This is a genomic window from Paeniroseomonas aquatica, from assembly GCF_030409335.1.
Taxonomy (GTDB): domain Bacteria; phylum Pseudomonadota; class Alphaproteobacteria; order Acetobacterales; family Acetobacteraceae; genus Belnapia; species Belnapia aquatica.
Genome location: NZ_JAUFPN010000178.1, coordinates 1 through 55,435 on the forward strand (window position 1 = coordinate 1; position 55,435 = coordinate 55,435).

Here is a 55,435-nt window from a genome sequence, read left to right on the forward strand (position 1 = left end):
GGGCGCGCCGGTGCCGCCGGGGGGGCCGCCAGGCCGGCCATGGCCGGCGCCGGGGCGGGGACGAGCGGCGGCCCGGCGGATGGCGCCTCTGCGGGCGGGACCGGCCCCGCCGGCAGCGGCGGCGGCCCCTGCTCCGGCAGCAGCAGCGCCAGGCCGAGGCAGGCGGCGCCGAACAGCAGGAAGGCCAGGCCGCCGGCCAGCAGCAGCTGGTGCCGCTGGCGCCGCCGCCGGGCCCGGATGCCGACCCGGGCCGGCAAGGCGGGGGAGACCTCGGTCTCCAGCGCCTGGCGGGCCATCGCGACCCAGGCATCGCCGCCGGGCAGCGCCAGCGGTGGGCCGGCGGCGAAGGCCCGCTCGACCGCGCTGTCGGCCCCGGGCAGGCGCAGGACCGGCAGGGTGCCGGGGTAGATGGCGGGGAACCGGGCCCGCTCCAGCCGTTGCCGGACCAGGGCGGCCGCCTCGACCGGGCCGCCGCAGACGGCGATGCCGAAGCGGGGATGCAGCAGCACCAGCGGCAGGACATGTCCGGCCACGCGGCAGTCCCGCACCTCGAGCCAATGCCCCTGCGGCGCCGCGGCCGAGGGGGCCAGCGGATCGGCCTCCGGCGGGGCAGCCTCCGAGGCCGTGCGGGCGGGCCCGGCGCCGAGTCCGGCCGCCATCCGCGCCTGGGCGAAGGCGGCCCGGCCGGACCGCCGCTGCGCCGGCTGGCCGCGCCGCAGCTCGGCCCCGGCGAACTCGCCGGGCGCGGCCTGGGCGCCGGTCACCCGGGCCGGCGTCATCCGGGCCTGGGAATCCCAGCCCTGGACGGGCGGGGAGGAGGTCAGCTCGGGGGATGGGACTTCGGTTGCCATGCGCTCCTGCAGGAACGGCCGGGACCGAGGGGGCGGTCCGGCCGGCTTACGCCATGGCAAAGCGGCGAGGCGGCGGCGGGTCGCATTGCGGCCCACTCACACTGCCGAGAGTCGTGTTACCGCCGGTGACGGTGCCTCAGCCCGGCTTGGCGTCGGGCGGCCCGGCGCGGGGCCGGTCGAGAAAGGCGCGCATCATCCGCCGCGGCTCGTCGCCCGCCCAGGCGGCGGCGAAGGCGGGGATGCCGGCGGCGATGGCTTGGCTGGCCGGCAGCTCCTCCCAGCGGCGGATCAGCGCCTTCTGCAGCCGCAAGGCCTGCCGCCCGGCGGCGCCGAGATGGGCGAGCCACTCCGCCAGGGCCGCATCCAGCGCCCCGGCCGGGACCACCCGTTCGAGGAAGCCCCAGTCCAGCGCCTCGGCGGCGCCGATGGTCTCGCCCAGCAGCAGCAGCCGGCGGGTGCGGCCCCAGCCGATCAGCCCCGGCAGCAGCGCCGCCTCGACGACCGAGGGAATGCCGACGCGCACTTCGGGCATGCCGAACCGGGCGTGGTCGGCGGCGAGGCGCAGGTCGCAGGCCGCCGCCAGCTCCAGCCCGGCGCCGAGGGTCCAGCCGTTGATGCGGGCGATGACCGGCGCCGGGCAATCGCGCACCGCCCGGCAGCAGCCGTGCACCTGGGTGATGAAGGCCTCGGCCGCGGCGGCGTCCTCGATCGCCGCCATGGCGCCGATATCGGCGCCGCCGACGAAGGCCTTGGGGCCGGCGCCGGTCAGCACCACGGCCTGCAGCGTGACGTCGGTGGCGAGGCTGCCCAGGGTGGTGACGAAATCCCGCATCAGCGCGGGGTTCAGGGTGTTCAGCTTGGCCTGGTGGTCGATGGTGACCCAGGCGACGCGGCCGGTCGCCGCCGACTCGCGGATCTCGGCCTGGATGGTGCCGGGCATCAGCGCGGCACCGTGAAGCCGGCGACCTGGGCATAACCCCGGGCGATGGCGGCGAGGTCGTCCATGGCGATCACATCCTCGATTCGGGTGAAGCCCCGGGGGGCGCGCTCGGCCACCACGTCGACCACCCGTTCCGGGCCGCCGCGGCGGTTGCTGGCGACCAGGGCGGCGGTCTTGGGCAGGCGCTCGGCCGCGTAGCCGGCCAGCGCCTCGGGCACCGGCCGGGAGGCCAGCAGGTCGGCCAGGCAGCGGGCATCGAGCACCGCCTGCGAGGCGCCGTTGGAGCCGACCGGGTACATCGGATGCGCCGCATCGCCGAGCAGCGTCACCCGCCCCTCGGTCCACCAGGGCAGCGGGTCGCGGTCGCACATCGGATATTCCAGCCGGGCCGGGGAGGCGCGGATCAGCGCCTCGACATCGAGGAAGGGCAGCTTCAGGCGGCGGGCCAGCGGCAGCACGTCGCGCAGCCGGCCGCGGCGGGACCAGTCCTCGCGCCGCGGCGGCGGCCCCTCGCCGCTGCCGGTGCGGGCGTAGATCACCCAGTTGGTCAGCCGGCGGTCCGGCGCGCTGCCGGGGGCGATGGGGTAGAAGACCAGCTTGGCCTCGCGGTCGCCGGCGATGAGCATGACGTCGCCGCCCTCGAAGGCCGGCCAGTCGACCGCGCCGCGCCACATCTGGATGCCCTGCCAGCGGATGCCGCCATCGGCCGGGTGCAGCAGGGCGCGCAGCGCCGAATGGATGCCGTCGGCGCCGATCAGGGCGCTGCCGCGGAGCTCGCGGGCGGTGCCGTCGGCCGCGGTGAAGGTGGCGGTGACGCCGGCCGCATCCTGGGCGAAGCCGGCCAGGCGATGGCCGCAGCGGATCGCCTCCGGGGGCAGCCGGGCCTGCACCGCCCGCCACAGCACCCCGTGCAGCCGGCCGCGGTGGATCGAGAACTGCGGCTGCGGATGCCCGGCCTGCAGCCCGCGCGGCTCGGCCCACAGGGTCTGGCCGAGGTGGTTGAGGTAGCGCAGCTCCCGGGTGCGGATGGCGACGGCATCCAGCGCCTCGAGCAGGCCGAGCGCGGCCAGTTCGGCGATGCCGTGCGGCAGGATGTTGATGCCGACGCCGAGCTCGCGGACCTCGGTCGCCGCCTCGAGGATGGTGCAGGGGATGCCGCGCTGCTGCAGCATCAGCGCCAGGGTCAGGCCGCCCACGCCGCCGCCCGCGATCAGCACCATCCGCCCTGCCCTCCCCATTGGCCGGCGATGCTAGCCCGGCCGCGGGTCGGGCGGCAGGGGCCGGGGGAGGATTCGGCGCCGCCGGTGCCCCGAAGCGGCAGCGGCACACGCAGACGTCACCAGGCGTCGAGGCGCATTCGCTCGACCGGAATCTCGCCTCATGGTTGATTATTCATAGTCCCGACCTCAACGCACCGGTCTGCCCGGACCATCCGGCACGACCGCCGCGCTGCGTACTTCGCCGGGCCGGTTTGCCTGCGCCGCGGCACTCCGCCGCGGCCGATGCCACCACGAATGGCGGTCGCCCGGGGTCCGCGCCCCGGGTGACGCGACCCAAGGAAAAACGCATGCCCATCCGGACCGTCGGCCCCACCTCCACCTATCCCTCCATCGCCGCGGCCATGCAGGTCGCCGGCCCCGGCGACAGCATCGTGCTGGAGGCCGGCTACGGCGGCGAGACGGCGACGGTCACGCGGAGCGGCCTGACGATCGACGGCGGCGCCACCTCGCTCGGCGTCGTGCTGCAGCTCGGCCTCGGCGTCGCGGCGGTCGGCCTCGCCGGCACGGCGCCGATCGCCATCCTCGATGCGCTCGATGCCAATGGCATCGTCGGCAATGCCGGCGACAACCTCATCACCGTCACGGGCGGCGCCGATGCCGTGGACGGCGGCGCCGGCACCGACCGGCTGGTGGTCGACTACCGCGCGGCGATCGGCGCGATCACCGGCGACTCCACCGCGAACTTCACCGAGGCCGGCGGCGGCGCGCGCTCCGTCACCGTCACCAGCGGCACCATCGAGCACTTCACCATCCTGACCGGCGCGGGCGCCGATACCATCACCACCGGCCCCGGCGACGACCGGATCGAGCTCGGCGCCGGGCCCAATACCGCGACGGCCGGCAACGGCGATAACACCGTCATCGGCGGCGCCGATGCCGATACCATCACCACCGGCGACGGCAACGACCTCGTCGAGGCCGGCCGGGGCGCCAATACCGTCTCCGCCGGCCAGGGCGCCAATACCGTCCTCGGCGGCGCGGACGCCGATACCATCACCGCGCTCGACGGCGGCAACCGCATCGACGGCGGCGACGGCACCAATGTCCTCACCTCGGGCGATGGCGCCGACACCATCCTCTCGGGCACCGGCTCCGACGTGATCCATGCCGGCGGCGGCGCCGATCTCGTCACCCTGCGCGGCGGAGCCGACATGGTCGATGCCGGCGCCGGCGACGACCGGCTGGTCGTCGATTACGCGGCAATGGCCACCGCCGTCTCGGGCGGCGTCACCAGTGGAACCCTGGGCTCGGGCTACACCGGCTACTTCGTCGACACGGTCGCCGCGACCGCCACCTTCCAGGCGATCGAGAATTTCACCGTCACCACCGGCAGCGGCCGCGACCTGATCGTCACCGGCGACGGCAGCGACGTGATCCAGGGCGGCGCCGGCGCCGACACGCTGGCGGGCGGCGGCGGCAACGACACAGTCGACGGCGGCCTCGGCGCGGACAACCTCTACGGCGGCGACGGCAACGACAGCCTGGTCGGCGGCGCCGACAACGGCACCGACATCCTCATCGCGGGCGCCGGCAACGATACGCTCGACGGCGCCGGCGGCCTCGGCGAGCAGGACTTCCTCGACGGCGGCGCCGGCAACGACACCTACCGGGTCGACAGCGCCGACGACCAGGTCTTCGAGGCGGCCGGCGGCGGCACCGACACGGTCATCGCCTCGGCCAGCGTCTATCTCTACCAGGACGTCGAGGCCCTGGTGCTGGCGGCCGGCACCACCGGCTACTTCGGCGTCGGCAACGACCGCGACAACAGCATCACCGGCAACGCCGGGGCCAACCTGCTGCTGGGCGGCGGCGGCAACGACGCGATCGACGGCGGCACCGGCGACGACAGTCTTTACGGCGAGGCGGGCAACGATACCCTCTCTGGCGGCGGCGGCGCCGATGCGCTGGTCGGCGGCACGGGCAACGACACCTACTTCGTCGACGGCATGGAGGACCTGATCTTCGAGAGCGCCGGCGGCGGCAGCGAGGACTTCGTCAATGCCACGGTCGGCGCCGGGCCGGACAATGCCTACTACCTCTATGCCGAGATCGAAGGGCTGCGGCTGCTGGGCAGCGCCAATGCCCAGGGCGTCGGCAACGGGCTGGACAACTTCATCCAGGGCAACGCCGGCGACAACTGGCTCTTCGGCGGCGCCGGCAACGACACCATCCTGACCGGCGGCGGCTCGGACGTGCTGTTCGGCGAGGCCGGGGCGGATACCTTCACCTTCCGCACCGCGACCGGCGCCACCGCCATCCTCGACTTCACCCATGGCGAGGACATCGTGCGGCTCGACCGGATCGGCTTCACCAGCTTCGCCCAGGTGCAGGCGGCGATGCGGGAGGTCGACGGCAGCACCGCCATCGACCTCGCCCCGGACTACCTGCTGGTGCTGACCGGAGTGGCCAATGCCACCCTGACCGAGAGCGACTTCCTCTTCACCTGACGCCGCCGGCCGTCGGCCGCCAGCGATCGGGGGCGCCCTGGTGGCGCCCCTGTTTCGTGGCGGCCGGCGATCAGCCCTGGCCCGGCCCGGCGAGCTGCCGCGGCAGGCCGGCGGGCAGGCGCTGCTGCAGCGCGGCCAGCCGGTCCCCGAGGTTGGTCGGCGGCAGCGCCTTGCCCGAGGCCGCGGCCATGGCGGCGGCGATGTTTGGGTCGTCCTGCTCCGGCTTGCTCGGGGCCAGCAGCTTCGCCTTGGCATTGGCCGCCTCGGCGACGGCCAGGTTGCGGGCGGCGTTGTCCTGCATCGCCTTCAGCGCGACCGAGAGCCCGCTGGTGGCGCTGCTGAGGCCGGCGGCCTGGCGGGCACCCTCGGCCCGGCGCTCGGCGACGTCGCGCTGCTGCTCGGCCCGGGTCATGTCGCGCTGGGCGCGGTTCAGCGCGTCGCGGGCGGATTTCAGCTTCTGCCCGGCCTGGGCGTAGGTGTCCTCGAGCATCTTTAAGAACTGGCCGGCATCCTCGGCGTCCTGGGCCTCGCGGTCCACCTCGGGCGCCATCTGCTCCAGCATGCCGACCAGGGTGCCGAGGCTGCGCTCGAGGTCGGCCTTGCGGGCCTGGTCGGCCTCGCCGGCCAGGCGCTGCTGCAGCTGCTCGGCCGCGGCCATGCGCTGGCGCGAGAGCTGGGTGATGGTCTCGGCCTCGCGCCGCTCGCGGTCATAGGCCTGGCGGGCCTCGGCGACCTGGCGGCCGAGCTGGTCGAGGTGCTGCTCCATGGTGCGCAGCTCCGCCTCGGTGGCGGCCTTGGGGTCCCAGCGGACCAGCGCCTCGACGGCGCCCTGGACGGCTTGGTCGGTCTTCACGCCGACCAGGTTGCGGAAGAAGGAGATCATGGCGGGTATCCTCGGATGGGTTGCAGGGCCAACACCGGCCCGGGCTTTCGGTTCAGCCGGCCATGGCGCCGGCGTTGATCAGCGCCACGGCGAGCTGGATGCCGACGACGACGCAGGCGGCGGCGACGTTCCCCGCCTCGATCATGCCACGCAGGCCGCGGAACAGCAGCGTGGTCAGCAGGAAGGCCAGCAGCTGCAGCACCACCGCGACGATGCCCCAGACCAGGATGTCGAGGGTGACGAGGCTGCTGGCGAGCGTGGCCGCGAGCGGGATGGCGAGCGCCACGATGGCGCCCATCAGCACGATGCCGCCGGCGGCATTGCCGGCGCGGACCAGCCGCATCTCGTGGAACGGGGTCACCGCCATGTAGCAGGCGATGCCGGCCCCGAGCAGCGCCAGGGTGATCGCCATCTGCAGGACCAGGACGGGGAGGCCGAGCCGCAGGGTGTCCAGGATGCTGTCCAAGGCGGGGATCCTCAGGTGAGGGAAAGGGAGGCGGGGTTGATGTCGATGCCGGCGCGGATCTCGACGCCGGCGCGATCGCCCGCCTCCAGCGCGGAGACGAGGATGTACTCGGCCTCGGGCGCCGGCGCGGCGGCGCCGGTCGGGGCGGCGTAGAGCATGGCCTGGAGGCGCAGCTCGCGGGTGCCCTCCAGGGTCTCGATGGTCTCCACCATGTCCCGCGGCGGCACCGGGTTGTCGCCGGGCGCCCAGGCCCGGGCATAGGTCTTGCCGTCCTTGGTCTGGAACTCGGGCCAGCCGATCATCCCCTGCTGCGGGTCGAGCCAGGCGGACCATTCGGCGGCGTCGGCCGGCGTCACCTCGTCGATGACGGCAAAGTAGCGGCATTCGTCCATCTGGCCGGCGCCATCGAGGTGGATCTGGAAGTAGCCCTGGCCATTCGGCAGGTAGAGCCGGGTCAGCTCCTCCCCGCCCTCGCGGATGCGGCCGATGGCCTGGACGCTGACCTGCGGGGTCCCCTGGGTGAAGGACGGGGCCGGGACCTTCAGCGCGGCGCCGCCCAGCAGGAAGGGCGTCGGGTCGCAGGTCAGGGTCATGCCGAGGCGGAAGCGCGGCGCGGCGCTGAAATCAGCCCCGGGACGCGGGGTGGCGGGGCGCAGGTCGCGGCCTCCGGTGGCGGGCGTGGCGGCGGCACCGGCGCGCCTGCGGCGGAAGGCCAGCAGCGCGAAGGCGCCGCCGCCGCCGAGGATCAGCAGCCAGAGCAGCGAGGGGGAGCCGGCCTCGGGCGCGGCGGCGGTGCTCGGAGTGCGGGCGTCGTCGCGCGGGGCCATGGCGACCTCGGGCGGGACATCGGGCGGCAGGTAGTTCGGGTCGCGCGGCTCGTCGCGTCGCGCCGCCAGGCGGCGGTCGAGCTCGTCAAGCTGGCGGCGGATCTCGGGATCGGCCTGCGCCTGCTGCTCCGCCTGGGCGCGCCAATCGCGGTAGCCGGGGTCGTCCTGGTGGTTGTGGAAGAAGTCGGTCGAGCCGGCGCGGCCGAGGTTGCTCAGCAGGTAGCCGAGGAAGACGCCGCTCCAGAGGCCGAAGCGGCCCTGGCCGAGCCCGCCCAGGCCGCCGGGCGAGAAGCCGCGGTCGCGGAACCAGCCGCCGTTGCGGGTGGCGGGGGCGCCGGCATAGCCGCCGCCGTAGCCGCCCTGGGTGCCGCCGCGCCGCCACCAGCCGGGGTCCGCCTGGGTGCCGGGCTGCGATCTGGGCGGCTGCGAGGTGGGGGGCAGCGGCTGCGGGTGCGTCGCCTCCTGCTGCTGCCGACGCATCCGGTTCAGCGCCTCGGAGGAGCGTTCCTGCGAATAGCCGCGGTCCCAGCCCGAGCTGGTGCCCGGCGGCAGGATCGAGGGGCGCCGCGCGCCGGGGCTGGGCAGACCATAGCCGCCGCTGCCGCCGTAACCGCCGCGGGTCGAAGGCGTCCGCGGCGCCACGCGCGGTCCGCCGAAGGAAGGGGTGCGGGCATAGCCGCCCGAGCGCGGCCGGGAATACCCGCCGCTGGAGCGTGCCTGGGCCGCCGCCTCGGTGCCGCCGCCACCGGCCAGCAGCAGGCCGAGCGGGACGGCCAGCGGCGGTTGCAGCAGCAGCGGCAGGCTGAGGAGGCAAGCACGCAGGCGCGCCGACATGCGATATCCCGTGACGACGCCCGGGCCGGCAGTATGCCGGCCCGCGGTGATCGCTGGCTCAACGGCAGGCCGGCGGGATTGTTCCGCCGAAACCGGCAGCGGCGGGGAAGAACCCCCGCCGGCCGGGATCAGATCGGGTTGGCGCCGGCGATGGGGCCGATGTCGCCGGCCAGGGTATCGGTGGCGGAGACGCTCTCGTGGTCGTCCTTCCACGAATTCCGCTGCTTCATCATCCGGCGGGCGAGGCAGGCACCGCCGACCAGGGCGGCGCCGGTGCCGAGGCCTGCGGCGAAGGCGAGGCCGGCGGCGGCCATGCCGGCGGCGGCGGTGGCGGTGGTGGCGGCACGCATGAACATGGGGGCAATCCTTCGGATGATGCCGCTAGAGGTGGGCGGCGCCCGGCAGGGGTCAACCGGGGGCCGGTGCCCGGCGGGGCTCGGGCCGCGGTTCCCGGTAGGTGAAGCCCTCCCCTGCCCCGGCCGCCTCCTCGACCGCGAGCGCCAGCAGGCCATGGTCGGGCGAGAGGGCGCAGGCGGGGTCGGTGGCGGCGGCATCGCCGGTCAGGGCGAAGGCCTGGCAGCGGCAGCCGCCCCAGTCGACCTCGGCCCGGTCGCAGCCGCGGCAGGGCTCGGGCATCCAGCCGGTGCCGCGGTAGCGGGCGAAGGCCTCGGAGCCTTCCCAGGCGGCGCGCAGCGAGGAGGTCCGGACATTGGGGAAGTCGAAGCCGGGCAGGCTTTCCGCCGCATGGCAGGGCAGGATGCGGCCGGCCGGCGAGACCGCGAGGAAGCGGCGGCCCCAGCCGCCCATGCAGGCCTTGGGGCGCTTCGCATAGTAGTCCGGCACCACGTAGTCGATGACCAGGCGGCCGCGATGGGCGGCGCGGGCGGCCTCGACGGTCGCGGTCGCGGCCTCGAGCTGGGCCCGCGTCGGCAACAGGGCGTCGCGGTTGCGCAGCGCCCATCCGTAGTACTGCACATGGGCGACCTCGAGCCGGCCGGCGCCGAGGTCCAGCGCCAGGTCGATCAGCGCCGGCAGCCGGTCGAGGTTCTGCCGGTGGACCACGGCGTTCAGCGTCAGCGGCAGGCCGGCGGCGGTGACCAGCCGGCCGACCGCGAGCTTCTTCGCATGCCCCCCGGCATAGCCGCCGATCCGGTCGGCCGAGCCGGCCTCGGCGTCCTGCACCGAGAGCTGCACATGATCGAGCCCGGCCTCGGCCAGCGCCGCCAGCCGGCCGGCATCGAGCAGCACGCCGGCGGTGATGAGGTTGGTATAGAGCCCGGCGCCGCCGGCGGCGCGGACGAGGTCGAGGATGTCGCGCCGGGCGGTGGGCTCGCCGCCGGAGAGATGCAGCTGGAGGCAGCCGAGCTCGGCGGCCTCAGCGAAGACCCGGGCCCAGGTCGCGGTGTCCAGCTCCTCGCCCGGGCCGGTGAGCGCGGTGGGGTTGGAGCAATAGGGGCAGCGCAGCGGGCAGCGGTGGGTGAGTTCGGCGAGCAGCGCCAGGGGAGCGTCGGTCATGCCGTGACAACGCCCCGGGCGGCGAGATCGTCCAGCATGGCCAGCACATCGGCCAGGATCTCGGCCCGCGGCGCGGCGAAGCGGGCGGCCAGGTCGTCGGCCAGCGCATCGACGCTGCGGGCACCGTCGAGCAGGCGGAGGATCTCGAGCGCGATCTCGTCGGGGACGAACATGCGCTCGGGGCCGAGCACCACCCATTGGCCGCGCGCCTTGTCCTCGCGCAGCCTCATGCCGCGGGCGAGGCGGGGGATGCTGCCGCCATTCACGGCCTGTAAGCGCCGGGCGGCGGCAGGGCGGGCTCCACATAGGCGAAGTGCAGCGCGTCGAGCTGGGCCCAGAGCAGGTCGCATTTGAAGCGGAGCGCCGCCATCACCTGCTCCTGCTCGGCCCGGGTGGCGGGCACGCGCTTCACGTAGTCCATGGCGAAGGCGACATCCTGCGGCGCCTGGGTCAGCCGCGGGGTGAAATAGGCCAGCGTCTCGGCCGAGACGAAGTCGTAGTTGCGCAGCATGCCGGAGACGCGCTGGGAGATGATGTCGGGGGAGAACATCTCGGTCAGCGAGGAGGCGACGGCTTCGAGCACCGAGCGGTACTTCACGAAATTCACATAGGCATCGACGGCGTAGCGGGTGCCGGGCAGCAGGCCCTCCAGCGAGACCACGTAGTCGCGGTCGAGGCCGAGGCCGTCGGTCAGCCGCAGCCAGCGCTCGACGCCGCCGGGGTGGCTGCCGTCCCCATCGTGGTCGACCAGCCGGCGGCGCCATTCGCGGCGCAGCTCGGGCGTCGGCAGCCGGGCGACGAGGGAGGCGTCCTTCGCCGGGATGCTGGCCTGGTAGTAGTAGCGGTTCAGCGCCCAGGCCTGGACCTGCGCCTTGCTCAGCCTGCCGCCGTGCAGCAGGTGATGGAAGGGGTGGAGGATGTGGTAGCGCTCGGCGCCGATGGCGCGGAGGCGGGCCTCGAGCTCCTCCGGCGGGAGCAAAGCGGTGTCGCTCACGGGACGATCTCCATGCCGTCCGCCGCGACCTCCCAGCCGGCGGCGGTGACCGCGGCGCGTTCGGGGCTGTCGGCGAGCAGGACGGGGTTGGTGTTGTTCAGATGGATGAGGATGCGGCGCCCGATCCGCAAGCCCGCCAGGGCGGCGATCGTGCCCGCCTCCCCGTCGATGCTCATGTGGCCCATGCGGGCGCCGGTCTTGGGGCCGGCGCCGGCGCGGATCATCTCGTCGTCGCGCCAGAGGGTGCCGTCGAAGAACAGGCAGTCGGCGCCCTCGATCCGGGCGGCGAGCGCGGGGGTCATGGCGGCGCAACCGGGGATGAAGACCAGGGAGCGGCCGGCGGCTGAGAGGCGGAGGCCGATGGTCTCGCCGTTGTCGGCCCGGCCGGGGTCCTGCCCCTGTTCCTGGAAGAGCGGGACCTTGCCGGGGACGGCGAAGGCCTGCAGCACCAGGCCGAGCGGGGTGCCGGCGGCGTCCGCGAGCGCCAGGGGTTCATCCAGCGGCAGGGTCCGGCGAGGGACCGTCGCAGGGTTCACCGCGAGGAAGATGGGATTGGCCGCCAGGGTCTCCAGCGCCGCCGGGGCGGCGTAGAGGGCGAAGGGGTGGCCCTCCCGCAGGGTCAGCAGGCCGGCGATGGTATCGACCTCGGCCCCGGTCAGGACCACGGCGGCGATCGGCGAGTTGCGCAGCGGCGCCGGGCGCGGGTGCAGCGCGGGGGTCGATTCGAGCTGGGCGCGGAGGTCGGGGGCGGCGTTCAGCAGCACCCAGCGCGCGCCATCGGCGGTGACGGCGAGCGAGGCCTGGGTCCGCGGCAGGGCGGCGGGGTCGCCGGCGCGGGCGCGGCGGCAGCCGGGGCCGGCCGAATTCCATTGCGGGAAGCCGCCGCCGGCGCCGGCGCCGAGGATGATGGCGCGCAGCGTCACCGGATTGCCCTGGCCATGGTCATGCGTGCCCTCCTGCGGCGCCCTCTATCGCACCGCCCTGCACTCGGGTCGATCCCGGGCGGTATGGGCCCGGCTCAGCGGCCGGGCACCGTGGCGGTGACCTCGATGGCGGCGTACCAGGCGGCGAGGTCGGCGATCTGGGCGTCGGTCAGCTCCCGCGCCATCAGGCTCATCTGCTCCTGCTGGCGGGCGCCGCTGCGGAAGGCGGCAAGCTGGGCGGCGAGGTAGGCCGGGTTCTGCCCGGCGAGGTTGGGCGCGTCCGGCTGCACCGCGATCCCGTCGTTGCCGTGGCAGACGGCGCAGCGGGCGCCAGCCAGGCGGCGGCCGGCGCGCGGGTCGGCGGCCTGCGCCGGCAGGATGGCGCAGGCGAGCAGCAACCCGAGCAGCAGCCGCATCAGCGCCGCCGGTCGTAGGAGATCCGGTAGAGGGCGCCTGCCATGTCGTCCGAGACCAGCATCGAGCCGTCCCGCAGCAGCGCCACGTCGACCGGCCGGCCGAGGTATTCGTTGGTCTCGGCATCGAGCCAGCCCTCGGCGAAGGGCTTGTGTTCGCGCACCGTGCCGTCGGCGTTGAGGAAGGTGACCATGATGCGGGCGCCGACCGGCGTGGTGCGGTTCCAGGAGCCGTGCTGGGCGTTGAAGATCGCGCCGCGGTATTCCTCGGGGAACATGCGGCCGTCGTAGAAGGTCAGGCCGAGGTCGGCGGCATGGGCCGCGGTCTCGACCATCGGCGGCACCGTCTCGGCCGGCGGCTGGGCGCTGCGGTATTCCTGGGTGCGGACGCTGCCGCCGCCGAACCAGGGGAAGCCGAAATTCTGGTTGGCCGCGGTGATGCGGTTGAGCTCGCCGGGGGGCGTGTCGTCGCCCATGCCGTCCACCTGGTTGTCGGTGAACCAGAGCTCCGGCCGCCCGGCCGGGGTGCCGGGGCGGAAGGCGATGCCGACGCTGTTGCGGATGCCGCGCGCATAGACCTCGCGGCCCTGGCCGCTGCGCTCCATGCGGATGATGCCGCCCATGCCGACGCGGTTGAAAATCTCCTGCTTGGCCGGGCTCGGCACGTTGAAGGGCTGGCCGAGCGAGACATACAGCTTGTTGTCCGGGCCGATGCGGCAGACCCGGGCGCCGTGGTTGAAGCTCTCCTCGGCGGCAGGGATGAGCTGGCCCTGCGGGACCACCATCTCGGCCGCGACATCCGGCGTTTCGTAGAAGAATTCGGCGGCGGGGAAGGCGATGACCCGGTTGTGCTCGGCGATGTAGAGGATGCCGTCGGGCGAGAAGCAGACCCCGTTCGGGACGCTGAACTGCACCGAGGGGGCGAAGACCTTCACCTCGTCGGCGACCCGGTCGCGGTCGCGGTCGGTGACCGCCCAGACCCGCTGCTTGCGGGTGCCGACGAAGATGACGCCGGAGGAGGGGCCGACGGCGATGTGCCGGGCATCCGGCACCACCGCGAAGAGCTCGATCTTGAAGCCCTCGGGCAGGCGGATCTGCTCCAGGTTGCGGCGCAGCGCATCGGCGCGGCGGCCTTCCTGGGCGACCGTCTCGATCGCCATGGAGGTGCCGGTGGTGCGGAATTGCTGCAGCCGGTCGAGGTTGCCCTGGCCGGGCGTCGGCAGCGGCCCGGTGGGCGGCGGGCGGACGTTGGGGGCGGTCTCGCCGGGGACGGCGCCGCCGGTATTGGTCTGGGCGCGCCCGGGTTGCGCCTGGTTCTGCGCCAGGGCCGGTGTCAGGGCGGGCAGTGCCGCCAGGGCCAAGCCTGCGCCGAGCAGCCACATCGATCGTTTCATGGTCGCCTCCCCCATCCTGCCGCCATCGATCCTGCCGCCGTAGCCCGGCGGTCTGTCGGACAGCATGCGCAAACCGGAGCGGATGCAGCGATGACAGTCGTGTGAGCAGGCACTGGCTCGTTCCGGGCATGAAAAAGCCCCGCGCCGGGCGAGGCCGGTGCGGGGCTTGGTCAGTGACCGCCGGAAGCGGCCGGCCAGGGTCAGCCGACCTCGGCGCAGGCGTAGCTGTTGATCTCGAGAGCGAGCGACACTTCGGTCACGCGCGGCTTCTTCCAGGCCATGAAATCCCTCCTGCGGTTGCGGCAATGCGCCGACCCCATAGTGGGGGCTGCCCCCGGCGGCATCAAGCGCTGCCGGCGGGCCTTGTCGCCGCCTTGAACCGGGGGGGGCCAGCGCCTACAGCATGGCGCGGCCCGCGCAGGCGGCCGGCAGCCAGATTGGGGAATGCAGCATGGTCTACAGGGTCGCGGTCGTCGGCGCCACCGGAGCGGTGGGGCGCGAGATGCTGAAGACCCTGGCCGAGCGGGAATTCCCGGTCGGCGAGGCGGTCGGGCTGGCCTCCCCCCGCTCGGTCGGGCAGGAGGTCTCCTTCGGCGACAAAACCGTGCTGAAGATGCGCAACCTCGAGACCTTCGACTTCAAGGGCATCGACCTGGCGCTGTTCTCGGCCGGGGCGGCGAGCGCCGCGGCGCATGCGCCGCGGGCGGCGGCGGCCGGCGCGCTGGTGATCGACAATTCCAGCCAGTTCCGCATGGATTTCGACGTGCCGCTGCTGGTGCCCGAGGTCAATCCGCAGGCGCTGAAGCGTGGGGTGAGGCGCGGGATCGTCGCCAACCCGAATTGCTCGACCATCCAGATGGTGGTGGCGCTGAAGCCGCTGCACGACATCGCGCGGGTGAAGCGGGTGGTGGTCTCGACCTACCAGTCGGTCAGCGGCGCCGGCAAGGAAGGCATGGACGAGCTGTTCAACCAGACCAAGGGCAGCTTCGTGAACGACGCGCCGACGGTCGAGCATTTCAGCAAGCCGATCGCCTTCAACTGCATCCCCCACATCGACGCCTTCATGGAGGATGGCGCGACCAAGGAGGAATGGAAGATGGCGATGGAGACGCGGAAGATCCTCGACCCCGACATCGCCGTCGTCGCCACCTGCGTCCGCGTCCCGGTCTTCATCGGCCATGCCGAGGCGGTGACCGTGGAATTCCACGACCCCATCAGCGTCGAGCAGGCTTGGGAGGCGCTGCGCGATGCGCCGGGGGTGCAGCTGGTCGACAAGCGCGAGGACGGCGGCTACGTGACGCCGCTGGAATCGGCCGGCGAGGATGCGGTCTTCGTCAGCCGCATGCGGCGCGACCCGACGGTGCCGCATGGGCTGTCCTTCTGGTGCGTGGCCGACAACCTGCGCAAGGGCGCGGCGCTGAACGCGGTGCAGATCGCCGAGCTGCTGGACCAGCAGGGGCTGATCGGCAAGCGCCGCGCGCTGGGTTGATCGGGGCCGCGCGGAATCCGCTGGCGCGGCCGCGGCGGCCCCGGCATTATTCAACCACAAATCGTAACGAACGGGCAGGCGTGACAATGGATCGCGACGCATCGCAGCCAGGCTACCGGCCGCTGGTCCCCCCGGAGCCGCCGGACCTGCTGGCGCTGCACCGGCACGGCCTCGAGATGATGACCGCGGCGAACCGCCTGGCGCTGGGCTGGATGCAGCAGGCGGCGCAGCAGCACGCGGCGCTGACCCGGCGCACCTTCGCGCAGATGACCGAGACCGCGCGCCGGGTCGCCGCCGCCGATGCGCCGCCCGAGCAGGCCCAAGCGGTGCTGGCGATGCTGGCCGATGCCCGGGCCCTCAGCCTGCAGACCGCCGAGGAGATCGCGGCGCTGATGACCCGGATGCAGGACGAGGCGACGGCGCTGCTCGACCGGTCGATGCGGCCGCCGGAGGCCTAGCCGCGCCGCAGACAGGCGGTGAGGCGCGCCAGCGCCTCCGCCAGCGTCGTGTCCTGCTGGGCGTAGCAGAGCCGGAAATGCCCCTCCCCGCCCGGGCCGAAGGCGGAGCCCGGGGCGAGGCCGACCTTGGCCTCGTGCGCCATGCGCTTGGCCGCGGCCAGGCTGTCGGTCAGGCCCTCCACCCGGAAGAAATTATAAAGGCCGCCCGCGGCGACCGGGGCGGTGATGCCGGGGATGCCGTTCAGCGCCGCCGCGGTCATGTCCCGCAGGCGGTGGAAGCGGGTGGTGAGCTCGGCGACGAAATCATCGCCCTGATCGAGGGCGGCGACGCCGGCGCGCTGGACGAAGACCGGGGCGCAGGAGGTGTTGTACTCGACGATCTTGGCGAGGCCGTCGAGCAGCGCCGGCGGCACCACCAGCCAGCCGAGCCGCCAGCCGGTCATCGCCCAGGACTTCGAGAAGCTGTTGATGCTGATGACCCGGTCCTCGGGCGTGGCGATGTCGAGGAAGGAGGGCGCGCTCGGGCCTTCGAAGTAGATCCGGTCGTAGACATCGTCGGCCAGGATCCAGGTGCCGGTGCGGCGGCAATGGTCGAGGATGGTCCGCTGCTCCGCCGCGGTGAAGGCGAAGCCGGTGGGGTTGCCGGGGGAGTTCAGCAGGGCGAGCTTCGTCGCCGGCGTGATGGCGGCGAGGAGCTGCTCCACGTCGACGCGCCAGAGGCCCTGGGAGAGGTGCAGCGGCACGGTGCGCAGCGCGGCGCCGAGGATCTGCGGGATGGCGCCGATGTTGGGCCAGTGCGGCGCCAGCGTCACCGCCTGGTCGCCGGGGTCGAGCACCGCCTGGCAGGCCAGCATGATGGCGTTCACGCCGCTGCTGGTGGCGCAGATCCGGTCCGGCGCGATGCTGCGGCCGCGGCGCTGCTGGTAGCGGGAGATCGCGGCGCGCAGTTCCTCGATGCCGAGGTTCGAGGAATAGAAGGTCTCGCCGGCCGCCAGGGAATCCGCGGCGGCGCGCCGGATGAACTCGGGCGTGGCGATGTCGCCCTCACCGATCCAGAGCGGGATGAGGCCGGGGATGCCCTGGCCCGCGTTGAAGACTTCCCGGATCCTGGAGGATTCCAGCGCGGCGATGGTGCCGCGGGGGCCGGTGGGGAGCGACATGGTCAGCGTCCGGTGAAGGTCGGCTTGCGCTTCTCGAGCATGGCGTTGACGGCCTCCCGGTGGTCCTCGGTCGTATGCGCCAGGGCCTGGAAGGCGGCGGACATCTCGAGCAGCGTGGAGAGCCGGGTATGCTGGCCCTCGCGCAGCAGCTTCTTGGTCATGCGGACCATCTCGGGCGGGTTGGCGGCGATGCGGCCGGCGAGTGCCAGGGCGGCCGCCATCAGCTCCTCATGCGGGACGACCTTGGAGACGAGGCGGACGTCCTTGGCCTCCTGCGGGCTCAGCAAATCGCCGGTGAAGCTCATCTCGGCGGCGACGGACATGCCGACCACGCGCGGCAGCAGCCAGGCGCCGCCGTCGCCGGGGACGATGCCGACCTTGACGAAGCTCTCGGCGAAGGCGGCCTTGTCGGAGGCGATGCGCATGTCGCACATGCAGGCGACGTCGAGGCCGAGGCCGATGGCCGGGCCGTTCACCGCGGCGATGGTGGGCGCGTCGCAGTCATAGAGCGCATTGGCCATGGCCTGGACGCCGCGGCGGTAGTTCTCCCGCACGTCGGCATGGCTGCCTTCCAGGATGCCCTTCCGGTCACGCATGGCCTTGAGGTCGCCGCCGGCGCAGAAGGCGGTGCCGGCGCCGGTGAGGATGACGCAGCGCACCGAGCGGTCGCGGTTCACCCGGTGGACGGCGGCGACGACGTCGTCGCAATCCTGGAAGGTGGAGATGGCGTTGCGCTTCTCCGGCGCGTTCAGGGTGAGCGTGACGATCGGGCCATCCTGCTCGTACTTCACGTAGTCGGTCATGCGGCGGTTTCCTCGTCTCGGCTGGTCAGGTCGGCCCAGAGATTGCTGCCGCCACGGGCGAGCGCGACGGTGCCGATCCGGCTGGCCCAGAGCCGCTCGGGCCCGGCGCCGTCGCGCCAGCCCCATAGGCGGCGGGTGTGGAGGTGCAGCGGGTGTTCGTCGGTGAAGCCGATGGCGGCGTGCACCTGATGGACGATGTCGGCGGCGATGCCGGCGGCCTCGCCGGCCACCACCTTGGCGCTGGCGATCTCGAATTCGGCGCCGGCCAGGCCACGGCGGTCGGCGGCGCGGCCGGCGTTGGTGACGGCGACGGCGGTGGCGGCGACCTCGCCGGCGCAGCGGGCGAGAAGCTGCTGCACCGCCTGGAAGCCGCCGATGGCGCGGCCGAACTGTTTGCGGGTATTGGCGTAGTCGACGGTCATGTCGAGCACCGCCTCCAGCGCGCCGGCGATGCGGGCGGCATTCAGCAGGGCGCCGGCGAGCAGCGCGGCATCGGGGCCATGGGCGGCGGGCAGCCGGCCTTCGGTGAGGGCGGGGCCAAGGCTCGGCCGGTCGGCCGGCTCACGGGCGATGAGGCCCCTGCCCTGCTGCCAGCCGGTCGGGGCATGGAGGGCCACCGCGCCCCCCGGCGCCACCGCCAGATGGCTCGCCCGGCGGCCCCAGGCGACGGGCTCCGATCCGATGCCGAGGCCGATGAAGCCAGCGGGCGCGGCGATGCCGGCGGCCGAGAGCAGCGCCGCCGCGGCCATGCTCTCACCCAGCGGGATCGGGGCGGCGTGGCGGCCGAGCACGTGCCAGACGGCGGCCGCATCGGCCCAGCCGAGGCCGGCGCCGCCCTGGTCCTCCGGCACCATCGCCAGCGGCAGGCCGAGCGCCTCGGCCTCGGCCCAGAGAGCTTCGGGCCAGGTGCCGGCTTCCGCGGCGCGGAGCAGGGCGGGGCTGGTGCGGTCGGCCAGCAGGCGTTCGACCTGCTCGACCAGGATGTCGCGGATCTCGCTCATGGTCAGCGGAGCCCCAGCTGGCGGGCGATGATGCCGCGCAGGATTTCGCGGGTGCCGCCGCGCAGGCTGTAGCTGCGGGCGACCATGGTCATCAGGCCCAGCATCTCCTGCACCTGCGGCGGGGTGCGGGCGGGGTCGATCAGGGTGCGGAGTTTCTCCGGCAGGGCCTGCTCGTAGTCGTTGCCGGCATCCTTCACCAGGGCGGCCTCGCGCGCCGGGGTCTTGCCGTCCTGCAGCATGCCGGCGACGGCCAGCGACATCTGGCGCAGCGTCCCGGCGCGGGCCAGCAGCCGGCCGACCGCCTCGGGGGCGGCGGGTTCGGCGCGGAGGTCGTCCAGCGCCTCGGTCAGCAGCGGCAGGGACGACAGGTAGCGTTCGGGGCCGGCGCGCTCGAAGGCCAGCTCGGCGGTCGCCTGTTCCCAGCCCTGGCCCTCGGTGCCGACCAGCATGCTGTCGGGGACGAAGACGTCGTCGAAGGTGATTTCGTTGAAGCCCTCCTCGCCCACCAGGTCGAGGATGGGGCGGATCGAGATGCCCGACAGGCGGCAATCGACGAGGAACTGGCTGAGGCCCTGGTGGCGGGCCTTGGGGTCCTGGGCCGGGCCGGTCCGCAGCAGGGCGATCATGAAGTCGCAGCGGTGGGCGTTGGTGGTCCAGACCTTGCGGCCGTTGATGCGCCAGCCGCCGGGGACCTTCTCGGCCCGGGTGCGCAGGCTGGCGAGGTCGGAGCCGCTGTCGGGCTCGGAGAGGCCGATGGCGAAGGCCAGCTCGCCGCGGATGATGCGGGGGAGGAATTCGCGGCGCTGCTCCTCGGTGCCGAGGCGGAGGATGAGGGGGCCGGATTGCCGGTCGCCGATCCAATGGGCGCCGACCGGGGCGCCGACGGCCAGCATTTCCTCGAGCACCACGTAGCGTTCCATGGCGCTGCGCTCGCCGCCGCCGTAGGCCGCGGGCCAGGTCATGCCGATCCAGCCGCGCTTGCCCACTTCGCGGGAGAAGTCCCGGTCGAAGCCCATCCAGGAATAGGCCGGGACGATCGGCGGCCAGTCGCGCCCGGCCTCGGCCAGGAAGGCGCGGAGGGTGGCGCGGAGGGCGGGCGCGCCCGCCGGGGTATCCCTGAGGTCGAAGCGGAGCCCCGCCATGCCGTCTCTCCCGAGGTTTGTCTTGGCGGTCTAGGTGGCGCAGATCGGCGCGGGGCGCCAGCCCCCCGGCGTGAGGTTCAGCCGGCGGCGGCGCGTTCCAGGGCGGCGATGTCGAGCTTCACCATCTGGGTCATGGCGGCGAAGGCGCGGGCGGCGACGGCGGGGTCGGGGTCGGCGAGGAGGCGGGGCAAGGCCTCGGGGACGATCTGCCAGGGGATGCCCCAGCGGTCGCGCAGCCAGCCGCACTGGATGGCGGCGCCGCCATCGGCGGTGAGCGCGGCCCAGAGGCGGTCGACCTCGGCCTGGTCGGGGCATTCGACCGAGATGGAGGCGGCGGTGCCGTAGTCGGCGGGGGTGCCGCCGTTGAGGGCCTGGTAGCGCTGGCCGGCGAGGGTGAAGGACAGGAGGATGACCTCGCCCGCCTGGCCGCCGGGCCAGTCGCCGGGCGAGCGCATGGTATGGGTGATGTCGGAGCCGGGAATGAGCGAGACGTAGAAGCGGACGGCGGCTTCCGCGTCCTTGCCGAACCAGAGGCAGGTGCTGACCTTGGCCATGGAACAGTTTCCCTTCCTGGGTTTTTTGGTTCGATAGCACATCCTGCCAACTGATGGCGCGGTCCGGGGCCAAGCTTTGGCCCCGGGGTGGGGTTGGACGCACTGCGTTCAACGGGCAGCGTCCCAGCCTTGCCTTCCCCCTCCCACAAGGCTTTGCTCCCCCATGAAGCGAATGGGGTGGCAACGTGGATAAATTCGGCATTGGCCAACCGGTGCGGCGCAAGGAGGATGTCCGGCTGCTGACCGGGCGTGGCACCTATACCGACGACATCAACGCCCCCGGCCAGGCGCATGCCTACGTGCTCCGCAGCCCGCATGCGCATGCGCGGATCGTTGCGATCGATGTCGCGGCCGCGCAGGCGGCGCCGGGGGTGGTGGCGGTGCTGACCGGGCGGGATGCGGCCGCCGACGGGATCGGGCACTTCCCGGTCATGGTCGACGTGCCGGGCAAGGGCGGGGCCAAGCTCTTCCCGACGCCGCGAGAGATGCTGCAGACCACCAAGGTGCGCTTCGTCGGCGACCCGGTGGCGCTGGTCGTGGCCGAGAGCCGGGCCGAGGCGCAGGACGCGGCTGAGCTGATCGAGGTGGAGTACGAGATCCTGCCGAGCGTCACCGACACGGGCGGGGCGCTGGACGCCGATGCGCCGGTGATCTGGGAGGAGCATGGCAGCAACCTCTGCGTGCTCTGGGACAGCGGGCGGGAGGTGGAGGCGGAGGCCGGCTTCGCCGGGGCGGCGGCGACCGTTTCGATCGAGCTGGTGCAGAACCGGCTGGTCGGCAACCCGATGGAGCCGCGGGTCGCGCTCGGACAATACGATGCGGCGACGGAGAGTTACACGCTGCATTCGCCGACCCAGGGGGTGATGCGGGTGCAGGACGGGCTGGCGAGGCTGATCCTGAAGGTGCCGAAGGAGAAGCTGCGGGTGATCTCGCCGGATGTCGGCGGCGGCTTCGGGCTGCGGGGGAAGATCTTCCCCGAATCCGGGATGGTGTTGTGGGCGGCGAAGAAGCTCGGGCGGCCGGTGAAGTGGATCAGCGGCAGGACCGAGACCTTCCAGTGCGACCCGCATGGGCGGGACCATGTGACACGGGCCGAGATGGCGCTCGGTGCCGATGGCAAGGTGCTCGGCGTCAAGATCCGCACCTTGGCGGCGATGGGCGCCTATCTGCAGGATTTCGGGCCGCGGGTGCCGACGGTCGCCGGCGGGCGGATCATGGGCACGGTCTACGACATCCAGGCGCTGAACTGCCAGGTGAGCTGCGTCTTCACCAATACCACGCCGACCGACGCCTATCGCGGCGCCGGGCGGCCGGAGCAGGCCTATGTGCTGGAGCGGCTGCTCGATCAGGGCGCCGCGGCGCTCGGTATCGGGCGGGACGAGATCCGGCGGCGCAACTACATCCGGCCGGAGCAGATCCCCTATACCAACGTGGTCGGCAATGCGATCGACAGCGGGCTCTTCGCCGAGACCCAGGCGATGGCGCTGACGCTGGCGGATTGGGACGGCTTCCCGGCGCGCAAGGCGGCCGCCGCCGCGCAGGGGAAGCGGCGCGGGATCGGGATCGGCTATTTCATCGAGGCCTCGGGCGGGCAGCCGAGCGAATGGGCGCGGGTGCGGTTCGAGCCGGACGGGATGGTCTCGGTCACCGTCGGCACCTTCAGCCACGGCCAGGGGCATGAGACGGCCTATGCCCAGGTGCTGCACGACAAGCTCGGCGTACCCTTCGAGAAGGTGCGGCTGGTGCAGGGCGACACCGCCGTGGTCGAGCAGGGCAACGGCACCGGCGGCTCGCGGTCCTCGCAGATGGGGGGCGTGGCGATCAGCCGGGCCTCGGAGCTGGTGGTCGCCAAGGGGCGGCGGCTGGCGGCGCAGCTGCTGGAGGCCGGGGTCGATGACGTGGAATTCGACCGCGGCACCTTCCGGGTGGCCGGCACCGACCTGAGCGTCGGCTGGGACCGGGTGTACGAGGCGGCGCAGAGCCCGCCCGATGGCGAGGCGCCGGGCCTCGACGAGGCCCTGCTCTATACCCGCAACACCGAATGCAATTTCCCCAATGGCTGCCACGTGGCCGAGGTGGAGATCGACGCGGAGACCGGGCAGGTCAGCATCGTGCGCTATGCGGCGGTGGACGACGTGGGCAATGTCATCAACCCGATGCTGGTGCATGGGCAGAGCCATGGCGGCATCATGTCCGGCATCGGCCAGGCGCTGCTGGAACATGCGCTCTACGACAAGGAGAGCGGCCAGTTCCTGACCGCCACCTTCCAGGACTACTGCATGCCGCGGGCGGCGGATGCGCCGGACTTCGACCTCGGCTTCAACATCGTGCCCTGCCCGAACAACGACCTCGGGGTGAAGGGCGCCGGCGAGGGCGGCGCCTGCGGCGCGCCGCCGGCCATCGTCTCGGCCATCTGCGACGCGCTCGAGGTCGGGCATATCGACATGCCGGTCACGCCGGAGAAGGTCTGGCGGGTGCTCGCCGGCAAGGCGGCGGCATGAGCCAGGCCTTCATCCCCGCCACCTTCATCCGCGGCGGCTCCTCGAAGGGCGTGTTCTTCCACGCGCGGGACTTGCCGGCCGACCGCGCGGCGATCGATCCGATCCTTCTCGGCGTGCTCGGCAGCCCGGATCCCTACGGCCGGCAGCTCGACGGCATGGGGGGCGGCATCTCCTCGCTGTCCAAGGGCGTCATCATCGGGCCGCCGACGCACCCGGAGGCGGACGTCGACTACACCTTCGCCCAGGTGGCGGTGGACAGGCCGGTGGTCGACTGGAAGGGCAATTGCGGCAACCTCTCCTCGGCCGTCGGGCCCTTCGCGGTGGATGAGGGGCTGGTGCCCGCGGCGGATGGCGAGGCGCTGGTCCGCATCCATCAGGTGAACACGCGCAAGATCATCCATGCCCGCTTCCCGGTGCGCGACGGCCGCGCCGAGGTGCGGGGCGACTTCGCCATCGCCGGCGTCGCCGGGACCGGGGCGCGCATCCGGCTCGACTTCCTCTCGCCCGGCGGGTCGCAGACCCCGGCCCTGCTGCCGAGCGGCCGCGTGGTCGATGTGCTTGACGTGCCCGGCTTCGGGCCGCTGCGGGCGAGCCTGGTGGATGCGGCGAATCCGGCGGCCTTCGTCGATGCAGGGGATCTCGGGCTGAGCGGGGCGGAGAGCCCGGATGAGATCGAGGCGCGGCCGGACCTCATGGCGCTGCTCGACCGCATCCGGCGGATCGCGGGCGTGGCGATGGGGCTGGGGGCGACGCCGGAGGCGGTGGGGCTGGCCAGTCCGCGCATCGCCTTCGTCGCCGGGCCGCTGGCGGCGCGGACGCTGGATGGGCTGGTGCTGGACCCGGCCGGGCATGACGTCACGGTGCGGATGCTCTCGATGGAGCGGCCGCACCGGGCGGTGCCGATGACTGGGGCCATGGGCCTCGCCGTCGCCTGCCGGATCGAGGGCAGCATCCCGCATGTGCTGGCGACCCGCGGGGTGCGGCCGGAGGAGATCCGGGTGGCGCATCCCTCCGGCATGCTGACGGTCGGCGCCGAGGTGCGCTGCGGCGAGGCCGGCTGGCAGGCCGACAGCGCCGTGGTCTTCCGCACCCAGCGGCGGCTGATGCAGGGGGCGGTGGCGCTGCGGTGACCCGCCGGGCGGATGTTCTGCGGCCGGCCGGTGGCCTGGGCCGGGCCGCCCTCGCGCTGGTCCTCGCGCTGGTCCTGGCGCAGCCCGTGGCGGCGCGGGCCGCCGGGGACCCGCTCGAGGACTGGAACCGCCGGGTCCATGCCGCCAATGCCCGGTTGCAGGCCCAGATCCTGGCGCCGCTCGCCCGCGCCTATGTCGCGGCCACCCCGGCCTGGGTGCGGCAGGGCGCCGGCAACATCCTGGCCAACCTCGGGGAGCCGCTGACCGCCCTCAGCAGCCTGGCGGGCGGCGAGCCGGGCCAGGCGGCGCATGCGGCGGCGCGGGTCGGCATCAACTCGACCCTCGGCCTGGGCGGCCTGCGGGACCGCGCCGCCGCGATGGGCTATTCGCGCCAGAGCTTCACTTTGGCCGATGCGGCATGCGGCTGGGGCGTGCCGGCCGGGCCCTACCTGGTGCTGCCGCTGATCGGGCCCTCCACCCTGCGGGATGCGGCGGCGCTCCTGGCCACCAGCACGGCGCTGTCGCAGGCGCTCGGGACCGAGCCGGTGCTGGCCTGGAGCGGCGGCGACCTCTTCCTCGGCTATGCCGCGGCGCACGAGGACCTGGCCCGCATCGAGGCCGAGGCGCTCGATGCCTATGCCGTGCTTCGCAGCGCCTATCTCCAGCGGCGGGCCAGCCGCTGCCCGGCCGACCGGCTCCCGCCAGCGGCGGAGGCCGACTGACGCCTCAGCCGCCGGCCAGCAGCCTCGGCAGGCTGGCCGCCAGCAGCACCGCGCCGGAGACCGCCAGCAGGCCGAGCACGATGCGCTGGAAGCCGATCTCGCCCAGCGCCTGGTAGGCCCGGGCGCCGAGCAGCGCCGAGGCGATGACGATCGGCACCATCACCGGGAAGAGCCAGGCCGCCTCGGCGGTGATGGTGCCGGTAACGAGGTAGCCGGTCATGGTGGTGACGTGCATGGTCAGGAAGACCAGCTGGAAGACGCTGCGCTGGGTGACCCGGTCCCAGCCGCGCAGCACGCACCAGAGCGTCGGGATCGGCCCCGGCAGGCCGCCGATGCCGCCCATGATGCCGCCGAGCATCCCGGCCACGCCGTCGGCCAGCTTCCCCCCATGGGCGATGCGCGGCAGCTTCGTCGCCAGCAGCATGGCCGGGCACCAGACCAGCAGCAGCGCCCCCAGCCCCGCCTGGAACATCTGCGGATTGACCCGCGGCAGCAGCACCACCCCGAGCGGCACCCCCGCCAGCCCGCCCAGGATGAAGGGGATGGCCCTGGGGATGGCCGAGACCTTCAGCAGCCGCATGCCCATGCCCTGGCCGATGATCGAGCAGAAGACCACCAGCGGCCCCGCCACCGCCGGCTCCAGCGCCCAGGACCAGAAGGCCATGGCCACCAGGCCGAAGGCGAAGCCGGACATGCCCTGGACGAAGCCGGCCACCGCGGCGCCGAGCAGGATCACGGCCATTCCCAATGTCACGCGCGCCGCCCCTGCCCTGTCAGTGGCCCGGGTTTTCGCCCGGCCCCGCGCGGGATACAACCGGGCCAAGGCTGACAACGAGGAAACCCAAGCATGTCCGAAACGCGCCGCTTCCGGGTCGGCTACCTCTCCTACGTGCCGCATCCCTCCTTCCTCGAGACCGCGGCGCGGCACCCGGAGGTGGAGGTGGTCCGCATCCCGCTCGACCAGCCGGAGGAGGGCGTGCTGGAAGGGCTGCAGGGGGTGGACGCCTATTACTGCATGGCCTCGCGCGACGAACTGCCGAGGCCCTTCCACGTCAGCGCCGCGCTGCTGGCGAAGCTGCCGCGGCTGCTGATGGTCGGCAGCACCGGCGCCGGCTACGACCCGATCGACCCGGTCGCCTGCACCGCCGCCGGCGTGCTGCTGGTGAACCAGGCCGGCGGCAATGCCGAGGGCGTGGCCGAGCATGCGGTCGGCATGATGCTGGCGCTGCTGAAGCGGATGCCGGAGGCCCAGGCGGCGATGCGCGCGGGCAAGGCAAAGGACCGCAGCGCGCTGATGGGCCGGGAGCTGCGCGGGCGCACGGTCGGGCTGGTCGGCATCGGCAATGTCGGCACCCGGGTGGCGGAGATCGTCCGCCTCGCCTTCTCCTGCCCGGTGCTGGCCTGCGACCCCTACGTCGATGCGGCGACCGTCGCGGCCCGCGGCGCCCGCAAGGTGGAGATGCCGGAGCTGCTGGCCGAGAGCGACGTGGTCAGCCTGCACCTGCCGCTCGCCCCCGACAGCCGCGGGCTGATGAATGCCGAAAGCTTCGCCCGCATGAGGCAGGGCGCGATCTTCGTGACCACGGCGCGGGGCAACATCCACGAGGAGCCGGCGCTGCAGGCGGCGCTGGCGAGCGGCCACCTCGCCGCCGCCGGTCTCGACGTCTGGGAGCAGGAGCCGCCGCCGCCCTCGCATCCGCTGCTGAACATGGACAACGTCATCGTCACCCAGCACACCGCCGGGGTGACGCACGAGAGCCGCAGCAACATCACGCGGATCGCGGCGCTCGCCTTCGTCGAGGCGGCGAATGGCCGGCTGCCGCCGCGGGTGATCAACCCGGAGGTCACCCCGCGCTTCGCCGCGCGCTACGAGGCCGCCTTCGGCCGGAAGCTGGCGGTCTAGCCGGCCACGCTGTCCCAGGCCCAGGGGCGCGCGGCGCTGTCCCTGGCCTGCCAGGCGAGGATCTCGGCCTCGCGCTGCCGGGTCAGGGCGATGTCGTCCAGGCCCTCCAGCAGCGCCTGCTTCTTCCGCGCATCGATGGCGAAGGGCAGCGCCTCGCCCCAGGGGGTCACCACCTCCTGGCGGCCGAGGTCCAAGGTGACCCGGGCATTGCCGGGGCTGGCTTCCATGGCCTCGGCGATGCGGCGGATCATGCCCAGCGGCAGCCGCACGGGCAGCAGGCCGTTCTGGAAGCAGTTGGCGTGGAAGATGTCGCCGAAGCTGGGGGCGATGACGCAGCGCAGCCCCATGCCCATCAAGGTCCAGACCGCCCCCTCGCGGGAGGAGCCGCAGCCGAAATTCTCCCCCGCCAGCAGGATCGGCGCGCCGGCGAAGGGCGGCTGGTCCAGCGGAAAGTCGGGGCGGCCGCGGAAGCGCTCGAAGCCGTAGGGGCCGAGGCCGTCCCGCGTCGAGCCGACCAGGCGCTGGACCGGGATGATCATGTCGGTATCGACATTGGCCCACATCAGGGGCGCGGCGAGGCCGGTGACGGTGGTGAAGGGCTGCATCAGGCGCGCCTCGGATCGGTGATGGCGCCGGCCAGCGCCGCGGCGGCGGCCATGGCCGGGCTGGCCAGGTGGGTGCGGGCGCCGGTGCCCTGGCGGCCCACGAAATTGCGGTTGCTGGTGGAGACGCTGCGGGCGCCGGGCGGCACCGTCTCGCCATTGGCGGCGACACACAGGGAGCAGCCGGGCTCGCGCCACGCGAAGCCGGCGGCGAGGAAGGCGCGGTCGAGCCCCTCGGCCTCGGCCTCGCGCTTCACCGTCTCGCTGCCCGGGACCACCCAGGCGGTGACATGCGGCGCGACCCGGCGGCCGCGCAGCATGGCGGCGGCGTCGCGCAGGTCCGAGAGCCGGCTGTTGGTGCAGGAGCCGATGAAGACCCAGTCCACCTTGGTGCCCTCGATCGGCCGGCCGGCCTCGAGGCCCATGTAGTCCAGCGCGGCGCGGTCGGCGGCGCTGGCGGGCGCGGGGATGCGGCCGGTGATGGGCAGCACCTGCTCGGGGCTGGTGCCCCAGGTGACCTGGGGGGCGATGTCGCCGGCCTCGATCCAGTGGTCGGCGTCGAAGGCGGCGTCGGGGTCGCTCGGCAGCCGGCGCCAGTCGGCCAGGGCGGCGTCCCAGGCGGCGCCCCTGGGGGCGAAGCGGCGGCCCGCCAGGTAGGCGTAGGTGGTCTCGTCCGGGGCGATGAGCCCCATCTTGGCGCCCAGCTCGATCGAGAGGTTGCAGAGTGTCAGCCGCGCCTCCAGCGGCAGGGCGCGGACCGCGGCGCCGGCGTATTCCACCGCGAAGCCGGTGCCGCCGGCGGTGCCGAAGCGGCCGATGGCGTGCAGGATCATGTCCTTGGCGGTGACGCCGGGCGGCAGGGTGCCCTCGAAGCGGATGCGCATGGCGCGCGGGCGGCGCTGCATCAGGGTCTGGGTCGCCAGCACGTGGCTGAGCTCGCTGGCGCCGATGCCGAAGGCGAGCGCGCCGACGCCGCCGTTTGTGCAGGTGTGGCTGTCGCCGCAGACCAGGGTGGTGCCGGGCAGCACGATGGCGAGCTCGGGCGCCATGACATGGACGATGCCCTGGCCGGGCTGGCCCAGGTCGAACAGGCGGATGCCGGTCTCCCGCGCGCGCTGCCGCAGCCCGGCGAGCGGCGCGGCGCCGCCGGGGAAGGTCTCCCCGGTGCGGCCGGGAGCGGTGGAGATGGCATGGTCCGGGGTGGCGAAGACCAGGTCGGGGCGGGCCAGGGCATGGCCGGCGGCGGCCACCTCGGCCAGCGCCCGGGCGCCGGAGAGGTCGTGCAGCAGCACGCGGTCGATGTGCAGCAGGGACCAGCCCTCGCCCAGGTCGGCGACGACATGCGGGTCCCACAGCTTGGCGAAGAGGGTCCTGGTCATCCGGTCATCATCGACCCGCCCGGTCTTGCGAGGCAAGGCTCCCCGGTCCAGCATTCCGCCAATCGCAAGGGGTTGGGGTCATGGTGGATCTGGTCATCACCGGGGATTGCGTGGTCACGCCGCACAGCATCGGGCCGGCCGACGTGGCGATCGCGGGGGGCAGGGTGGTGGCGGTGGCCGCGCCCGGCGCCTTCCCGATCTCGGCCGGGGCGCGGCTGATCGATGCGCGGGGCAAGATCGTGATGCCCGGCGGGATCGACCCGCATACCCATTGCCTCTGGCCGGTGGTGGTGCCGGACGGCACGCCGACCCTGACCCAGGGGCCTTCGGTGGTCGGCAAGGCCGCGCTCTTCGGCGGCACCACCACCATCATCGACTTCACCCGCTGGATGCACGGCAAGACCGTCATGGGCGCCATCGAGGAGCGGATGGCCGACTGGACCGCCGATGGCTGCCCCTGCGACTGGGCGCTGCACACCATGGTGGAGGGCGACCTGCCGCCCGAGATCCCCGGCCAGCTCGCCGAGGCCATCGCCGCCGGGCACCCGACGGTGAAGATCTTCACCACCGACATCACGCCATCGCGGAAGGGCCGCATGGTCGATTTCGGCGACATCTGGGAAGTCTTCCAGGTGCTGGCCAAGCACGGCGGCCTCGGCGTCATCCATGCCGAGGACAATGACATCGTCATGCACATGTACGCCAAGCTGTTCCGCGAGGGGCGCGCCGGCTTCGAGAACATGGCCGAGGTGCACAACACCCTGTCGGAGGACCTGTCCTTCCGCCGGGTGCTGCGGCTGGCCGAGCAGGTGCCGGGGACGGCGCTCTACATGCTGCATGTCTCGGCCGCCAACGGCGTGCAGGCGATCCGCGAGGCGCGGGCGAGGAACCTTCCCGTCTATGGCGAGAGCCTGCACCAGTACATGCTCTACACCTCCGAGGACTACAAGCGGCCGAACGGGCAGATGTACCACACCTATCCCTCCCTCAAGTCGCAGGCGGACCAAGATGCGCTGTGGCGCGGGGCGATGGACGGCAGCATCAATTGCGTGGCGACGGATGAGCTCTGCTGCTCGCTGGCGGTGAAGACGCAGGGCAACCGCATCGACGATACGACCGGCGGCAATTCCGGCGTCGAGCCGCGGGTCGCGGTGATGTATTCCGAGATGGTGGGCAAGCGTGGCTTCACGCTCCGGCAATTCGTCGATGCGGTCTCGACCAATGCGGCGAAGGTGATGGGGATGTATCCGCGGAAGGGTGCCATCGCCCCAGGGGCCGATGCCGACATCTGCATCCTGGATCCGGCGCTGAAGCGGACGGTGCGGGCCGAGGTGATGCACGAGGCCGACTACAGCCCCTGGGAGGGCCGGACCGTCGATGCCTGGCCGGCGATGACCATCCTGCGCGGCAAGATCATGGTCGAGGGTGACCAATGGCTCGGCGACATGGCCGATGGCCAGTGGATCCACCGCAGCATCCCGGCCGAGATCAGGGCCGGCGCCGCCTTGTGAGCCCACCGGAGCTGCGCGACCTGCTGGCGGATGCGCTGGCGCTCTGGGGGGTGCCGGGGCGCGTCGCGGTCGCCGAGGGCGGCGTGGCGCTGCGGGCGCCGGACGGCACGCCGCTGCGGGTGGTGGCGGCCGCGGCCGCCGACCGGCCGATCCGCTGGTGGGTGGAGAAACCGGGGCAGCGGCGGCCCTGCACCTCCGTCGTCGGGCTGCTGCGGACGTTGCGCAATGCGGTCGGCGCCGGGGATGGCGAGGCGCGGCGGCTGCGGGTGGCGATGCCATGATCCCGGTCTCGGTGGTGACGGGCTTCCTCGGCGCGGGCAAGACCACGCTGCTGCGGCGGGTGCTGGGCGACCCGGCGTGGGCGAACAGCGCCGTCATCGTCAACGAGTTCGGCGAGGTGCCGCTCGATCATGAGCTGCTGGCGGCCAGCGAGGAGGTGCTGGTCAATGTCTCGACCGGCTGCCTCTGCTGCGTGGTGCGCAGCGACCTGACGGCGACGCTGATGGAGCTGCTGCGGCAGCGCGCGGCGGGCACGGTGCCGCCCTATGCGCGGGTGCTGATCGAGACCTCGGGCCTGGCCGACCCGGCGCCGATCCTGCACGCGCTGATGACGGACGAGGCGGTGGCGGCGACCCACCGGCTGCAATCCGTGGTGACCCTGGTGGATGCGCTGCATGGCGCGGGCACGCTGGCGCGGCACCCGGAGGCGCAGCGCCAGGCGATGCTGGCCGACCGCATCCTGCTGACCAAGCCGGACCTCGGCGGCGACACCGCGGCGCTGGAAGCGGCGCTACGGGCCCACAACCCGGCGGCGCCGGTCCGCGCCGCGGTGCAGGGCGCGGTCGAGCCCGCCTGGCTCTTCGCCGCGGGCACCCTGCCGGAATTCCTCGATGCCAGCGCCCGGCACAGCGAAGGCGTCGCCGGCATCACCCTCGAGCGGGAGGCGCCGATCCCGGCCCTGGCGCTGACCCTCTGGATGCAGGCGCTGGCCGAGCATGCGGGCGCCCGGCTGCTGCGGCTGAAGGGGCTGGTGGCGCTGGCCGAGGACCCCGGCCGCCCGGTGGTGGTGCATGCCATCCAGCACATGGTGCATCCGCTGGAATGGCTGGAGGCCTGGCCCGGCGCCGATACCCGCAGCCGCATCGTGCTGATCGGCCAGGGCATCCCGCGCCACCTGCCGGCCCGGCTGCTGGCGGCGATCGAGGCGGAGGTGCGGGACGCCGGGGGCTAGGCGCCGGCGCCCTGCCCCGGCCCATTCCGGTCCGCATCCGGCAACGCCCCGGCACCGTCGACCCTGTTGTTGCGAGTGATTCCTAATTGCATAATTCATGTAGCTTGGGTAACCCCTCCTCCACCCAGGACGGAGCCGCCCCATGCCCATGCCTCGTGCCCACACCCGACGACCCTCGCGGCACGCCCATGGCGCCGTGCTGCTGCCGGCGATCCTGCTCGCGGCCATGCCGCCGCAGCCCGCCGCGGCCCAGCCGGCGGCGGTGACGCAGGAGGCCACGGCCCTGCCCGAGCTGAACGTGAATGCCGGGCTGCCGCGCGGGCATGGCCCGGTGCGCGGCTATGTCGCCGGGGTCAGCGCGACCGCGACCAAGACCGACACGCCGCTGCTCGAGACCCCGCAGTCTCTCTCGGTCGTCACCCGCGACCAGATCGAGGCGCAGGCGGCGCAGAACCTCAACGGGGCGCTGCGCTACACCCCCGGCATCGCCACCGATACCCGCGGCGCCGTGGCGCTGCGGCTGGACCAGTTCTCGGTGCGCGGCTTCACCGTGCCGCAATTCCTCGACGGCATGCGGCTGTTCGGCGGCCGCGACGCCAATCCCAGCGTCGACTTCTACCGGCTCGAGCGGATCGACGTGCTGCGCGGCCCGGCATCGGTCATGTACGGCCAGGCCAGCCCGGGCGGCGTCGTCAACCTCGTCAGCAAGCGCCCGACCGAGACGCCGCAGCGCGAATTGCTGCTGCAGGGCGGCAGCTACGGCACCTTCCGCGGCGGGCTCGACCTGAGCGGCGCGCTGAACGAGGACCGCACCATCCTCGGCCGGGTCGTCGGCTCCTACTACCGGTCCGATACCCAGATCGAGCAGGTGGAGGAGGAACGCTTCTACCTCGCGCCCTCGGTCACCTTCCGGCCCACTACCGATACCTCGATCACCCTGCTCGGGCTCTACCAGCGGGACCCGCAGGGCGGCTCCTACGGGTCGGTGCCGGCCTATGGCTCGGTGCTGGGCAATCCGAACGGCCGCGTCGCCACCAACCGCTGGGACGGCAACCCCGGCTTCGACCGGCTCAACCGGACGCAGTACCAGGTCGGCTACCTCGCCGAGCATCGCTTCAACGATGCCTTCACCCTGCGGCAGAACTTCCGATATGCCCATTCGGAGGGCTACTACCGGCAGCTCTACGGCACCTTCGGCGCCAACCTGCTGCCGGATTTCCGCACGGTGCAGCGCTCCACCACCGGCTCGGACGTCCGCTTCGACACCGTCACCGTCGACACCCACCTGCAGTCGAAGTTCGACACCGGGCCGCTGGGCCATACCCTGCTGACCGGCGTCGACTACTACAACACCAGCAGCCGGACCTTCAGCGGCTTCGACGCGGTCGCGCCCGCCTACGACCTCTACGCCCCGAACTTCGGCAGCCTCGCCATCCGGCCGCTGACCTACCAGACCAATGCCCGGCAGACCCAGAACAGCCTCGGCTTCTATGGCCAGGACCAGATCCGGATCGGGCGCGTGGCGCTGCAGCTCGGCGGCCGCTACGACCGCTACGACAGCGCGACCGAGACCGAGACCTTCGCCACCCGGCGGACGACGCGCAGCGAGCAGGAGGTCGGCGCCTTCACCGGCCGCGCGGGTCTCGTGTACCTCTTCGACAACGGCCTGGCGCCCTACCTCTCCTATGCCGAGAGCTTCGAGCCGCAGTCCGGCACCTTCGCCCCCGCGCGCGGGGCGGGCGCCTTCGAGCCGACCACCGGCCGGCAATACGAGGCCGGGCTCCGCTACCAGCCGCCCGGCACCAATGCGCTGTTCTCCGCCGCGGTCTTCGACCTCACCCGGCAGAACGTCCTGACCACCGACCCGAACGACAACCGCTATTCCGTGCAGACCGGCGAGGTCCGCTCCCGCGGCGTCGAGTTGGAAGCGAAGGCGAGCCTGGCGACCGGCCTCGAGGTGGTCGGCGCCTTCACCTGGCTCGACCACGAGGTCACCAGCAGCAACGCCACCGTGACCGAGAACCGCGGCATCGCCGGCGCCCCGACCCCGACCCGGCCGGAGAAGGGCACCACGCCGGTCGGCGTCCCGAGCGTGTTGGGCTCGGTCTGGGCCAACTACAGCTTCCAGCCGGACACCGCGCTGGAAGGGGCCGGGCTCGGCGGCGGCCTGCGCTACGTCGGCTCGAGCTGGGGCGATACCGCGAATACGCTGAAGGTGCCGGACTATACGCTGGTGGACCTCACGGCCCGCTACAACCTCGGCAAGCTCGGCGCCGCGAATACCGAGCTGCAGCTCAACGTCAGCAACCTGTTTGATAAGGAATACGTCTCCACCTGCAACACCTACGCCTGGTGCTGGTACGGCTTCCGCCGCAGCGTCATCGCCACCCTGCGGCACCGCTTCTGATGCGCGGCCCGCGCTGGCTCGGCATCCTGTCGCGCTGCATTGCCGCCGTCCTCGGCGGCTACCTGCTGGCGGCGCTGGTTGCCATCGGCTGCGCGCTGTGGCTCGGGCCGCCGCGGGCGGAGGCGGTGCTGGTCGGCATGCTGCTGAGCTTCGCGGTTCATGCCGGGGCGGTGATCTGGGTCTTCGCCGCGCGCAGCGCCCGGCGGGCCTGGGCTGGCCTCGCGGTGCCGACCCTGGCGCTGGGCGCGGCGCTGGCCCTGACCGGCGGCCTGCCATGAAGGAGGGCTTCCGCCAGTGCATGGCATGGCTGCATACCTGGTCCGGCCTGCTGGTCGGCTGGATCCTGTTCGCCATTTTCCTGACCGGCACCGCCGCCTACCTGCGGCCGGAGATCACCACCTGGATGCGGCCGGAACTGCACGCGACGGCTGCGGGGCCGGCGGCGGCCCAGGCCGCGCTCGATCACCTGCAGCAGGTCGCGCCCCGGTCGCCGAGCTGGTTCGTCAACCTGCCGGATGCGCGCCAGCCGGCGCTGCAGGTTTTATGGCGGGAGGCGGCGGCGGGCCGCCGCGGCTTCGCCAATGCCTGGCTCGACCCCGCCACCGGCGAGACGCTGACGGCGCGGGAGACCCGCGGCGGCGAGTTCTTCTACCGCTTCCATTTCCAGCTGCACTACCTGAACGTGCCCCTGGCGCGCTGGATCGTCAGCTTCTGCGCCATGATGATGCTGGTCGCCATCATCAGCGGCATCGTCACCCATCGCCGCATCTTCGCCGACTTCTTCACCTTCCGCCCCGGCAAGGGGTCGCGGTCCTGGATCGACGGCCATGCGCTGGTTGCCGTGGCGGCGCTGCCCTACCACCTGATGATCACCTATACCGGCCTCGTCACGCTGATGCTGATGACGATGCCCTGGGGCGCCGAGAAGGCCTATGGCGGCGACCGCGCCGCCTTCACCGCGGAGGTCTTCGGCACCGCCCCGCCCGGCCGCGCCGCAGGCCGGCCGGCGCCGCTCACCGCCGTCGCCCCGCTGCTGGAGGCCGCGACCCGGCATTGGCAGGGCGGCAGCGTCGGCCGCATCGCCGTGCAGCACCCGGGCGATGCCAATGCCACCATCCTGCTGACGCGGGACGATGCCGAGCGCATCTCCAGCAACCCGCAGACGCTGCTGTTCGACGGCACCACCGGGGCGCTGCTGGCGAGCGCGGGCGATACCGGCGGCGCCGCGGCGGCGACCCGCGGCGTGATGTACGGGCTGCACATCGGCCGCTTCGCCGGGCCGCTGCTGCGCGGGCTGCTGCTGCTGTCGGGGCTCGCCGGCACGGTCATGGTCGCCACCGGCTGCCTCCTCTGGGCGGTGAAGATCCGGCAGCAGGCGCTGAAGCGGGGGCGGATCGGCTTCGGCCTCCGGCTGGTCGAGCATCTCAACGTCGCCGCCATCGCCGGATTGCCGGTGGCCATGGCGGGTTTCTTCTGGGCCAACCGGGTGCTGCCGCCGGGCCTCGCCGGGCGGGCGGAGTGGGAGATCCACCTGTTCTTCATCGCCTGGGCGATCTGCCTGCTGCATCCGCTGCTGCGGCGCGGCCGGCAGGCCTGGATCGACCAATTCGCCGCCGGGGGGTTGATGTTCGCGCTGCTGCCGGTGGTGAGCCTGGTCACGACCGAGCGGCATCTCGGCGTGACCCTCGCCGCGGGCGACTGGGCCTTCGCCGGCTTCGAGTTCGGGCTGCTGGCCATCGGCGCGGCGCTCGGGGCGATCGCCTGGCGGCTGGCCCGGCGCCGCCCGGCCGCGGCAGTGGCGCCGCAGCGCCGTCAGCCCACGGCCCGGCTCGCCGCGGGGGCGGCGGAATGATCGCGCTGTCCCTCGCCCTGGCCTATGCCGGCTTCACCGCGCTGAGCCTGGCAATGGAGCGGCACCATGAGCAGGCCCATGGGCATCGCCGCATCCCCGCCGGCCGGCGCCGCCTGCTGCGGATCGCCGGCTGGGGCTTGGTCGCGGCCTCGCCGGCGCCCTGCATCGCCCTGGCCGGCTGGGGCGATGGCAGCGTGCTGTGGTGCGGGCTGCTGACCGCGGCGCTGCTGCCGCTCGCCCTGCTGCTGGCCTATGCGCCGCGCGTGGTGGCCGCCTCGGCCGTGGTGGCACTGCCCGCCGCAGCGGTCGCGGCGCTGCTCGGCGCCTGATCGCCCAGGGCTTCCGCGACGATCGTGTTATCCGCGGTGGCGGCGAAGCCCGGCTTGCGGGTGATGGCGCCGGCCGAGGCCATCGCCGTCTCAAGCCGGGTGAAGGCCTCCTCGGGGTAGTAGGGATCCTGGGTCCAGAGGCCGAGCGCCTGGTAGCGGGCGATGCAGCGGGCCAGCCTTGCCGGCGGCATGTCCGGGAAATAGCCGGCGATGGTGGCGGCGATCGCCTCGGGCGCGGTGGCGGCGAACCAGGCCAGGGTCTTCGCCAGGCCACGCAGCATGGCCTGGAACTCGGCGCGGCGCGCCTGCATGCGCCCGGTGCTGCTGGTGAAGCTGGTATAGCCGGTGAGGCCGCGCCCGGCCGCGACATGCCAGACATGGGCCGTGCCGGCTTCCTCGGCCATGGTCACGAAGGGCTCGAAAACCTGCGCCACGTCCAGGGTGCCGGCGGCGACGGCGGCGAGGTTCTCCGCCATGCCGCGGTCCGCGACGCGCCGCAGCGTGGTGGGGTCGAGCCCGGCCTGGCGGATATCCTCCTGCAGGGTCCACCAGGGGGTCGGCACCTCGGACACGCTGCCGAGGGTGAGCCCGGCCAGGTCCTTGAGGGTGAAATCCGGCCGCGGCGCGCGGCCGACCAGGAAGAAGGGGTCGCGCATCACCACCGCGCCGAAGTTCCGCAGCGGGCTGGCCGGGTCCGCCTCATGCGCCAGCAGGATGCGCATCGGCCCGCCCCAGGCGAGGTCCGCCAGGCCCGCCAGCACCGCATCCTTGGCATCGGCCGGGACGGTGCCGGTGCGGAGCGTGACCTCCACGCCCTCCGCCGCGTAGTCGCCGCGGGCCAGCGCCGCGTAGAAGGGCGCGTAGAAGACCGCGCGGAAGGGTTCCTGGAGGGTGATCGGATGCAGGGCCATGCGCCAGCCTGGCGCATCCGGGGCAGGTGGGAAAGCCGTACGCCCCGACCTTGCCTTGCCCCCTGCGGCGGTGGTCAAGTGCCGGCCAATGGGAGGGGCCGGATGATCGATACGAAGGGCCTGTTCGGGCTCGAGGGCTCGACGGCGATGGTGACCGGCGCCTCGGGCGCGCTCGGGGCGCATTTCGCCCGGGTGCTGCACGCGGCGGGCGCCCGGGTGGTGCTGGCGGCACGGCGGGTCGAGGCGCTGGAGGCGCTGGCGGCGGAACTCGGCGCGGGCGCCGCGGCGGTGGCGCTCGACGTGGCCCGGCCCGAGAGCGTGGCCGCCGCCTTCGAGGCCGCCGAGGCCGCCTTCGGCGCCCCCTGCGACCTCATCGTGAACAACGCCGGCATCGCCGTCTCCGGCCCGGCGCTGCAGCAGACCGCGGCGGATTGGGACAGCGTGCTCGACGTCAACCTGCGCGGCTGCTTCCTGGTGGCGACCGAGGCGGCGCGGCGGCTGGTGGCGGCCAAGCGCGGCGGCGCCATCGTCAACATCGCCTCGATCGGCGGGCTGCGGATTTTGCAGGGCGTCGTGGGCTATACCGCCTCCAAGGCCGGGCTGGTGCAGATGACGAAGCAGCTCGCGGTCGAATGGGCGCGCTACGGCATCAGGGTGAATGCGCTCTGCCCCGGCTATGTCGAGACGCCGATCAATACCGAATTCTTTGCCTCCGAGGCCGGGCAGGCCGTGGTCAGGCGGGTGCCGCAGCGGCGCCTGGGCCAGCCGGCCGACCTGACCGGGCCCTTGTTGCTTCTCGCCTCCCCAGCCGGCGCGCACATGACAGGCGCGGCGCTGGTGGTGGATGGCGGACATTCCGTGAACGCGCTCTAGGACAGACAGATGATCGATTTCAGCCTTCCCCCCGAGGTCGAGGCGACCCGGGCCCGCATCCGCGACTTCGTCGAGCAGCGGCTGATCCCGCTCGAGAGCGATCCGGCGAGCTTCGATGAGCACGAGAACATCACCCCCGAGCTGCTGGGCCGCATGCGGGCGCAGGCCAAGGCCGAGGGGCTCTGGGCGCTGGGCATGCCGAAGGAGCGGGGCGGCGGCGGCTATCCCATGACGGCGCTGGCCGCCTTCTACGAGGAGATGAACCGCAGCATCTTCGGCCCGGTGGTCTTCCATGGCGCCGCGCCGGACGACGGCAACATGCGGGTGCTGAACATGGTCGGCACCGAGGCGCAGAAGACGCGCTGGCTGCAGCCGATCATCGATGGCGAAGTGCAGTCGAGCTTCGCCATGACCGAGCCCGACGGCTGCGGCAGCGATCCCTCGATGACCTATACCAAGGCCGAGCGGAAGGGGAACGACCGCTGGGTCATCAGCGGGCGCAAGCACTACATCACCGGCGCCGGCACCTCGAAGCATTTCATCCTGATGGCGCGCACGGGGGAGGATGACCGGACCGGGCTGACCGCCTTCCTCTTCCATGCCGACCAGCCCGGCTGGAAGATCATCCGTCGCATCCCGATCATGGGGCCGGAGGAGCACGGCGGGCATTGCGAACTGGAATTCGACGGGCTCGAGGTCACCGACGACAACATCCTCATGGGCGTCGGCGACGGGCTGCGGGTGACGCAGATCCGCCTCGGTCCGGCCCGCCTCACCCATTGCATGCGCTGGACCGGCATGGGGCGCCGCGCGCTCGAGATCGCCATGGCGCATATCGAGCAGCGCCGCAGCTTCGGCACCCGCCTGGTCGAGAAGGAGGCGGTGCAGCAGATGGTCGGCCAGGCGGCGATGGAGCTCGAGATCGGCCGTCTCCTGACCATGCGCGCGGCCTGGCTGCTCGACCAGGGGAGCCTGGCGCGGAAGGAGGTCTCCATGGCCAAGATCGTGGTCGCGGATGCGCTGCAGAAGGCGGTCGATACCTCGCTGCAGCTGCTCGGCGCCAAGGGCTATTCCAAGGACACCCCGGTCGAGTGGATGTACCGCTACGCCCGCCAGGCGCGGCTGGTCGATGGCGCTTCGGAAGTCCACCGGATGGTGCTGGCCAATTTCCTCCGCCGCCAGGGGAAGGATTTCTTCGCCTGGGGGACCAATCGTGGATGACGGCGACCTGCCGCGGCAGGCGGCCAATCATGTGCCGCTCTCGCCGATCTCCTTCCTGCTGCGGGCGGCGCGGATCTATCCGCACCGGACCGCGGTCGTGCATGGGGCGCGGCGATACACCTACGCGGAGATGGCAGAGCGTAGCCGGCGGCTCGCCTCGGCGCTGAGGCGGGCGGGGGTCGGGGCCGGCGACGTGGTCGCCATCATGGCGCCGAATACGCCGGAGATGCTGGAGGCGCATTACGGCGTGCCGATGGCCGGCGCGGTGCTGCTGACGATCAACATCCGGCTGGACGGGCCGGCGATCGGCTTCATCCTGCGGCATTCCAAAGCGAAGTTCCTGCTGGTGGACCGGGAGTTCACCAAGGTGGTGCGTGGGGCGGTGCCGGAGGGCCTGCCGGTGGTCGATATCGTCGACAGCGAGGCGCCGGCGGGCGAGCCGCTGAGCGACCAGGACTACGAGGCCTTCCTCGCCGGTGGCGATCCGGCGGCGGCGATCCACACGCCGGCGGATGAGTGGGAGGCGATCAGCCTCTCCTATACCTCGGGCACCACGGGCAACCCGAAGGGCGTGGTGGCGCATCATCGCGGCGCCTACCTGAATGCCACGGCGAATGCGCTTGCCTTCACCCTCACGCCGCGCAGCGTCTATCTCTGGACCTTGCCGATGTTCCACTGCAACGGCTGGACCTATACCTGGGCGGTGACCCTGCAGGGCGGCACGCATGTCTGCCTGCGACGGGTCGAGCCGGGCGCCATCTTCGCCGCCATCGCCGAGCATGGCGTGACCCATATGTGCGCGGCGCCGATCGTCCTCACGCTGCTGATCCATGCGCCGGAGGAGCAGAAGCGGCGCTTCGACCATGCGGTGGCGATCGCCACCGGCGGGGCCGCGCCCCCCTCCCCGGTCATCGCCCAGATGGAGGCGATGGGCTTCTCCGTCACGCATCTCTATGGGCTGACCGAATGCTACGGCCCGGCGACCATCTGCCTCTGGCAGCCGGGGCTGGACGAGATGCCGTTGGACGCCAAGGCCGCCTTCATGGCGCGCCAGGGCGTCAACCATCCGATGCTGGAGGAGGCCGCGGTGCTGGATGCCGCCACCATGGTGCCGGTGCCGATGGATGGGCGCACGCTCGGCGAGGTGATGCTGCGCGGCAATACCGTGATGAAGGGCTATCTCCGCAACCCCGACGCCAATGAAGCCGCCTTCGCGGGGGGCTGGTTCCACACCGGCGACCTCGGCGTGATGCACCCGGACGGCTATATCGAGGTGAAGGACCGGGCCAAGGACATCGTCATCTCCGGCGGTGAGAACATCTCGACCCTTGAGGTGGAGGAGGTGCTCTATGCCCATCCCGGCATCATGGAGGCCGCCGTCGTCGCCGAGCCGGATGGGAAATGGGGCGAGGTGCCGCATGCCTTCGTCACGCCGAAGCCGGGCGGGCCGCCGCCGAGCGAGGCGGAGGTGATCGCCTGGTGCCGCGGGCGGCTGGCGCATTTCAAATGCCCGAAGCGGGTGAGTTTCGGGCCGCTGCCCAAGACCTCGACCGGCAAGATCCAGAAATTCGAACTGCGCGGGCGGCTGCGCCCCGTGTAGCCTGCCCGAAAATCGGGAGGCCAATCCAATGAAGACGACGCGCCGGCTGCTGCTCGCGGCCCCTGCCCTGCTCGCCGGCCCGGTGCGGGCGCAGGCCTGGCCGGACCGGCCGATCCGCATCATCGTCCCCTATACCCCCGGCGCCTTCAACGACACGCTGGCGCGGCTGGTCGGCGAGCGCATGGGCGATGCGGTCGGGCAGATCGGCGTGGTGGAGAACCGGCCGGGGGCGAGCGGGTCGCTCGCCATCGCCGCGACGGCCCAGGCGACGGACCACCACACCATCGCCGTCGCCAATACCGCCAACCTGACGATGAACCCCTTCCTCTTTGCCAATACCGGCTATGATTCGACCAGGGACATCGCCCCGCTCTGCGTCGCCGCGCGGCTGATGAACTGCCTGGTGGTGAACAGCGACAGCGGCATCACCAGCCTGGCGGGGCTGATCGAGCGGGTGAAGGCGGGGCCGGGCACGCTGAGCTACTACAGCTCCGGCGCCGGCAGCAGCCCGCACCTGGCGGCGGAGCTCTTCCGGGTGAAGGCGGGGCTCGAGATGGTGCACGTGCCCTATCGCGGCAGTGCGCCGGCGATCGCCGACCTGATCGGCGGGCGGGTCGACCTCGGCATCGACAACCTGCCGAACGTGCTGCCGAACATCCAGGGTGGGCGGTTGCGGGCGCTCGCGGTGACCGGCAATGCGCGCGACGTGGCGTTGCCCGATGTGCCGACGTTCGCCGAGGCGGGGCTGGCGGATTACGAGGTCTATGTCTGGTTCGGCTTCATCGGCTCGGCGAGCATGCCTGCCCCGGTGCGGGACCGGCTCTCGGCGGCGATCATCGGCATCGTGCAGGGGGCGGAGACGGCGGAGAAGATCCGCCGCGGCGGGGCGGCGGTCTGGCCGCAGGATCAGGGCCAGTTCGCCGCGCTGATCCGCAGCGAGCTGACCAAATGGGACGGCGTGATCAAGGCCGCCGGCCTGAAGCTGGAATAGCCGCGGCCTCCCCGCACGGCCAATGCCAACTCAGAAAAATAGATGAGGGGTCCGGGGAGAATACCTTCTCCCCGGCCTTTGCCTTCCCTGTCACGCAATCTCCCGCACCAGCTTCGCCCGCAGCGCGCGGGCGATATCCCGCCGGTCCTCCGCACTGACGACGAAGGCGCCGGGCCCGCCGATCACCTCACGCCGGTAGGTCTCGGCCAGCGGCTCGCCGAAGCGGGTGACCTGGCCGGCGGCGGCGACGGCGAGTGCATTGATGGTGATGCCGGCGGCGACGGCGGCATCGCGGGCGGTGGCGGCGGGGATCAGGGAGCGCAGGTCGGGGCCGTCGCCCGAGAGGTCGATGACCCGCTCCACCGCACGGAAGGGCGCGGCGGCGATCAGCCGGGTGCAGTGCTCCAGCGCATCGCCGATGGCGTTCCAGCTCTGCGGGCTGCGCGGGGCGGCGAGCACGGCCTCCGCCAGGGCGCGGGCGCCGGCGGCATCGGCGACGCGCATCCATTCCACCACCGTCGCGGCGCCGCCGGGCGAGCCCCATTCGACCATCGCCACGCCGACGGCGCCGCGCGGCTTCGCCCCGATGGCGGCCAGCACGGCGGGGTGGGAGAGCGCCTCGGCATAGCCCTCGCGTTGGAGCTGGAATTCATCGGCGTCGATCGAGCCGGAGGCGTCGACGGCGAGGACGAGCAGCGCATCCACTTCCCGCCCCTGGGCCAGGGCTGGGGTGGCGGCCAGGCTGGCGAGCAGGGGGCGGCGGCGCATGCGGGGCTCCTCGCACAAGGGATGGTGTGCCGCTGGCGCTTGGCGAGCGGCGCCGGTCCGCGCATCCTGCGGCCCAACCAGGGAGACGGCCATGCCGAGTTGCACCGTGAACGGCTATTCGATGGAATTCGTGGAGGCGGGCCAGGGCGAGCCGGTGGTGCTGATCCATGGCTCGCTGAACGACTACCGCTACTGGGCGCCGCAGATGGAGCCGCTCGGCGCGGCCTACCGCGTGGTGGCGCCGAGCCTGCGGCATTACTGGCCGGAGCGCTGGGACGGCAGCGGCGAGGGCTTCCGGATCGACCAGCACGTGGAGGACATGGCGGCCTTCCTCGCCGCGCTCGGCCAGGGGCCGGTGCGGCTGATCGGCCATTCCCGCGGCGGGCATATCGCCTTCCGCCTGGCGGAACGGCACCCCGGGCTGATCGGCCGGCTGGTGCTGGCGGAGCCGGGTGGCGAGCTGGACGAGAGCCTGGGCGGCGCGCCGGTGGCGGGGCCCGGACGGCAGGCGCAGGCCTTCGCCGAGGCGGCGGCGCTGGTGAAGTCCGGCGACGTCGAGGGCGGGCTGCGCCGCTTCGCCGAGCATACCGGCGGCCCCGGCGCCTGGGAGAAGCGGAGCGAGACCCGCAAGACGATCGGCCGCGACAATGCGCATACGCTCGCCGGGCAGATCGACGAACGGCGCCGCCCCTTCTCCCGCGCCGCGGCCGAGAGCATCCGGGTGCCGACGCTGCTGGTGCATGGCGCCAATACCCAGCCGAGCTTCATCGCCATCATTGATGCGCTGGAGAGGACGATGCCGGGCTTCGCCGGACGGGTGAGCATCCCGGATGCGGCGCATGGCATGAGCAGCGACAACCCCGCCGCCTTCAACGCCGCGGTGCTGGCCTTCCTGGAGGCGCGCTGAGATGCGCAGCGTCGTCGTCACCGGCGGCAGCGGCAAGGCGGGGCGCGCCGCGATCCGCGAGCTGCTGGCGCATGGCTATAGCGTGATGAACGTGGATGTGGCGCCGCCGGCCGAGCCGCTCTGCCACTTCCTCAAGGCCGACCTCAACGACCTGGGCCAGGCGGTGGATGCGCTGCGCCGCGCGGCCGGCACGGTGGACCGGCGGCGGGAGCCGCTGGGGCAGCCCTTCGCGGTGGTGCACATGGCGGGCATCCCGGCGCCGGGACTGGCCCCCGATGCCGTCACCTTCCAGAACAACCTGATGACCACCTACAACATCTTCAGCGCGGCGACCCTACTGGGGCTGGAGCGGGTGGTCTGGGCCTCGTCGGAGACGACCTACGGCCTGCCGCTGACCCGCTCCCCGCCCGCCTTCGCCCCGGTGACCGAAGAGCATGCGCTGGTGCCGGAGAGCGGCTATGCGCTCGCCAAGGTGCTCTGCGAGCGGATGGCGGAGGAGATGCACCGCTGGAACCCGGCGACGCGCTTCGTCGGCTTCCGCATCTCGAACATCCTGGAAGAGGCGGATTACGCGCTGATCCCCGGCTTCCAGGCGGATGAGACGCTGCGGCGCTGGAACCTCTGGAGCTGGGTGGACAGCCGCGACGTCGGCCTCGCCTGCCGGCTGGCGCTGGAGGCCGAGGTGCCGGGCTGCGACGTCTTCACCATCGCCGCCGCGGATACACTGATGGAGCGGCCGAGCGCGGCGCTGATGGCGGCGCATTTCCCCAACGTGCCGCTGCGCGCGGTGGCGGAGCATGGCACGCTGCTCAGCATCGACAAGGCGCGGCGGATGCTGGGCTACCAGCCCCGTCATAGCTGGCGGTCGTAGGCCCGGTCCCGGCGGGGTACCCCACCGGGACCGGCTGCCGCCTCAGGCCGTGGCCCGCACCAGCCGGCCCGGCCGCGCGCCGGTGTCCCTGCCCTTCTCGAAGATCGGCACGCCGGAGACGAGGGTCATGTCGTAGCCCTCGACCTGCTGCACCAGCCGGCGGCCGCCGGCGGGGAGGTCGTAGATCATCTCCGGGTGGTGCAGCCGCAGCGCGTCCATGTCGATGACGTTGACGTCCGCCTTCTTGCCCACTTCCAGCCGGCCGCGGTCGTGGAAGCCGAAGAAGTCGGCGGTCTCGCTGGTCTGCCGCTTGATGATGAACTCGAGCGGCAGGCGCTCCCCGCGCGAGCGGTCGCGGACCCAATGGGTGATCATGTAGGTGCAGAGCGAGGCGTCGCAGATCACGCCGCAATGGGCGCCGCCATCGGACAGGCCGAGCACCGTGTGCGGGTCGGTGATCATCTCCTGCACCACCGCCAGGTCGCCATGGACGTAGTTGGTGACGGGGAAGTACAGCATCCGGCTGCCGTCGCCGCCGGTGAGGTAGTCGTAGCAGAATTCCTGCGGCGTCTGGCCGGCGCGCTCGGCCATGGCGGCGATGCTGCGCTCGGGGCCCGGCTCGTAGTCCGGCGGGTCGCCCAGCAGGTACATGCGGTCCCAGCGGGTGGCGATCTGGCGGGAGAGCGGCGGCAGCACCTCCATCAGCCGGGGGGAGGCTTCCTCCGCCAGCACCGCGGCGCGGACCGCCGGGTCGCGCAGCCGGGCGAGCTGCGCGGCCGGCGAGAGGGTGGCGGTCTCGGCATAGGCCTCGCGCAGGGCGAAGGGGTTCAGCGAGGTGGTCAGGCCGAGGATCAGCCCGACCGGGCGGCCGGCGACCTGGGCCGACATCGGCAGGCCCTCGGCCCGGGCGGCGCGGACGCCGTCCATCAGCCGGCGCCAGCGGTCGGGGTCGTAGGAGCGGTCGGTCAGCAGGAACCAGAGCGGGCGCTTGTTCTCGCGGGCGATGGTGTTCATCCAGCCGAATTCGGCGGCCTCGTCCTCGAAGTCCGACAGCATGCCGAAGGCGCCGCGGCCGGCGCGGCCGAGCGCCCGGCCGATGCCGATCAGCTCCTCATGCTCGGCGTAGCGGCCGGGGACGAGGTCGCCGTCCGGGGTCTTGTGCTGGTCGGTGCGCGAGGTGGTGAAGCCGAAGGCGCCGGCCTTCAGCGCCTCCTCGGTCAGGCGGGACATCTCGGCGATGTCTTCGGCGGTCGCCATCTCGCGGCGGATGGCGCGGTCGCCCATGACATAGACCCGCAGCGGATGGTGGGCGACCTGGGCCGCGATATCGATGGTGCGCGGCAGCCGCTCCAGCGCGTCGAGGTATTCGGGGAAGCTTTCCCAGTCCCACTTCAGCCCCTCGGCCAGGGCGATGCCGGGGATGTCCTCGACGCCTTCCATCAGGTCGATGAGGCCCTGGTGGTCGCGCTTGCGCACCGGGGCGAAGCCGACGCCGCAATTGCCGAAGAGGATGGTGGTCACGCCGTTCCAGGAGGAGGGCGCCAGCACCGGGTCCCAGGTCGCCTGGCCGTCGTAATGCGTGTGCACGTCGACCCAGCCGGGGGTGACGAGGCGGCCGGCGGCGTCGACCTCCCGGCGGCCCGGGCCGGCGGTGCCGCCGACCTGGGTGATGCGGTCGCCGTCGATTGCGAGGTCGCCGGTGAAGGACGGCTTGCCGGTGCCATCGACGATGGTGCCGCCGCGGATCACGATGTCATGCATGGGGGGTCTCCTGTGCTGGAGAGGCGTCTTGGTCGGTCGACCGGCAGGATGACCGCCCGGCGCGCGGGAGGCAAGCGCGCGGCGTTGACGCTGCGCCCCGGTGACTGCCTTATTCGCCGCCATTCATGACGCCGCCGGCCTGGAATCCCCGCTTGACCCATATCCTGTTCGGCCGCCGTGCCGCCTTCGGGGCCGCCCTGGCCCTCGCCGCCGCCAGGGCCGAGGCGGCCGAGACCGTCACCCTCACCTTCCTGCACGTGAACGACGTCTACCAGCACCTCGGCACCGCGTCCCATGGCGGGCTGGCCGAGCTGGGCACGCTGGTGGAGGCCGCCCGCGCCGCCGCGCCGGGGCCGAGCTTCCTGACCTTCGGCGGCGACCTGATCTCGCCCTCGCTCGCCTCCTCCGTCACCGGCGGGGCGCATATGGTCGAGATCTTCAATGCCCTCGGCACCGACGTGGCAGTGCTGGGCAACCATGAATTCGACCTCGGCCTGCCGGTCATCCGCCAGCGCATCGCCGAGAGCCGCTTCCCCTGGCTCGGCGCCAATGTGCGGGAGGCCGACGGCCGGGTCTTCGGCGGCGCGGTGGCGACGGTGCTGCGGGAGGCGGCGGGGCTGCGCATCGGCTTCGTCGGCATCCTGACCAGGGCGACCGGGGATCTCGCGGTCGGCGCCGGCAGCCTCAGCTTCGGGCCGGAGCAGCCGGCGCTCGAGGCCGGCATCGCCGCGCTCCGCCGCCAGGGCGCCAATATCGTCGTCGCGCTGACCCACCAGGACCTGGCCGAGGACGAACGCATGGCCCGCGAGGTCGAGGGCCTCGACCTGGTGCTGGGCGGGCACGACCACGAGCCGGTGCTGAAGCGGGATACCGGCGCCGCGGTGGTCAAGGCCGGCGGCGACGCGGAATGGCTGGCGGTCGCCGAGCTGCGGGTGGAACGCCCGGCCGGGAACCGCCCCGCCCGGGTCCGCGCCATCGGGCTCAGGCTGATCCCCAACGTGGACGTGCCCCCCTCCCCGCGCATCGCGCCGTTGGTGGCGGCCGTGGAGGCGCGGCTGCAGGCGGTGCTGGGGCAGCCGCTGGGCCGGCTGGCGGTGCCGCTCGATACCCGCACCGCCGTGGTCCGCACCCGGGAGGCGGCGATGGGCGACCTGATCGCCGATGCGCTGCGGGCGCATTTCGGCGCCGATGCGGCGCTGGTGAACGGCGGCGGGCTGCGCGGCAACCGGGACTATCCGGTGGGCCACGAGCTCACCCGGCGCGACCTGATGGCCGAGATGCCCTTCGGCAATGCGGTGGTGCTGCTGGAGATCACCGGCGCGGCGCTGCTGGAGGCGCTGGAGCACGGCGTCTCGGCGGTGGAGGCGGCGGCCGGGCGCTTCCCGCAGACCAGCGGCATCGCCGCGGTCTTCCACCCGGCGCTGCCGCCCGGCCACCGGCTGCGGGAGGCGCTGGTTGGCGGCGCGCCACTCGACCCGGCGCGGCGCTACCGGCTGGCGACGGTGGACTACCTGGCGCTCGGCGGCGACGGCTATGCCGCGCTGAAGGCGGCGAAGGTGCTGGTGGATGCCTCCGGCGGGCCGCTGCTGGTGAATGTGGTGGCCGAGGCGGTGCTGCGGGCGGGGGTGGTCGATATCAGGACGGGGGGACGGGTGCGGGCGGCGGGGGGCGGGTAGTGCGGGGATGCCTTCAGAAGTGGCCGCTCCGCCCGATGCGGCCGCTAGCGGGTATCGGTGCGGCCGGCCTTGGTTTCCTGCACGGCACTCGCGGGCGGCGTGAGAAAGGCATCGAAGCGCGCCTTCACGACCGCGTAGCACTCGCAGGAGGATCTCTCCAGTCCGGCGCGGTCCAGCACCTGCATCAGGCCGCGGCGATAGCTGATGAGGCCCTGATTCTGCAGGGATTGCGCCGCAAGCGTGACGGAGGTCCGGTTCGCGCCCATGATGCGCGACAGGAATTCATGGGTGTAGGTCAGCATTTCGCCTTCCGCCCGGTCATGCATCATGAGCAGCCAGCGGCACATCCGCTCCTCGACCGTATGGAGCGAGTTGCAGGCGACCGTCTGCATGACCTGCGACAGCAGGGTCTCGGAATAGCTGACGAAGAGATCCTGAATATGGGCGCTGCTGTGGAACACCGACTGCAGGTACTGGATCTCGCAGCGGAGCATCGGACCTTCGAGCTGGACCATGCAGCGATTGAAGGAGACGCGGCTGTACATGGCGGAGAAGAGGCCGAATGCGCCCTCCCGCCCGATATTCGCGCACTCGATCTCGGACCCGTTGTCCAGCACGGTCAGCAGCGAGAGAACGCATCCCTGCGGGAAATAGGCGTGCTCCAGCAGGCCCCCGGCCTCGCAGACGACTGCCCCGAGCTTCAGGTGAACGGGCTGCATATGCTGCATGATCTTGCGATGGACCGCTGGCTCGAAAGCGCCGATTAATTGATTTTTGTGAACAAGTTTTTCAACTTGAGGTTTCTTCACAATATATCGCCCTCGTAGAACTGTATTGTGGAAATTTAACTTCTGGCATTTGTTTTGGTTGCGACTTTCTGTTGGGTGGGCAACAGACACGCTCCCTGAAACGAGCCACACTGGCAGAGACGACGATGTAGCGACGTCGCCATATGCGCGAGAGGTGTGCCGGGATGGGAGAAGCGGGCAGCGTTCCAGCGGCTTGGGATCATGCACCCGTGGCCGATCTCCTGCCCGCGGAGGAGCGACTTCGGCTGGCGGCGGAAGCGGCGGATATCGGCTGGTGGGACTGCGAGGAGGTCCATAGCCGGTTGACCTGGACGCCGCGGATGAAGGCGATGTTCGGCATTTCGCCCGACATGCCGGTCGGGCAGGAGGACTTCTACCAGGGCCTGCACCCGGACGACAGGGCGCGTGTGGCCGAACGCTACGCCAGCGCGACCGATCCGGCCCGTCGGGCGCCCTACGACGTGGAATACCGCACGATCGGCAAGGAGGATGGGGTCGTCCGGTGGATCGCCGCCAAGGGCCGCGGCGTGTTCGATGACACCGGTCGGTGCATCCGGGTGATCGGCATCGCCATCGACATCACCGAACGAAAATGGGCGGAGGAACAGCGGCACCTTCGCCCGCCGGAGGCGGATGGATGGCGGGAGCAATTCATCGTGGTGCTCGGGCACGATCTCCGGAACCCGCTCGCCTCGGTTGCCGCCGGCACGAAGCTGCTGATCCGCCACCCCGAAAGGGCCGCCGAGATCGCCGAGCAGATAGAGCGCAGCATTTCCCGCATGTCCGGGCTGATCTCGAACCTGCTCGACTTCGCGCGGGGCCGGCTGGGCGGCGGGTTCGTCACCGCCCGCGACTGCGACCAGCCGCTGCAGCCCGTTCTTCTGCGGGTCGTCGAGGAGTTCAGCGGCATTCACCCGGAGCGTCGCATCGCGGTCGATATCGACCTGCGCGAGGCGGTCGAGTGCGACCGCCAGCGCATCGGGCAGCTCCTCTCGAACCTCCTCGGCAATGCGCTCACCTATGGCACGCCGGCCGAGCCCATCCTGGTGCAGGCCCGTGCCGAAGCCGGCCATTTCACGCTGCTGGTCGCCAATGCCGGAGACACCATCGAGCCGGCCGCCCTCGAACGCCTGTTCCAGCCGTTCTTCCGGGGCAGCCAGCGCGGCAGCCGTGGCCGCGAAGGTCTCGGCCTGGGGCTCTACATCTGTTCCGAGATCGCCAAGGCGCATGGCGGGACCATCGGCGCCTCATCGGACCATGGCCAGACCCGCTTCACCCTGCGGCTGCCCACGCAGGCCAGCCGCCCTGGGTGACCGGCGCTGAAAGCCGGGCAGCCGTCCCCTACCGCGACGCCGTCCCCGGCCAGTCCTTCGGCGCAAACCGCAACACCACATACCCCAGCAACCCCGCGACCAGCGAGCCGGCGAGGATGCCGATCTTCGCCTCCGCCTGCAGCAGCGGCTCCCCGGGGAAGGCCAGCAGGGTGATGAACAGGCTCATGGTGAAGCCGATGCCACACAGCAGCGCCGTCCCGGCCAGCTGCAGCCGGCCGGCATAGGCCGGCATGTCGGCCCAGCCGAGGCGGATCGCCAGCAGCGCGGCGCCCAGCACGCCGACCACCTTGCCCACCAGCAGCCCCAGACCGACGCCGAGGGTGACCGGCGCAGCCAGGGCCTCGGCGGGCAGGCCGAGGAAGGGCACCCCGGCATTGGCCAGGCCGAAGATGGGCACGATGAGGAAGCCGACCGGCAGGTGCAGGGCATGCTCCAGCCGGTGCAGCGGGCTGGCCGCCTCCTCGTCCGGCCGGCCCGGCGTGGGCTGCAGCGGGATGGTGAGGGCGAGGATCACCCCGGCCAGCGTCGCATGCACGCCGGAGCGCAGCACCAGCACCCAGAGCACCAGCCCGAGCAGCAGGTAGGGCGTGAGGGCGCGCACGCCGAGCCGGTTCATCCCGGCCAGCACCGCGATCACCAGGGCGGCGCCCGCCAGGTCCGGCAGCGACAGCCCCGCGGTGTAGAACAGCGCGATGATGACGACGGCGCCGAGGTCGTCGATGATGGCCAGCGCCGCCAGGAAGACCCGCAGCGAGGCGGGCACCCGCCGGCCCAGCAGCGAGATCACCCCGAGGGCGAAGGCGATGTCCGTCGCCGCCGGGATCGCCCAGCCATGCGCGGTCGGGCCGGGGTTGAAGGCGAGGTAGACCAGCGCCGGCACCGCCATGCCGCCGGCGGCGGCGATCCCCGGCAGGGCGCGGCGCGACCAGGTCGAGAGCTGCCCGTCCAGCATCTCCCGCTTGATCTCGAGCCCGACCAGCAGGAAGAACACCGCCATGAGCCCGTCGTTGATCCAGTGCCCGAGCGACAGCGGCCCGACGTAGGCATGCAGCAGGGCCTCGTAGCCCGGCCCGAGCGGCGAATTGGCGATGGCCAGCGCCAGGGCGGCGGTGCCCATCAGCACCAGCCCGGCGGAGGACTGGCCGGCCAGGAATCGGCGCAGCGCGCTCGGGTGGGTATGGTGATGGTCGGCCATGGGCGCCTCCGGACGCGGGATTCCGTCGCTGGCGGCCCGACCAGCGCTAACCCCTGCAAGGTCCTGTCGGAACCCGGCACCCGGGACGGCTATCGCATCGGCGGCGACCGGATGCAACCGTCCCCGGCCGCTCAGCTGGCGATGGCGTAGGCCGGACGCCGCGGGTCCGCCCCCGCCGCCAGCAGCCCCGTCTCGGGGTTGCTCAGCACCACCTCCACCGTCCCGGCCAGCCAGGTGCGGTGCGGCCAGTCCTTCACCTCATGGCCCTTCGCCGCCAGCGCGTCGCGCGTCGCCTGGGAGATGCCGTCCTCCACCGCCAGCCGGCCGGGGAAGTAGTCGAAGGGCGCGAAGGATGACGGGAAGGAGTAGCTGGCGATCCGTGGCGCCTCGATCGCCTCCTGCACCTCCATGCCGAAGTGCAGGATGTTCACCATCACCTGCAGCATGGCCTGGATCTGCACGTCGCCGCCCGGGGTGCCGAAGGGCATGACGCCGCCCGTCTCGGTCACCACCATGGCCGGGTTGGGGGTCAGCCGCGGCCGCTTGCCCGGGGCGACGCCGCAGGGGTGGTTCGGATCCGGGCGGGACTGGCTGCCGCGGTTGCTCGGGATGATGCCGAGGCCCGGCACGACCGGGGAGTTCCAGGACCCGTCGGAGGGCGTGGCGCTGAAGGCATTGCCCCAGCGGTCGACCACCGCGCAGTAGGAGGTATCGGCCTCGACCATGGGCATCGAGCGCTCGGCGGGGTCGTACTGGGCGGGGGCGTTGCGGCCGAGCAGCGGGCCGGGCATGCCGGCCAGGGCACGGTTGGGGTCGATCTCGGCGAGACGCCCGGCGAGATGGCCGTCGGCCAGCAGCCGGTCGAGCGGGACGTCGACAAAGGCGGGGTCGCCGAAGTGGTATTCGCGGTCGGCCATGGCCGCCTTGATGCATTCGGCCATCAGGTGGAGGTATTCGGGGCTGTTGTGCGCCATGCCGGCGAAGCCGCCCTTCTCGAACAGCAGCAGCGCCTCCAGCAGGGCCGGGCCCTGGCACCAGGGGCCGCAGGTCAGCACCTCATGCCCGCGCCAGGCGCGGCGCACCGCGGGCTCGATCCGCGACCGGTAGCCGGCGAGGTCGGCCATGGTGAGGTAGCCGCCCTCGCGTTCCATGAAGGCGGCGATCTCGCGGGCGATGTCGCCCTTGTAGAAGGCGGCATGGGCGGCGGCGAGGCCGGCGAGCCTCCCCTTCCCCGCCGCCTTCCTCTCCTCGTCGGCCATGTACTGCAGGGTGCGGGCGAGGTCGCTTTGGATGAATTTCTCCCCCACCTCGGGCCGGCGGCCGCCGGGGAGGAAGATGGCGGCATTGCCGGGCCAGCGGGCGTAGTCGGCCTCGTGGGTGCGGATGTTCTCGGCCAGCAGCGGGTAGACGGCGTAGCCGTCCCGGGCATGGCGGATGGCGTGCCGGGCGACGTCGTGGAAGCCCATGGTGCCGTGGCGCTCGAGCGCGGTGATCCAGGCATCCGGCGCGGCCGGCACCACGGTGCGGAGCACGCCGTTCGGGATCTTGCCGCCGTGCTCGCGCATGAAGAGGTCGGCGGGGATGGAGGCCGGCCAGGGTCCGAGGCCGGCGATGGTCTCGACGGTGCCGTCGGCCATGCGGATCAGGATGGGCGCGACGCCGGCGACATTCACCAGATCCGGCAGCAGCACGCCGAGGGCGATGCCGGCGGCGCAGCCCGCATCCACCGCGTTGCCGCCGGCCTCCAGCACCGAGAAGCCGGCGGCGGCGGCCAGGTAGTGCCCGGCGGAGACGGCGTGGCGGGTGCCATAGAGGGTGGGGCGGGTGGCATGCATGGCGGGGGCTCCCTCGGGTTGGGTCAGGCTCGGCCCGGCGCCAAGCGGCTGTCAATGCGCTAAGACGGGCGGGAACCGGAGGAACCGCCATGTCCGAAGCCGCCCCCGTCCTGCTGACCCGCGATGCCCGCGGCATCGCCACCGCCACGCTGAACCGGCCCCAGGTCGGCAATGCCTACAACGCGGCGATGCTGGCGGGGCTGATCGACGGGCTGGGCCGGCTCGCCGCGGACCGCGGCGTCCGCGCCCTGGTGCTGCGCGGCGCCGGGCGGCACTTCGCCGCCGGGGCCGACATCAACTGGCTGTCCGAGGTCGCCGGCTACCCGCCCGAGGCGGCCTACGAGGCCTCGCTGGCCACCACCCGCGCCATGCAATTGCTGAACGAATTCCCGAAGCCCACAATCGCCGTCATCCAGGGCGCGGCCTTCGGCGGCGGCTGCGGCGTGGTCTGCTGCGTCGACGTGGCCCTCGCCACGCCGGCCGCCGTCTTCGGCCTGACCGAGGTCCGGGTCGGCGTCTCCCCCACCCCGATCTCGGCGCAGATGGTCCAGGCCATGGGGCTGCGCCAGGCCCGGCGCTACGCCATCACCGGCGAGCGCTTCGGCGCCGCGGAGGCGCTGCGGATCGGCCTGGTGCATGAGGTGGTGGAGGCGGCGGCGATCGAGGCCCGGCTGGAGGAGGTGCTGGCGGCGGTGCTGCTCTCGGCCCCCGGGGCGGTGGCGGCGACCAAGGACAGCCTGCTCGGCGTCAACGGCATGAAGCTGGATGCGCGGCAGATGGCGCTGCTGGCGCATGAGGGCTGGATCCAGCGCGCCTCGGCCGAGGGCCAGGAAGGGCTGGCGGCCTTCCGGGAAAAACGGCGGCCTAGCTGGGCAGGATGAACAACAGATGACCGGGGCACTCATCCTGTCCTCTGTCATATAAGCTTCATCGAACTGCAATCTCTCCGTCGCATCGCCGGCCTAGGAAGGCGCCGCCTGCCGGGGGGCGAAAGCTGCTCCGGCCGACCAAATCCGTGGAGAGACCCCCGTGCAACGTCGCCAATTCCTGATCGGCTCCGGCCTCGCCGCTGCCGCCCCGCTGCTCGCCGGCACGTCCCTCAGCACCCCGGCCCTGGCGCAGGGCGGCCAGATCACCGGCGCCGGCGCCACCTTCCCCAACCCGGTCTACCAGAAATGGGCCGAGGCCGGCCGCGCCGCGACCGGGCTGACGGTGAACTACCAGTCGGTCGGCTCGGGCGCCGGCATCAACCAGATCAAGAACCGCACCGTGGATTTCGGCGCCTCCGACGCGCCGCTGACCGTTCCGCAGCTCGAGGAGGCCAGCCTCCTGCAGTTCCCGGCCGTCATGGGCAGCCTGGTCGCCATCGTGAACATCCCGGGCATCGAGAACGAGCAGCTCAAGCTGACCGGCGAGGTGCTGGCCGACATCTACCTCGGCAAGATCACCAAGTGGAACGATGCCCGCATCACCGAGATGAACGCCGGCCTCACCCTGCCGAACCTGGCGATCGCCCCGGCCTACCGGGCGGACGGGTCGGGGACCACCTTCGTCTGGGTCTCCTACCTCGCCGCGGTCTCGCCGGAGTGGAAGCAGAAGGTCGGCGTCGGCACCTCGGTCCGCTTCCCCGCCGGCACCGGCGCGCGCGGCAACGAGGGCGTGGCCGGCACCGTAAAGAACATCCGCGGCGCCATCGGCTATGTCGAGAACGCCTATGCCATCAGCAACAAGCTGGTCACCACCCAGCTGCGCAACAAGGCGGGCCAGTTCGTCAAGCCGACGCATGAGGCCTTCATCGCCGCCGCGACCAACGCCGACTGGACCACGCCCGGCATGGCCGCCAGCCTGATCGACCAGGCCGGCGCCACCTCCTGGCCGATCGTCTCGCCCACCTTCATCCTGCTGCCGAAGAATCCCTCGGATGCCGAGCGCAGCCGCAACGTGATGAAGTTCTTCGACTGGGCTTTCAAGAACGGCGCCACCCTGGCGCAGGAGCTGGAGTACATCCCGCTGCCCGCGCCGGTGCAGGAAGCCATCCGCACCGCCTGGAAGGCCGAGGTGAAGGCCAACGGCCAGCCGGTCTGGAACGGCTGAGGCAGCTTCCGGAGCGCTGAGCATGCAGCAGGCCACCACCTTCCCGACCGCCGCGGCGAAGCCCGCCCGGCGCGGCGGCGCCGATCTCGGCGACGCCATCTTCTCCGGCGCCTGCCACGTGGCCGGGGCGCTGGTCCTGCTGCTGCTCGGCGGCATCATCGTCGAGCTCTTCCTCGGCGGGCTGCCGGCCTTCCGGGCCTTCGGCCTGCCCTTCATCTGGTCCACCGAATGGGACCCGGTGACCGAGGTCTTCGGCGCCGGCGTCTCGATCTACGGCACCGTGGTCACCGCCGTGCTGGCCATCATCATCGCCGTGCCGGTCGCCTTCGGCGTCGCCTTCACCCTGACCGAGCTGGCGCCGCCCTGGCTGCGCCGGCCGGTCGGCACCGCGGTCGAGCTGCTGGCCGCCGTCCCCTCCATCATCTACGGCATGTGGGGCTTCTTCCTGGTCGCGCCGATCATGGCGCAATACGTCCAGCCCGCGCTGATCGACAGCCTGGGCGAGCTGCCGGGGATCGGCGTGCTGTTCCAGGGCCCGCCCTTCGGCACCGGCATCCTGACCGCGGCGCTGATCCTCGCCATCATGATCCTGCCCTTCATCGCCGCCACCATGCGCGACGTCTTCGAGCAGGTGCCGCCGGTCTTCAA

52 protein-coding genes and 1 pseudogene (1 of these 53 cut by a window edge) are annotated in these 55,435 nt (G+C 72.4%); 25 read left to right on the forward strand and 28 right to left on the reverse strand.

What is annotated here, in order from left to right; all coding sequences use genetic code 11:
* The 3 genes and pseudogenes from QWZ14_RS19255 to QWZ14_RS19265 all read right to left on the reverse strand — a co-directional run.
* A pseudogene (locus QWZ14_RS19255) lies at positions 1-851 on the reverse strand (hypothetical protein); the annotation flags it as partial.
* A gap of 136 nt (positions 852-987) precedes the next feature.
* Positions 988-1,791, reverse strand: a complete 804-nt coding sequence (locus QWZ14_RS19260; protein WP_290318442.1) for an enoyl-CoA hydratase — start codon at positions 1,789-1,791, stop codon at positions 988-990.
* Complete coding sequence (locus QWZ14_RS19265; protein WP_290318443.1) at positions 1,791-3,011, reverse strand: flavin-dependent oxidoreductase; 1,221 nt, start codon at positions 3,009-3,011, stop codon at positions 1,791-1,793. The genes QWZ14_RS19260 and QWZ14_RS19265 overlap by 1 nt, the downstream gene beginning before the upstream one ends.
* 347 nt (positions 3,012-3,358) lie before the next feature.
* Between QWZ14_RS19265 and QWZ14_RS19270 the strand changes: the two genes are divergently transcribed.
* Positions 3,359-5,518: a beta strand repeat-containing protein gene (locus QWZ14_RS19270; RefSeq protein WP_290318444.1), complete on the forward strand. Its 2,160-nt coding sequence runs from the start codon at positions 3,359-3,361 to the stop codon at positions 5,516-5,518.
* Between the two features lie 70 nt (positions 5,519-5,588).
* Here the strand turns inward: QWZ14_RS19270 and QWZ14_RS19275 are convergent, their stop codons facing one another.
* The 11 genes from QWZ14_RS19275 to pqqA all read right to left on the reverse strand — a co-directional run bounded on the left by QWZ14_RS19275 (position 5,589) and on the right by pqqA (position 14,111).
* A complete protein-coding gene (locus QWZ14_RS19275; protein WP_290318446.1) occupies positions 5,589-6,401 on the reverse strand; it encodes a hypothetical protein in 813 nt (270 codons plus the stop codon).
* 52 nt (positions 6,402-6,453) lie between these two features.
* Positions 6,454-6,867 carry a DUF350 domain-containing protein gene (locus QWZ14_RS19280; RefSeq protein ID WP_290318447.1) on the reverse strand — a complete coding sequence of 138 codons (414 nt, stop codon included), beginning with the start codon at positions 6,865-6,867 and terminating at the stop codon, positions 6,454-6,456.
* Between the two features lie 11 nt (positions 6,868-6,878).
* The gene (locus QWZ14_RS19285) at positions 6,879-8,528 is read right to left on the reverse strand and encodes a DUF2491 family protein (protein ID WP_290318448.1); all 1,650 of its coding nucleotides are present in this window, start codon (positions 8,526-8,528) and stop codon (positions 6,879-6,881) included.
* A 128-nt stretch (positions 8,529-8,656) separates the two neighbouring features.
* Positions 8,657-8,884, reverse strand: a complete 228-nt coding sequence (locus QWZ14_RS19290) for a hypothetical protein (protein ID WP_290318449.1) — start codon at positions 8,882-8,884, stop codon at positions 8,657-8,659.
* A 52-nt stretch (positions 8,885-8,936) separates the two neighbouring features.
* Positions 8,937-10,043, reverse strand: coding sequence for a pyrroloquinoline quinone biosynthesis protein PqqE (gene pqqE / locus QWZ14_RS19295; protein WP_290318450.1), 1,107 nt, complete (start codon positions 10,041-10,043; stop codon positions 8,937-8,939).
* On the reverse strand, positions 10,040-10,309 hold the full coding sequence (pqqD, locus tag QWZ14_RS19300) for a pyrroloquinoline quinone biosynthesis peptide chaperone PqqD (protein ID WP_290318451.1): 270 nt from the start codon (positions 10,307-10,309) through the stop codon (positions 10,040-10,042). Before pqqD ends, pqqE begins: the two co-directional genes overlap by 4 nt.
* Positions 10,306-11,037, reverse strand: coding sequence for a pyrroloquinoline-quinone synthase PqqC (gene pqqC, locus QWZ14_RS19305; protein WP_290318452.1), 732 nt, complete (start codon positions 11,035-11,037; stop codon positions 10,306-10,308). Before pqqC ends, pqqD begins: the two co-directional genes overlap by 4 nt.
* Positions 11,034-11,954 carry a pyrroloquinoline quinone biosynthesis protein PqqB gene (gene pqqB, locus QWZ14_RS19310; protein WP_290318556.1) on the reverse strand — a complete coding sequence of 307 codons (921 nt, stop codon included), beginning with the start codon at positions 11,952-11,954 and terminating at the stop codon, positions 11,034-11,036. The genes pqqC and pqqB overlap by 4 nt, the downstream gene beginning before the upstream one ends.
* A gap of 101 nt (positions 11,955-12,055) precedes the next feature.
* Positions 12,056-12,376, reverse strand: a complete 321-nt coding sequence (locus QWZ14_RS19315; protein WP_290318453.1) for a c-type cytochrome — start codon at positions 12,374-12,376, stop codon at positions 12,056-12,058.
* Entirely contained in the window at positions 12,376-13,767 is a 1,392-nt protein-coding gene (locus QWZ14_RS19320; protein WP_290318454.1) for a PQQ-dependent sugar dehydrogenase, read from the reverse strand. Before QWZ14_RS19320 ends, QWZ14_RS19315 begins: the two co-directional genes overlap by 1 nt.
* Before the next feature lie 200 nt (positions 13,768-13,967).
* Positions 13,968-14,111 (reverse strand): pyrroloquinoline quinone precursor peptide PqqA, encoded by a 144-nt coding sequence (pqqA, locus tag QWZ14_RS32025; RefSeq protein WP_353959325.1) that lies wholly within the window; start codon positions 14,109-14,111, stop codon positions 13,968-13,970.
* Between the two features lie 107 nt (positions 14,112-14,218).
* Between pqqA and QWZ14_RS19325 the strand changes: the two genes are divergently transcribed.
* Complete coding sequence (locus QWZ14_RS19325) at positions 14,219-15,256, forward strand: aspartate-semialdehyde dehydrogenase (RefSeq protein WP_290318455.1); 1,038 nt, start codon at positions 14,219-14,221, stop codon at positions 15,254-15,256.
* Positions 15,257-15,342: 86 nt separating this feature from the next.
* A complete protein-coding gene (locus QWZ14_RS19330) occupies positions 15,343-15,714 on the forward strand; it encodes a phasin family protein (RefSeq protein ID WP_290318457.1) in 372 nt (123 codons plus the stop codon).
* Here QWZ14_RS19330 and QWZ14_RS19335 read toward each other — a convergent pair.
* The 5 genes from QWZ14_RS19335 to QWZ14_RS19355 form a co-directional block, all read right to left on the reverse strand.
* Positions 15,711-16,874 (reverse strand): pyridoxal phosphate-dependent aminotransferase, encoded by a 1,164-nt coding sequence (locus QWZ14_RS19335; protein WP_290318458.1) that lies wholly within the window; start codon positions 16,872-16,874, stop codon positions 15,711-15,713. The genes QWZ14_RS19330 and QWZ14_RS19335 overlap by 4 nt on opposite strands.
* A gap of 2 nt (positions 16,875-16,876) precedes the next feature.
* On the reverse strand, positions 16,877-17,677 hold the full coding sequence (locus QWZ14_RS19340) for a crotonase/enoyl-CoA hydratase family protein (RefSeq protein WP_290318459.1): 801 nt from the start codon (positions 17,675-17,677) through the stop codon (positions 16,877-16,879).
* Positions 17,674-18,678 carry an acyl-CoA dehydrogenase family protein gene (locus QWZ14_RS19345; protein ID WP_290318460.1) on the reverse strand — a complete coding sequence of 335 codons (1,005 nt, stop codon included), beginning with the start codon at positions 18,676-18,678 and terminating at the stop codon, positions 17,674-17,676. The genes QWZ14_RS19340 and QWZ14_RS19345 overlap by 4 nt, the downstream gene beginning before the upstream one ends.
* A gap of 2 nt (positions 18,679-18,680) precedes the next feature.
* Entirely contained in the window at positions 18,681-19,820 is a 1,140-nt protein-coding gene (locus QWZ14_RS19350) for an acyl-CoA dehydrogenase family protein (RefSeq protein ID WP_290318461.1), read from the reverse strand.
* A 77-nt stretch (positions 19,821-19,897) separates the two neighbouring features.
* The gene (locus QWZ14_RS19355; RefSeq protein ID WP_290318462.1) at positions 19,898-20,374 is read right to left on the reverse strand and encodes a VOC family protein; all 477 of its coding nucleotides are present in this window, start codon (positions 20,372-20,374) and stop codon (positions 19,898-19,900) included.
* Between the two features lie 185 nt (positions 20,375-20,559).
* Here QWZ14_RS19355 and QWZ14_RS19360 point away from each other — a divergent pair, with 185 nt between their 5' ends.
* Genes QWZ14_RS19360 through QWZ14_RS19370 form a run of 3 tightly spaced genes read left to right on the forward strand, consistent with a single transcriptional unit; the run spans position 20,560 to position 24,727 of the window.
* A complete protein-coding gene (locus QWZ14_RS19360) occupies positions 20,560-22,875 on the forward strand; it encodes a xanthine dehydrogenase family protein molybdopterin-binding subunit (protein ID WP_290318463.1) in 2,316 nt (771 codons plus the stop codon).
* Positions 22,872-24,005: a 2-methylaconitate cis-trans isomerase PrpF family protein gene (locus QWZ14_RS19365; RefSeq protein ID WP_290318464.1), complete on the forward strand. Its 1,134-nt coding sequence runs from the start codon at positions 22,872-22,874 to the stop codon at positions 24,003-24,005. The genes QWZ14_RS19360 and QWZ14_RS19365 overlap by 4 nt, the downstream gene beginning before the upstream one ends.
* Entirely contained in the window at positions 24,002-24,727 is a 726-nt protein-coding gene (locus QWZ14_RS19370) for a VacJ family lipoprotein (protein ID WP_290318465.1), read from the forward strand. Before QWZ14_RS19365 ends, QWZ14_RS19370 begins: the two co-directional genes overlap by 4 nt.
* Positions 24,728-24,731: 4 nt before the next feature.
* Here QWZ14_RS19370 and QWZ14_RS19375 read toward each other — a convergent pair whose 3' ends face one another.
* Positions 24,732-25,469: a sulfite exporter TauE/SafE family protein gene (locus QWZ14_RS19375; RefSeq protein ID WP_290318466.1), complete on the reverse strand. Its 738-nt coding sequence runs from the start codon at positions 25,467-25,469 to the stop codon at positions 24,732-24,734.
* A 105-nt stretch (positions 25,470-25,574) separates the two neighbouring features.
* Here QWZ14_RS19375 and QWZ14_RS19380 point away from each other — a divergent pair, with 105 nt between their 5' ends.
* Positions 25,575-26,630, forward strand: coding sequence for a hydroxyacid dehydrogenase (locus QWZ14_RS19380; protein WP_290318467.1), 1,056 nt, complete (start codon positions 25,575-25,577; stop codon positions 26,628-26,630).
* Here QWZ14_RS19380 and leuD read toward each other — a convergent pair.
* The gene (gene leuD, locus QWZ14_RS19385; protein WP_290318468.1) at positions 26,627-27,235 is read right to left on the reverse strand and encodes a 3-isopropylmalate dehydratase small subunit; all 609 of its coding nucleotides are present in this window, start codon (positions 27,233-27,235) and stop codon (positions 26,627-26,629) included. The two genes, QWZ14_RS19380 and leuD, sit on opposite strands and share 4 nt — an antisense overlap.
* On the reverse strand, positions 27,235-28,611 hold the full coding sequence (leuC, locus tag QWZ14_RS19390) for a 3-isopropylmalate dehydratase large subunit (protein WP_290318469.1): 1,377 nt from the start codon (positions 28,609-28,611) through the stop codon (positions 27,235-27,237). Before leuC ends, leuD begins: the two co-directional genes overlap by 1 nt.
* Positions 28,612-28,691: 80 nt before the next feature.
* Here leuC and QWZ14_RS19395 point away from each other — a divergent pair, with 80 nt between their 5' ends.
* The 7 genes from QWZ14_RS19395 (at position 28,692) to QWZ14_RS19425 (ending at position 35,941) form a co-directional block, all read left to right on the forward strand.
* Positions 28,692-30,122, forward strand: coding sequence for an amidohydrolase family protein (locus tag QWZ14_RS19395; protein WP_290318470.1), 1,431 nt, complete (start codon positions 28,692-28,694; stop codon positions 30,120-30,122).
* Entirely contained in the window at positions 30,119-30,403 is a 285-nt protein-coding gene (locus QWZ14_RS19400) for a hypothetical protein (protein ID WP_290318471.1), read from the forward strand. Before QWZ14_RS19395 ends, QWZ14_RS19400 begins: the two co-directional genes overlap by 4 nt.
* Positions 30,400-31,353 carry a CobW family GTP-binding protein gene (locus QWZ14_RS19405; RefSeq protein ID WP_290318472.1) on the forward strand — a complete coding sequence of 318 codons (954 nt, stop codon included), beginning with the start codon at positions 30,400-30,402 and terminating at the stop codon, positions 31,351-31,353. Before QWZ14_RS19400 ends, QWZ14_RS19405 begins: the two co-directional genes overlap by 4 nt.
* Positions 31,354-31,495: 142 nt before the next feature.
* Positions 31,496-33,760, forward strand: coding sequence for a TonB-dependent siderophore receptor (locus tag QWZ14_RS19410; protein ID WP_290318473.1), 2,265 nt, complete (start codon positions 31,496-31,498; stop codon positions 33,758-33,760).
* Positions 33,760-34,038, forward strand: coding sequence for a DUF3649 domain-containing protein (locus QWZ14_RS19415; protein WP_290318474.1), 279 nt, complete (start codon positions 33,760-33,762; stop codon positions 34,036-34,038). The genes QWZ14_RS19410 and QWZ14_RS19415 overlap by 1 nt, the downstream gene beginning before the upstream one ends.
* Before the next feature lie 20 nt (positions 34,039-34,058).
* Positions 34,059-35,612, forward strand: a complete 1,554-nt coding sequence (locus QWZ14_RS19420) for a PepSY-associated TM helix domain-containing protein (RefSeq protein ID WP_290318475.1) — start codon at positions 34,059-34,061, stop codon at positions 35,610-35,612.
* The gene (locus QWZ14_RS19425; protein WP_290318476.1) at positions 35,609-35,941 is read left to right on the forward strand and encodes a DUF3325 domain-containing protein; all 333 of its coding nucleotides are present in this window, start codon (positions 35,609-35,611) and stop codon (positions 35,939-35,941) included. The genes QWZ14_RS19420 and QWZ14_RS19425 overlap by 4 nt, the downstream gene beginning before the upstream one ends.
* Here QWZ14_RS19425 and QWZ14_RS19430 read toward each other — a convergent pair.
* Complete coding sequence (locus tag QWZ14_RS19430) at positions 35,863-36,852, reverse strand: ABC transporter substrate-binding protein (RefSeq protein ID WP_290318477.1); 990 nt, start codon at positions 36,850-36,852, stop codon at positions 35,863-35,865. The genes QWZ14_RS19425 and QWZ14_RS19430 overlap by 79 nt on opposite strands.
* A gap of 102 nt (positions 36,853-36,954) precedes the next feature.
* Between QWZ14_RS19430 and QWZ14_RS19435 the strand changes: the two genes are divergently transcribed.
* The 4 genes from QWZ14_RS19435 to QWZ14_RS19450 are packed head-to-tail and all read left to right on the forward strand — an operon-like array spanning position 36,955 to position 41,537.
* Positions 36,955-37,725: an SDR family NAD(P)-dependent oxidoreductase gene (locus QWZ14_RS19435; RefSeq protein ID WP_290318478.1), complete on the forward strand. Its 771-nt coding sequence runs from the start codon at positions 36,955-36,957 to the stop codon at positions 37,723-37,725.
* 9 nt (positions 37,726-37,734) lie between these two features.
* Positions 37,735-38,946, forward strand: a complete 1,212-nt coding sequence (locus QWZ14_RS19440; protein ID WP_290318479.1) for an acyl-CoA dehydrogenase family protein — start codon at positions 37,735-37,737, stop codon at positions 38,944-38,946.
* Positions 38,939-40,546 carry an acyl-CoA synthetase gene (locus tag QWZ14_RS19445; RefSeq protein ID WP_290318480.1) on the forward strand — a complete coding sequence of 536 codons (1,608 nt, stop codon included), beginning with the start codon at positions 38,939-38,941 and terminating at the stop codon, positions 40,544-40,546. Before QWZ14_RS19440 ends, QWZ14_RS19445 begins: the two co-directional genes overlap by 8 nt.
* Before the next feature lie 28 nt (positions 40,547-40,574).
* Positions 40,575-41,537: a Bug family tripartite tricarboxylate transporter substrate binding protein gene (locus QWZ14_RS19450; RefSeq protein ID WP_290318481.1), complete on the forward strand. Its 963-nt coding sequence runs from the start codon at positions 40,575-40,577 to the stop codon at positions 41,535-41,537.
* A gap of 90 nt (positions 41,538-41,627) precedes the next feature.
* Here QWZ14_RS19450 and QWZ14_RS19455 read toward each other — a convergent pair whose 3' ends face one another.
* Positions 41,628-42,305, reverse strand: coding sequence for a DUF1194 domain-containing protein (locus tag QWZ14_RS19455; RefSeq protein WP_290318482.1), 678 nt, complete (start codon positions 42,303-42,305; stop codon positions 41,628-41,630).
* Positions 42,306-42,396: 91 nt separating this feature from the next.
* Here QWZ14_RS19455 and QWZ14_RS19460 point away from each other — a divergent pair, with 91 nt between their 5' ends.
* Together QWZ14_RS19460 and QWZ14_RS19465 are read left to right on the forward strand one after the other, a co-directional pair.
* Positions 42,397-43,212 (forward strand): alpha/beta fold hydrolase, encoded by an 816-nt coding sequence (locus tag QWZ14_RS19460; RefSeq protein WP_290318483.1) that lies wholly within the window; start codon positions 42,397-42,399, stop codon positions 43,210-43,212.
* A gap of 1 nt (position 43,213) precedes the next feature.
* On the forward strand, positions 43,214-44,083 hold the full coding sequence (locus tag QWZ14_RS19465; RefSeq protein WP_290318484.1) for an NAD-dependent epimerase/dehydratase family protein: 870 nt from the start codon (positions 43,214-43,216) through the stop codon (positions 44,081-44,083).
* Between the two features lie 42 nt (positions 44,084-44,125).
* Here QWZ14_RS19465 and QWZ14_RS19470 read toward each other — a convergent pair whose 3' ends face one another.
* Entirely contained in the window at positions 44,126-45,844 is a 1,719-nt protein-coding gene (locus tag QWZ14_RS19470) for an N-acyl-D-amino-acid deacylase family protein (protein ID WP_290318485.1), read from the reverse strand.
* A gap of 152 nt (positions 45,845-45,996) precedes the next feature.
* Between QWZ14_RS19470 and QWZ14_RS19475 the strand changes: the two genes are divergently transcribed.
* Positions 45,997-47,520 carry a bifunctional metallophosphatase/5'-nucleotidase gene (locus tag QWZ14_RS19475; RefSeq protein ID WP_290318486.1) on the forward strand — a complete coding sequence of 508 codons (1,524 nt, stop codon included), beginning with the start codon at positions 45,997-45,999 and terminating at the stop codon, positions 47,518-47,520.
* A gap of 44 nt (positions 47,521-47,564) precedes the next feature.
* On the opposite strand, the gene QWZ14_RS19480 is transcribed toward QWZ14_RS19475, so the two are convergent.
* Positions 47,565-48,329: a Crp/Fnr family transcriptional regulator gene (locus QWZ14_RS19480; RefSeq protein ID WP_290318487.1), complete on the reverse strand. Its 765-nt coding sequence runs from the start codon at positions 48,327-48,329 to the stop codon at positions 47,565-47,567.
* Between the two features lie 209 nt (positions 48,330-48,538).
* Here QWZ14_RS19480 and QWZ14_RS19485 point away from each other — a divergent pair, with 209 nt between their 5' ends.
* Positions 48,539-49,642: a sensor histidine kinase gene (locus tag QWZ14_RS19485; protein ID WP_290318488.1), complete on the forward strand. Its 1,104-nt coding sequence runs from the start codon at positions 48,539-48,541 to the stop codon at positions 49,640-49,642.
* A gap of 28 nt (positions 49,643-49,670) precedes the next feature.
* On the opposite strand, the gene nhaA is transcribed toward QWZ14_RS19485, so the two are convergent.
* Together nhaA and QWZ14_RS19495 are read right to left on the reverse strand one after the other, a co-directional pair.
* Positions 49,671-50,858 (reverse strand): Na+/H+ antiporter NhaA, encoded by a 1,188-nt coding sequence (nhaA, locus tag QWZ14_RS19490; RefSeq protein ID WP_290318489.1) that lies wholly within the window; start codon positions 50,856-50,858, stop codon positions 49,671-49,673.
* A gap of 131 nt (positions 50,859-50,989) precedes the next feature.
* A complete protein-coding gene (locus QWZ14_RS19495; protein ID WP_290318490.1) occupies positions 50,990-52,693 on the reverse strand; it encodes a gamma-glutamyltransferase family protein in 1,704 nt (567 codons plus the stop codon).
* A gap of 89 nt (positions 52,694-52,782) precedes the next feature.
* On the opposite strand from QWZ14_RS19495, the gene QWZ14_RS19500 reads away from it, so the two are divergent.
* From QWZ14_RS19500 to pstC, 3 genes are all read left to right on the forward strand, one after another.
* Positions 52,783-53,574, forward strand: coding sequence for an enoyl-CoA hydratase-related protein (locus tag QWZ14_RS19500; RefSeq protein WP_290318491.1), 792 nt, complete (start codon positions 52,783-52,785; stop codon positions 53,572-53,574).
* A gap of 148 nt (positions 53,575-53,722) precedes the next feature.
* Positions 53,723-54,787, forward strand: coding sequence for a phosphate ABC transporter substrate-binding protein PstS (pstS, locus tag QWZ14_RS19505; protein ID WP_290318492.1), 1,065 nt, complete (start codon positions 53,723-53,725; stop codon positions 54,785-54,787).
* 22 nt (positions 54,788-54,809) lie between these two features.
* Positions 54,810-55,435, forward strand: partial view of a phosphate ABC transporter permease subunit PstC gene (gene pstC, locus QWZ14_RS19510; RefSeq protein WP_290318493.1) — the 5' portion only. It continues 346 nt past the right edge of the window; the window shows 626 of its 972 coding nt (coding positions 1-626); it begins with the start codon at positions 54,810-54,812; its stop codon lies off the right edge, out of view.

Coding starts and splice junctions, on each gene's coding strand:
- QWZ14_RS19260 (WP_290318442.1), bottom strand. CDS start 1,791: ATGCCCGGCACCATCCAGGCCGAGATCCGCGAGTCGGCGGCGACCGGC.
- QWZ14_RS19265 (WP_290318443.1), bottom strand. CDS start 3,011: ATGGTGCTGATCGCGGGCGGCGGCGTGGGCGGCCTGACCCTGGCGCTG.
- QWZ14_RS19270 (WP_290318444.1), top strand. CDS start 3,359: ATGCCCATCCGGACCGTCGGCCCCACCTCCACCTATCCCTCCATCGCC.
- QWZ14_RS19275 (WP_290318446.1), bottom strand. CDS start 6,401: ATGATCTCCTTCTTCCGCAACCTGGTCGGCGTGAAGACCGACCAAGCC.
- QWZ14_RS19285 (WP_290318448.1), bottom strand. CDS start 8,528: ATGTCGGCGCGCCTGCGTGCTTGCCTCCTCAGCCTGCCGCTGCTGCTG.
- QWZ14_RS19290 (WP_290318449.1), bottom strand. CDS start 8,884: ATGTTCATGCGTGCCGCCACCACCGCCACCGCCGCCGCCGGCATGGCC.
- pqqE (WP_290318450.1), bottom strand. CDS start 10,043: ATGACCGACGCTCCCCTGGCGCTGCTCGCCGAACTCACCCACCGCTGC.
- QWZ14_RS19315 (WP_290318453.1), bottom strand. CDS start 12,376: ATGCGGCTGCTGCTCGGGTTGCTGCTCGCCTGCGCCATCCTGCCGGCG.
- QWZ14_RS19320 (WP_290318454.1), bottom strand. CDS start 13,767: ATGAAACGATCGATGTGGCTGCTCGGCGCAGGCTTGGCCCTGGCGGCA.
- pqqA (WP_353959325.1), bottom strand. CDS start 14,111: ATGCCGCCGGGGGCAGCCCCCACTATGGGGTCGGCGCATTGCCGCAAC.
- QWZ14_RS19325 (WP_290318455.1), top strand. CDS start 14,219: ATGGTCTACAGGGTCGCGGTCGTCGGCGCCACCGGAGCGGTGGGGCGC.
- QWZ14_RS19330 (WP_290318457.1), top strand. CDS start 15,343: ATGGATCGCGACGCATCGCAGCCAGGCTACCGGCCGCTGGTCCCCCCG.
- QWZ14_RS19335 (WP_290318458.1), bottom strand. CDS start 16,874: ATGTCGCTCCCCACCGGCCCCCGCGGCACCATCGCCGCGCTGGAATCC.
- QWZ14_RS19340 (WP_290318459.1), bottom strand. CDS start 17,677: ATGACCGACTACGTGAAGTACGAGCAGGATGGCCCGATCGTCACGCTC.
- QWZ14_RS19345 (WP_290318460.1), bottom strand. CDS start 18,678: ATGAGCGAGATCCGCGACATCCTGGTCGAGCAGGTCGAACGCCTGCTG.
- QWZ14_RS19350 (WP_290318461.1), bottom strand. CDS start 19,820: ATGGCGGGGCTCCGCTTCGACCTCAGGGATACCCCGGCGGGCGCGCCC.
- QWZ14_RS19355 (WP_290318462.1), bottom strand. CDS start 20,374: ATGGCCAAGGTCAGCACCTGCCTCTGGTTCGGCAAGGACGCGGAAGCC.
- QWZ14_RS19365 (WP_290318464.1), top strand. CDS start 22,872: ATGAGCCAGGCCTTCATCCCCGCCACCTTCATCCGCGGCGGCTCCTCG.
- QWZ14_RS19375 (WP_290318466.1), bottom strand. CDS start 25,469: ATGGCCGTGATCCTGCTCGGCGCCGCGGTGGCCGGCTTCGTCCAGGGC.
- QWZ14_RS19380 (WP_290318467.1), top strand. CDS start 25,575: ATGTCCGAAACGCGCCGCTTCCGGGTCGGCTACCTCTCCTACGTGCCG.
- leuD (WP_290318468.1), bottom strand. CDS start 27,235: ATGCAGCCCTTCACCACCGTCACCGGCCTCGCCGCGCCCCTGATGTGG.
- leuC (WP_290318469.1), bottom strand. CDS start 28,611: ATGACCAGGACCCTCTTCGCCAAGCTGTGGGACCCGCATGTCGTCGCC.
- QWZ14_RS19395 (WP_290318470.1), top strand. CDS start 28,692: ATGGTGGATCTGGTCATCACCGGGGATTGCGTGGTCACGCCGCACAGC.
- QWZ14_RS19405 (WP_290318472.1), top strand. CDS start 30,400: ATGATCCCGGTCTCGGTGGTGACGGGCTTCCTCGGCGCGGGCAAGACC.
- QWZ14_RS19410 (WP_290318473.1), top strand. CDS start 31,496: ATGCCCATGCCTCGTGCCCACACCCGACGACCCTCGCGGCACGCCCAT.
- QWZ14_RS19415 (WP_290318474.1), top strand. CDS start 33,760: ATGCGCGGCCCGCGCTGGCTCGGCATCCTGTCGCGCTGCATTGCCGCC.
- QWZ14_RS19420 (WP_290318475.1), top strand. CDS start 34,059: ATGGCATGGCTGCATACCTGGTCCGGCCTGCTGGTCGGCTGGATCCTG.
- QWZ14_RS19425 (WP_290318476.1), top strand. CDS start 35,609: ATGATCGCGCTGTCCCTCGCCCTGGCCTATGCCGGCTTCACCGCGCTG.
- QWZ14_RS19430 (WP_290318477.1), bottom strand. CDS start 36,852: ATGGCCCTGCATCCGATCACCCTCCAGGAACCCTTCCGCGCGGTCTTC.
- QWZ14_RS19435 (WP_290318478.1), top strand. CDS start 36,955: ATGATCGATACGAAGGGCCTGTTCGGGCTCGAGGGCTCGACGGCGATG.
- QWZ14_RS19440 (WP_290318479.1), top strand. CDS start 37,735: ATGATCGATTTCAGCCTTCCCCCCGAGGTCGAGGCGACCCGGGCCCGC.
- QWZ14_RS19450 (WP_290318481.1), top strand. CDS start 40,575: ATGAAGACGACGCGCCGGCTGCTGCTCGCGGCCCCTGCCCTGCTCGCC.
- QWZ14_RS19455 (WP_290318482.1), bottom strand. CDS start 42,305: ATGCGCCGCCGCCCCCTGCTCGCCAGCCTGGCCGCCACCCCAGCCCTG.
- QWZ14_RS19460 (WP_290318483.1), top strand. CDS start 42,397: ATGCCGAGTTGCACCGTGAACGGCTATTCGATGGAATTCGTGGAGGCG.
- QWZ14_RS19465 (WP_290318484.1), top strand. CDS start 43,214: ATGCGCAGCGTCGTCGTCACCGGCGGCAGCGGCAAGGCGGGGCGCGCC.
- QWZ14_RS19470 (WP_290318485.1), bottom strand. CDS start 45,844: ATGCATGACATCGTGATCCGCGGCGGCACCATCGTCGATGGCACCGGC.
- nhaA (WP_290318489.1), bottom strand. CDS start 50,858: ATGGCCGACCATCACCATACCCACCCGAGCGCGCTGCGCCGATTCCTG.
- QWZ14_RS19495 (WP_290318490.1), bottom strand. CDS start 52,693: ATGCATGCCACCCGCCCCACCCTCTATGGCACCCGCCACGCCGTCTCC.
- QWZ14_RS19500 (WP_290318491.1), top strand. CDS start 52,783: ATGTCCGAAGCCGCCCCCGTCCTGCTGACCCGCGATGCCCGCGGCATC.